The 44988-nt window shown below is 72.6% G+C and carries 35 protein-coding genes (1 of these 35 running past the window's edge); 20 read left to right on the top strand and 15 right to left on the bottom strand.

Annotated features, from left to right (window positions below; all coding sequences use genetic code 11):
* Positions 1–236, top strand: the 3' portion of a protein-coding gene (locus ABGB11_RS22150; protein WP_347635715.1) for an SDR family oxidoreductase. The gene continues 508 nt to the left of window position 1, outside the view; only the last 236 of its 744 coding nucleotides appear in the window; its start codon lies off the left edge, out of view; its stop codon occupies positions 234–236.
* A gap of 94 nt (positions 237–330) precedes the next feature.
* On the opposite strand, the gene ABGB11_RS22155 is transcribed toward ABGB11_RS22150, so the two are convergent.
* On the bottom strand, positions 331–936 hold the full coding sequence (locus tag ABGB11_RS22155) for a DUF305 domain-containing protein (RefSeq protein ID WP_347635717.1): 606 nt from the start codon (positions 934–936) through the stop codon (positions 331–333).
* 72 nt (positions 937–1008) lie between these two features.
* The gene (locus tag ABGB11_RS22160) at positions 1009–1434 is read right to left on the bottom strand and encodes a DUF6153 family protein (RefSeq protein ID WP_347635719.1); all 426 of its coding nucleotides are present in this window, start codon (positions 1432–1434) and stop codon (positions 1009–1011) included.
* Between the two features lie 194 nt (positions 1435–1628).
* On the opposite strand from ABGB11_RS22160, the gene ABGB11_RS22165 reads away from it, so the two are divergent.
* Genes ABGB11_RS22165 through ABGB11_RS22175 form a run of 3 tightly spaced genes read left to right on the top strand, consistent with a single transcriptional unit; the run spans position 1629 to position 3809 of the window.
* On the top strand, positions 1629–3080 hold the full coding sequence (locus tag ABGB11_RS22165) for an MFS transporter (RefSeq protein ID WP_347635720.1): 1452 nt from the start codon (positions 1629–1631) through the stop codon (positions 3078–3080).
* A gap of 58 nt (positions 3081–3138) precedes the next feature.
* Positions 3139–3657, top strand: coding sequence for an alkylhydroperoxidase (locus ABGB11_RS22170; protein ID WP_347635721.1), 519 nt, complete (start codon positions 3139–3141; stop codon positions 3655–3657).
* A 14-nt stretch (positions 3658–3671) separates the two neighbouring features.
* A complete protein-coding gene (locus ABGB11_RS22175) occupies positions 3672–3809 on the top strand; it encodes a hypothetical protein (protein WP_347635723.1) in 138 nt (45 codons plus the stop codon).
* A gap of 30 nt (positions 3810–3839) precedes the next feature.
* Here the strand turns inward: ABGB11_RS22175 and ABGB11_RS22180 are convergent, their stop codons facing one another.
* Entirely contained in the window at positions 3840–4583 is a 744-nt protein-coding gene (locus tag ABGB11_RS22180; RefSeq protein WP_347635724.1) for an SDR family oxidoreductase, read from the bottom strand.
* An 83-nt stretch (positions 4584–4666) separates the two neighbouring features.
* Between ABGB11_RS22180 and ABGB11_RS22185 the strand changes: the two genes are divergently transcribed.
* A complete protein-coding gene (locus ABGB11_RS22185; RefSeq protein ID WP_347635726.1) occupies positions 4667–5140 on the top strand; it encodes an Rrf2 family transcriptional regulator in 474 nt (157 codons plus the stop codon).
* 6 nt (positions 5141–5146) lie between these two features.
* Here ABGB11_RS22185 and ABGB11_RS22190 read toward each other — a convergent pair whose 3' ends face one another.
* Positions 5147–5623: a CBS domain-containing protein gene (locus ABGB11_RS22190; protein WP_347635727.1), complete on the bottom strand. Its 477-nt coding sequence runs from the start codon at positions 5621–5623 to the stop codon at positions 5147–5149.
* Positions 5624–5763: 140 nt separating this feature from the next.
* Between ABGB11_RS22190 and ABGB11_RS22195 the strand changes: the two genes are divergently transcribed.
* Both ABGB11_RS22195 and ABGB11_RS22200 read left to right on the top strand, forming a co-directional pair.
* A complete protein-coding gene (locus ABGB11_RS22195; protein WP_347635728.1) occupies positions 5764–7023 on the top strand; it encodes a cation:proton antiporter in 1260 nt (419 codons plus the stop codon).
* A 14-nt stretch (positions 7024–7037) separates the two neighbouring features.
* Positions 7038–8318, top strand: coding sequence for an ArsB/NhaD family transporter (locus tag ABGB11_RS22200; protein WP_347635730.1), 1281 nt, complete (start codon positions 7038–7040; stop codon positions 8316–8318).
* A gap of 51 nt (positions 8319–8369) precedes the next feature.
* On the opposite strand, the gene ABGB11_RS22205 is transcribed toward ABGB11_RS22200, so the two are convergent.
* Positions 8370–9764, bottom strand: coding sequence for a sodium:alanine symporter family protein (locus ABGB11_RS22205; RefSeq protein WP_347635731.1), 1395 nt, complete (start codon positions 9762–9764; stop codon positions 8370–8372).
* Positions 9765–10277: 513 nt separating this feature from the next.
* Here ABGB11_RS22205 and ABGB11_RS22210 point away from each other — a divergent pair.
* Positions 10278–11285 carry an ATP-dependent DNA ligase gene (locus ABGB11_RS22210; protein WP_347635732.1) on the top strand — a complete coding sequence of 336 codons (1008 nt, stop codon included), beginning with the start codon at positions 10278–10280 and terminating at the stop codon, positions 11283–11285.
* A 28-nt stretch (positions 11286–11313) separates the two neighbouring features.
* Here ABGB11_RS22210 and ABGB11_RS22215 read toward each other — a convergent pair whose 3' ends face one another.
* The 3 genes from ABGB11_RS22215 to ABGB11_RS22225 all read right to left on the bottom strand — a co-directional run bounded on the left by ABGB11_RS22215 (position 11314) and on the right by ABGB11_RS22225 (position 14870).
* The gene (locus ABGB11_RS22215) at positions 11314–13761 is read right to left on the bottom strand and encodes a hypothetical protein (RefSeq protein ID WP_347635734.1); all 2448 of its coding nucleotides are present in this window, start codon (positions 13759–13761) and stop codon (positions 11314–11316) included.
* 318 nt (positions 13762–14079) lie between these two features.
* Positions 14080–14481: a TSUP family transporter gene (locus tag ABGB11_RS22220; RefSeq protein WP_347635760.1), complete on the bottom strand. Its 402-nt coding sequence runs from the start codon at positions 14479–14481 to the stop codon at positions 14080–14082.
* Positions 14451–14870 carry a MarR family winged helix-turn-helix transcriptional regulator gene (locus tag ABGB11_RS22225; RefSeq protein WP_347635735.1) on the bottom strand — a complete coding sequence of 140 codons (420 nt, stop codon included), beginning with the start codon at positions 14868–14870 and terminating at the stop codon, positions 14451–14453. The genes ABGB11_RS22220 and ABGB11_RS22225 overlap by 31 nt, the downstream gene beginning before the upstream one ends.
* Before the next feature lie 69 nt (positions 14871–14939).
* On the opposite strand from ABGB11_RS22225, the gene ABGB11_RS22230 reads away from it, so the two are divergent.
* A complete protein-coding gene (locus tag ABGB11_RS22230) occupies positions 14940–16391 on the top strand; it encodes an MFS transporter (RefSeq protein WP_347635736.1) in 1452 nt (483 codons plus the stop codon).
* Between the two features lie 21 nt (positions 16392–16412).
* Positions 16413–16970: a YceI family protein gene (locus tag ABGB11_RS22235; protein WP_347635737.1), complete on the top strand. Its 558-nt coding sequence runs from the start codon at positions 16413–16415 to the stop codon at positions 16968–16970.
* A gap of 308 nt (positions 16971–17278) precedes the next feature.
* Here the strand turns inward: ABGB11_RS22235 and ligA are convergent, their stop codons facing one another.
* The gene (ligA, locus tag ABGB11_RS22240) at positions 17279–19270 is read right to left on the bottom strand and encodes an NAD-dependent DNA ligase LigA (protein WP_347635738.1); all 1992 of its coding nucleotides are present in this window, start codon (positions 19268–19270) and stop codon (positions 17279–17281) included.
* A 74-nt stretch (positions 19271–19344) separates the two neighbouring features.
* Between ligA and ABGB11_RS22245 the strand changes: the two genes are divergently transcribed.
* Positions 19345–20934, top strand: a complete 1590-nt coding sequence (locus ABGB11_RS22245) for a bis-aminopropyl spermidine synthase family protein (protein WP_347635739.1) — start codon at positions 19345–19347, stop codon at positions 20932–20934.
* 157 nt (positions 20935–21091) lie between these two features.
* Here the strand turns inward: ABGB11_RS22245 and ABGB11_RS22250 are convergent, their stop codons facing one another.
* Positions 21092–21547 (bottom strand): DUF6069 family protein, encoded by a 456-nt coding sequence (locus ABGB11_RS22250; protein ID WP_347635740.1) that lies wholly within the window; start codon positions 21545–21547, stop codon positions 21092–21094.
* Between the two features lie 112 nt (positions 21548–21659).
* Here ABGB11_RS22250 and ABGB11_RS22255 point away from each other — a divergent pair, with 112 nt between their 5' ends.
* Positions 21660–22334 (top strand): TetR/AcrR family transcriptional regulator, encoded by a 675-nt coding sequence (locus tag ABGB11_RS22255; protein WP_347635741.1) that lies wholly within the window; start codon positions 21660–21662, stop codon positions 22332–22334.
* On the top strand, positions 22331–22723 hold the full coding sequence (locus ABGB11_RS22260; protein WP_347635742.1) for a nuclear transport factor 2 family protein: 393 nt from the start codon (positions 22331–22333) through the stop codon (positions 22721–22723). The genes ABGB11_RS22255 and ABGB11_RS22260 overlap by 4 nt, the downstream gene beginning before the upstream one ends.
* Before the next feature lie 16 nt (positions 22724–22739).
* On the opposite strand, the gene ABGB11_RS22265 is transcribed toward ABGB11_RS22260, so the two are convergent.
* Positions 22740–26456: a protein kinase gene (locus tag ABGB11_RS22265; protein WP_347635743.1), complete on the bottom strand. Its 3717-nt coding sequence runs from the start codon at positions 26454–26456 to the stop codon at positions 22740–22742.
* A 337-nt stretch (positions 26457–26793) separates the two neighbouring features.
* On the opposite strand from ABGB11_RS22265, the gene ABGB11_RS22270 reads away from it, so the two are divergent.
* From ABGB11_RS22270 to ABGB11_RS22280, 3 genes are read left to right on the top strand one after another with little or no spacing between them, the layout of a single operon-like run.
* Positions 26794–27639, top strand: coding sequence for a peptidoglycan-binding protein (locus tag ABGB11_RS22270; protein ID WP_347635744.1), 846 nt, complete (start codon positions 26794–26796; stop codon positions 27637–27639).
* Between the two features lie 41 nt (positions 27640–27680).
* A complete protein-coding gene (locus tag ABGB11_RS22275) occupies positions 27681–28568 on the top strand; it encodes a peptidase inhibitor family I36 protein (protein ID WP_347635746.1) in 888 nt (295 codons plus the stop codon).
* A gap of 37 nt (positions 28569–28605) precedes the next feature.
* On the top strand, positions 28606–29550 hold the full coding sequence (locus ABGB11_RS22280; protein ID WP_347635747.1) for a SpoIID/LytB domain-containing protein: 945 nt from the start codon (positions 28606–28608) through the stop codon (positions 29548–29550).
* A 52-nt stretch (positions 29551–29602) separates the two neighbouring features.
* Here the strand turns inward: ABGB11_RS22280 and ABGB11_RS22285 are convergent, their stop codons facing one another.
* Positions 29603–30532 carry an NBR1-Ig-like domain-containing protein gene (locus ABGB11_RS22285; protein ID WP_347635762.1) on the bottom strand — a complete coding sequence of 310 codons (930 nt, stop codon included), beginning with the start codon at positions 30530–30532 and terminating at the stop codon, positions 29603–29605.
* Positions 30533–30701: 169 nt separating this feature from the next.
* Here ABGB11_RS22285 and ABGB11_RS22290 point away from each other — a divergent pair, with 169 nt between their 5' ends.
* The gene (locus tag ABGB11_RS22290; protein WP_347635748.1) at positions 30702–31676 is read left to right on the top strand and encodes an NAD(P)-dependent alcohol dehydrogenase; all 975 of its coding nucleotides are present in this window, start codon (positions 30702–30704) and stop codon (positions 31674–31676) included.
* Here the strand turns inward: ABGB11_RS22290 and ABGB11_RS22295 are convergent.
* Entirely contained in the window at positions 31666–34290 is a 2625-nt protein-coding gene (locus ABGB11_RS22295; RefSeq protein ID WP_347635750.1) for an HAD-IC family P-type ATPase, read from the bottom strand. The two genes, ABGB11_RS22290 and ABGB11_RS22295, sit on opposite strands and share 11 nt — an antisense overlap.
* A gap of 144 nt (positions 34291–34434) precedes the next feature.
* Positions 34435–35109: a FadR/GntR family transcriptional regulator gene (locus ABGB11_RS22300; protein ID WP_347635751.1), complete on the bottom strand. Its 675-nt coding sequence runs from the start codon at positions 35107–35109 to the stop codon at positions 34435–34437.
* Between the two features lie 22 nt (positions 35110–35131).
* On the opposite strand from ABGB11_RS22300, the gene ABGB11_RS22305 reads away from it, so the two are divergent.
* A complete protein-coding gene (locus ABGB11_RS22305; protein ID WP_347635752.1) occupies positions 35132–36355 on the top strand; it encodes an MFS transporter in 1224 nt (407 codons plus the stop codon).
* Positions 36356–36449: 94 nt separating this feature from the next.
* Here the strand turns inward: ABGB11_RS22305 and ABGB11_RS22310 are convergent, their stop codons facing one another.
* The gene (locus ABGB11_RS22310; RefSeq protein ID WP_347635754.1) at positions 36450–37499 is read right to left on the bottom strand and encodes an LLM class flavin-dependent oxidoreductase; all 1050 of its coding nucleotides are present in this window, start codon (positions 37497–37499) and stop codon (positions 36450–36452) included.
* A gap of 183 nt (positions 37500–37682) precedes the next feature.
* Here ABGB11_RS22310 and ABGB11_RS22315 point away from each other — a divergent pair, with 183 nt between their 5' ends.
* The gene (locus tag ABGB11_RS22315; RefSeq protein ID WP_347635755.1) at positions 37683–39260 is read left to right on the top strand and encodes an MDR family MFS transporter; all 1578 of its coding nucleotides are present in this window, start codon (positions 37683–37685) and stop codon (positions 39258–39260) included.
* Between the two features lie 202 nt (positions 39261–39462).
* Positions 39463–44946, top strand: a complete 5484-nt coding sequence (locus tag ABGB11_RS22320; protein ID WP_347635756.1) for a carboxyl transferase domain-containing protein — start codon at positions 39463–39465, stop codon at positions 44944–44946.
* The last annotated feature ends 42 nt before the right edge of the window (positions 44947–44988 follow it).

Below are 44988 nucleotides of genomic sequence, written 5' to 3' on the forward strand. Positions count from 1 at the left end.
CGGCGCGTGACCTGGGCCCGCGCGGCATCACGGTCAACGTCATCCGGGCAGGCGCGGTGGCCACCGACATGAACCCCCCGCAGGGCGCGTTCGCCGACTCCCAGCGGGAGGCCAACGCGATGAAGCGCTTCGGGCGGCCCGAGGAGATCGCCGCCGGCGTGGTCTTCCTCGCCGGCCCGGCAGCGTCCTACATCACCGGCGCCGTCCTCGACATCGACGGCGGCTACCTGGCCTGAGCCACACTGCGCGCGGATCGGCCGTCGGCAAGGCGGTGCCCCGGCCCGGACGGCGGGCAGGACCTTCGGGCCCGCCCGCCGCCGGCTCGGCGAGCTACAGCTGCTTCAGCAGGGTCTGCATCTTCTCGATCTCAGCGGTCTGGGACGAGACGATGCCGGCGGCCATCTGCTTGGCCTCGGGAGACCGCCCCGAGCTCTGCTCGGTCCTGGCCATCGCCACGGCGCCCTGGTGATGCTTGATCATCATGTCCAGGAAGGACGTGTCGAAGGGCTCACCCTTGGCGGCCTTCAGGTCCTTCATGTCCTTCTCGGTCATCATGCCGTGCATGGCGCCGTGGTTCATGCCGCCCGCCTCGGGAGAGGCGCCCCACGAGGTCAGCCACGCGGTCATCTTCCTGATCTCCGGCCCCTGGGCGCTCTTGATCTGCGTGGCCAGCTTCTCGACCTCGGGCGACGAGGCGCGGGAGGCGGCGAGATCGGACATCTCGATCGCCTGCTCGTGATGCGGGATCATCATCTGGGCGAACGTGACGTCCTGCGCGTTGTGCGGGCCCGCCTGGGAACCGCCGGGCGAGGCGGGCATCGAGTGGCCCGGCATCGAGTGGCCCGGGGACGCGCCGCCGGAGTCCTTGTCGTCGCCGCACGCGGTCAAGGCGATCGCGAGGGCGGGGACGACGGCGAGCGCGAATGCACGCTTCATGAGGTGATGGACCTTTCGTGGTGAGTTCTGCGATCAGAGCCGTGGGCGCATGCGCGATGCACCGAGGGCCTGTCACAGCCTCAGCACGCTCAACCGGTGCAGGGACGGCCTGGGCGGCGGCCGGCCGGCCAGGAGGATCCGCACCCTGATCAAGCTCTCCGCGACCACGGCCGTCGATCCGCGCCGGTACGGAACGAGCAGGGCGGCGAGCAGGATGAGCATCGTCAGCATTGCCAGGCAGACCTGCCCGCCGGGATGGTCACCGTGCCGGTCGTCCGGCTGGTCCTTGGCGGGGGACGGATGCTCGACGCCGGTCACCGTCGTGTGAGCCGCGTGGCCGGCGCTCATCGAGAGAGGGACACCGGGCATCTCGACCGGGCTGGGCGACGCCTGGAAGCCGTGCATCGCCAGGACGCCGAGAAGCACCAGCAGGCCGAGCGGCAGCCTCGGGAGGCGCTGACGCCGGCATCGCCGCGGTGCCCTCCTCAGCCGTCCCACCTGCCGTTCCGCGCGGGGCAGGCCATCGCCGGCCCCTCGATCGGGTGTTCGTCGTGGAACACACGGTAGCGGGGCGCCTCGCACCGGCACTCCCCTTCCCCTCTCCCGCGGAGGGAGGTTGACGGAGTCAATATACCCCCCTAGGGTAAGCGGCGCCATGATAGATACCCCCTAGGGGTACATAAGGAGGGGTCTTGTCCGCACATTCCGCACCACCGGCCGGACGCCGGTGGTGGGCGCTCGCACTCATCGCGACCGCCCAGTTCATGGTGATCATGGACACGTCGATCATCGGGGTGGCCTTGCCGCGCATCCAGGAGGACCTGGGCTTCTCGCAGGAGAACCTGTCCTGGGTGTTCAACGCCTACGTCGTCGCGTTCGGCGGCCTGCTCCTGCTCGGCGGCCGGCTGTCGGACCTGCTCGGCGCCCGGCGGCTGTTCTCCGCCGGATGGGTCGTGCTGCTCGCCGGATCCGCGGTGGCCGGCGCCGCCGGGACCGTCCCCGTCGAGCTGACCGGCCGCGCCCTGCAGGGCGTCGGCGCCGCGCTCATCGCGCCCGCCGCGCTGACGCTGCTGATGATGCTGTTCGGGTCCGAGCCGAAGGAGCTGACCAAGGCACTGGCGCTGTACGGCGCCGCCGCGCCCGCGGGCGGAACCGCGGGAGTGTTCCTCGGCGGCGTCATCACCGAGTACGTGTCCTGGCCGTGGGTCTTCTACATCAACATCCCCATCGCCGTCCTGGCGCTGGCCGCCGCGCCGGCGCTGATGCCCGGCGGCAAGGGCGGGGCCCGCGGCTCGGTGGACGTGGTCGGCGCGCTCACCGTCACCGCCGGGCTGGGCTCGATCGTGTTCGCCGTGGTCCGCGCACCCGAGGTCGGCTGGGACGCGGGCGAGACCTGGGCGGTCCTGGCGGGCGGGCTCGTCCTGCTCGGGGTGTTCCTGGCCGTGCAGGCGTCCCGCCGCGCCCCGCTGATGCCGCTCTCGATCTTCCGCGCGCCGAACCTGGGCGCCGCCAACCTCGCGCAGCTCCTGCTCGGCGGCGCGTGGATCCCGATGTGGTTCTTCCTGAACCTCTACCTGCAGCAGGTCCTCGGCTACAGCGCGTTCCCGTCGGGCGCCGCGCTGGTCCCGATGACCGGGCTGATCATGCTCGGGATGGTCGTCCTGGCGCCGCGGGCCATGGGACGCCTCGGCCCGAAGCGCTCCATCGTCGCCGGGCTGCTGGTGCTGGCCGCCGGAATGGGCTGGCTGTCGCTGATCCGCCCGGACGGCAACTACTGGGTGGACGTCCTGCCCGCCTCGCTGGTGGCGGCGCTCGGCATGTCGCTGGCCTTCATCCCCTCGCTGGGCACCGCGCTGTCGGCCGCCCGTCCGGAGGAAGGCGGCCTGGCGTCCGGGATCGTCAACACCAGCTACCAGGTCGGCTCGGCCCTCGGGCTGGCCGCGATGACCGCCATCGCCGCGTCCTCCGGGGCCGGGCGGCTCGGCGACGTGCCCGCGCTCACCGACGGGTTCTCCGCCGCCTTCGTCGGCGCGGCACTGGTCGCCCTCGCCGGCGCGGCACTGGCCGCCGTCACCCTGCGCACCCCGCGTCCGGGCTCTGCGCCCGCCCCCGAAACGGAGAACGAGAAGGCTTCGAGCCACTGACCGGCGTCGTCCGGGGGCCGCGACCAGCGGCCCCCGGGACGTCAGAACGGAGAATGACATGCGGAATATGACGGCGCTCACTCCCGACGAGGCACCCGGCAAGGCCCGGGACCTCCTGGCCGACATCGTCGGCCGTCACGGCTCGGCCGGTGAGATGGTCAGCACCATGGCCCACTCGCCGGCTCTGCTCCAGGGCTACCTCGACCTCTCCCGGGCCGTGAAGCGGATCAAGATCCCGCGTCCGCTCAGCGAGAAGATCTCCCTGGCGCTCCAGGAATGGATCGGCTGCGGCACCTGCCAGGCCGCCCATGCCGAGGCCGGGCACGCGGCAGGGCTGGCCGAGGCCGACATCACCCTGGCCCGCCAGGGAACCGCCTCCGACGCCCGCGAAGCCGCTCTGATCGCCTTCGCCCTGCGCGTCCTGACCGAACCGTCGTCCATCACCAGCGAGGACGTGACCGCGCTGCGCGGCCACGGATGGAGCGACCGCGTCATCGCCGAGGTCGTCGGCCTGGTCACCCTCAACATGCTGACCGGCTCGTTCAATCTCGTCGCCGGCATCCAACCGACCCGGTAGGCCCAGATCCAGTCGTGCACGCTCAGGGTCTCGTCGTCCACCTGCCGGAAGCCGAACCCGACGCCCAGGTAGTCGACGAAGGCCCGGACCTCGCCGCCGACCGGGACGGTCTGGCCGCGCGCATAGTCCTTGTAGAGCTGAGCCGGTCGTAGGCCGCGGGAGGCCCGATGTGATCGGACGGTCTAGCGCTGTCCGGCGAGCCACTGGTCGAAGGTGGTCGGCATGATGCGGGCGTCCGGGCCGGGCAGCAGCACGTCGCCGGCGGTCTCCACGCTGAACATCGTCGACCACGTCGGCACGAGCTTCACCGTGCGGCCGCGCACCTCGTTGGTGCGCCGGGCCATGTCGACCAGGTCCTGCGGGTCGGGCCCGGCGACGTCGCTGTAGCGCCCCTGCGGCCGTCCCGTCGCGACCTCGGCGAGGACCTCGGCCACGTCCGCGGGCGCGACCGGCTGCACCAGCAGCGGCGCGATCGCGGCGGCACCGTCCTGCTCGGTCCAGCTCGCCACCATCGCGGCGAAGTCGTGGAACTGCGTGGCCGGGACGATCGTCCAGGGCACCGGGCCGGCGGCCACCAGGCGCTCCTGCTCGCGCTTGCCGGCGTAGTGCGCGTTGCCTTCGATGCGGTCGATCCCCACGATCGACAGGAGCACATGGTGCCCGACACCGGCCCGCTCCTCGGCGGCGAGCAGGTTCCGGGTGACGGCGCCGAAGAAGGCCACCGTCTCGGCCGGGTCGGCCGCGGTGCTGTTGGTGGCGTCGACGACCGCCTCCACACCGGCCAGCGCGTCGTCGAGCCCTTCGCCGGTGGTGAGGTCCACGCCGAGCGAGCGGCTGATGCGCACCACGTCGTGGCCGTCCCGCTGGAGGGCGGCGACGGTGAGGGCTCCGATGTTCCCGGTCGCGCCGGCGACGGCGATCCGCATGGTTGGTCTCCCTTGTCCTGGTGTCCAGATAAGTATCATGGACACTATAGATCCATAGTATCCTCGATAGATAGACTCTGGGTGTGAAGCTGCCTGTAAGCACCGAATGGGTTCTGCACTGCGCGACCACGCTGGCCCAGCTGGACCCGGGCGCCAGCGCGTCGACGGCACAGCTGGCGCAGTACTACGACCTGCCGGCGCCCTATCTCGCCAAGCAGCTGAAAGCCCTCGTCAGGGCCGGCCTGCTCTCCGCCACCGCGGGCCCGCGCGGCGGATTCCGGCTCGCGCGCCCCGCGTCCGAGATCACGCTCCTGCAGATCGTCGAGGCCGTCGACGGGGCGTCCTCACCGTACGAATGCCGCGAGATCCGTCAGCAGGGCCACGGCGCGCTGCCGCCCGAAGACTGCCGGAACACCTGCATCCTCGCCGCGAAGATGGCCGACGCGCACCAGGCATGGCGGGACAGCCTCTCCGGCGTCACCCTGGCCGACGTCCTCGACACCCTCCCGCCGTCGGCCCCGCCCCGCACCCGAGCACGCATGGCGGACCTGACCTAGCCCGCGTCAGGCGGGGTCGGGGGGCGCGAGCGGGAGCAGGCGGTCGAGGAGGTGGGACGCGGTGATGACGCCGATCATGGGGGCGTCGGTGCGGTCGGCCTCGCCGGAGACCGCCACCACGGGGCTGCGGGCCGCCGCCATGACGCCGGCGATCTCCATGGCGGTGGCGTCCGCGTCGACCACGGGGAGCGGCATGCGCTCCTCTGCCAGCAGATCGGTGATGTGCCTGCCGGCGAACCGGGAGCAGAGCTGGTCGGCATGCCGCTCGTCGTAGACGCGGGCGAGGGCGGGGTCGTCCCGGACATGCTGCGGAATGGCGTACCGCAGGAGCTGGGAGCCCGGGATGACCGCGACCGGGCGGTTCCGGGCGTCGACGACGACAAGGCCGGGGAGACGGTGTCCGGCCAGCAAGCGGGCCGCCTCCAGCGCACTGCTTTCGGGCGTCACGGTGGGGTACTCGACGGCGAGGTCTCGGGCGCGCACACCTGCAACGTATCCGACGCCGGCGCTCCGACCGCGGGGGGCGGGCGTGGCGGATGTCCCCGGATGCCGTTAAGGTCTGTCCCTGGTGAGCCGGGAAGTCTGGTCGGCATGTGTTATTCGCCTTCCTGAAGGAACCCGGCATGACGAGCCTCCTGCTGTGCTTCGCCGCCATGTTGCTGCTGGCGGTGCTGGTGTCCAGCCTCGCGCACCGCACCGTGCTGTCCACGGCGGCGCTGTTCCTGGTCGGCGGTTTCCTGCTGGGTGACGGCGTCACGGACGTGATCTCGCTCCAGCCCGGGGACGAGCTGGTGGCCGGGCTGGCGGAGCTGGCGCTGTTCGCGGTGCTGTTCACCGACGGTATGCACGCCGGCTGGCAGGACCTGCGCAGCGCGTGGCGCCTGCCGGGTCGCGCCCTGGGCTGGGGGCTGCCGCTGACGTTGCTGGTGACGGCGGTCCTGGCGCGGTACGTGGTGGGGCTGGGCTGGGTGGAGTCGCTGCTGATCGGGGCGATCCTCGCCCCCACCGACCCGGTGTTCGCCGCCGCGCTGGTCGGCAACGACAAGGTGCCGCCCCGGCTGCGCCATCTCCTCAATGTGGAGTCGGGCGTCAACGACGGGCTCGCCCTGCCGTTCGTGGTGCTGTTCCTCGCCATCGCTCAGGGCGAGGACGACCTGCACCTGGGCGAGCTCGGCACCGAACTCGCCGGCGGGGTGGCCATCGGCGTGGCGATCCCGTGGGTCGCGATCATGCTGGAGCGGACCCGCTGGTTCGCGATCGCCCCCAAGTACGAGCCGCTGAACGCGGTCGCGATCGGGCTGCTGGTGCTGGCGACGGCGCAGGCCACCCACGGCAACCTGTTCCTGGCCGCCTTCGCCGCCGGAGTCACCGTCGCCACGATCGGACGCGACCACCGGGAGGCCTTCGAGGAGTTCGGCGAGCTGCTCGCCGAACTGCTCAAGCTGGCCGCGCTGCTGGTGTTCGGCGCGCTGCTGTCGCCCGCGTTCCTCGGTGACGTCGGCTGGACGGGCTGGGTCTTCGCCGTCCTGGCGCTGGTGATCGCGCGCCCGGTGGCGATCTGGGTGTCGTTCCTGGGTTCCCGGTTGACCGCGAGGGAACAGGCGGCCGTGATGTGGTTCGGCCCCAAGGGGTTCGCCTCCGTGGTGTACGGGCTGCTCGTCCTTGAGGCGGGGATCGCCGTCGGCGAGGAGATCTTCCACCTCGTCGGCGTGACGATCATGCTGTCGATCCTGGCGCACTCCTCCACCGACATCGTCGTCGCGCGCGGCTTCGACGACGAGCGGGAGGTGCCGGCCTGGTTCGGCAGGGCCCGCACCCTGGTCCGGCGGCCGGACCGGGCCGCACCGCCGGACGACACAGCCGGCCCGAAGCACCCGGAATGATCAGGAGCTGACCTTTGGCCGCTGCCGCCGCCATCGCCATATTCGCCGCCGCCTACGTCCTGATCGCCACGGAGAAGATCCACCGCACCGCGGTCGCGCTCGGCGGTGCCGGGCTGATGCTGCTGTTCCACATCACCGACGCGGAGAAGGCGTTCTTCTCCACCGAGTCCGGCGTCGACTGGAACGTCATCTTCCTGCTGCTCGGGATGATGGTGATCGTCTCGGTCCTCCGGCAGACCGGCGTGTTCGAGTACGTGGCGATCTGGGCCGCCAAGCGCGCCCGCGGCAGGCCCTACCGGCTGATGGTGATGCTCACGGTCATCACCGCGGTCGCCTCCGCGCTGCTGGACAACGTCACCACCGTGCTGCTGATCGCCCCCGTCACCTTCCTGGTCTGCGAACGGCTCGCGCTCAAGGTCGTCCCCTACCTGATCGCCGAGGTGATGGCGTCCAATATCGGCGGCACCGCCACCCTGGTCGGCGACCCGCCCAACATCATCATCGCCAGCCGCGGCGGCCTGTCCTTCAACGACTTCCTGGTCCACCTCGCCCCGCTGGTCGTGGTGCTGATGGTGGTGTTCTGCCTGCTCTGCCGCTGGCTGTTCCGCGGGGCGTTCGTCTACGACCCCAAGCGCACCGCCGACGTCATGACCCTCCAGGAGAAGGAGGCGATCACCGACCGGCGGCTGCTGTGGCAGAGCCTGATCGTTCTCGGGCTCGTGGTCGCCGCGTTCGTGCTGCACCCCGTCCTGCACTACGAGCCGTCCGTCGTGGCCCTGCTGGGCGCGGGCATCCTGGTGGCCGCGACCAAGGTCACCACCGAACAGGCGCTCGAAGAGGTCGAGTGGCCCACCCTCGTCTTCTTCGCGGGACTGTTCGTCATGGTCGGCGGGCTGGTGGAGACCGGGGTCATCGGGGACGTCTCCCGCGCCGCCGCGGACGCCACCGAGGGCCGTCTCGGGTTCGCGACGATGCTGCTGCTGTGGGCCTCGGCGGGGCTCTCGGCGATCGTGGACAACATCCCCTACGTCGCGACCATGAGCCCGATCGTCGCGGACCTCGTCCAGCAGCAGCCCAGCGGGGACGGCGACGTGCTGTGGTGGGCCCTCGCCCTCGGCGCCGACCTCGGCGGCAACGCCACCGCCATCGGCGCGAGCGCCAACGTCGTCGTCCTCGGCATCGCCGCCCGCAACGGGACGCCGATCAGCTTCTGGCACTTCACCAAGTACGGCCTGATCGTCACCGTCATCACGGTGGCCCTCGCGACCCCCTACCTCTGGCTCCGCTACCTCTGACCGGCGCGGCGGCCCACCACTCGGGGGGCCGCCGCGCACATCGCCCGGTGCTCAGGCCTTGCCGGCGTCGGCGGACTTCTCTTCCTTGGGATGGTCCTGGAAGTAGGCGCGGGTCTCCCGCCAGACCAGCGGGCTCAGGATCAGCAGGCCGACGAGGTTGGGCAGCGCCATCAGCCCGTTCATCACGTCCGAGAACGTCCACACCGCGGTCAGCGTCGAGACCGAGCCGATGTAGACCGCCACGATGAACACCAGCCGGTACGGCAGGACGGCACGCCGCCCGAACAGGTACTCCATGCAGCGCTCGCCGTAGTAGGACCAGCCCAGCAGCGTGGAGAAGGCGAAGAACAGCACGCCGAGGGTGACGATGACGCTGCCCCAGTCGCCGGGCAGGCCCTCGTCGAACGCGCGGGCGGTGAAGGTGGCGGCATCATCCTCGCCACCGATCTTCCAGGAGTCGGTCACGATGATCGTCAGGGCGGTGAAGCTCACCACGACCAGGGTGTCGATGAAGGTCTGCGTCATCGACACCAGCGCCTGGCGCACCGGGTGGGTCGTCTTGGCGGCGGCCGCGGCGATGCCGCCGGTGCCGAGCCCGGACTCGTTGGAGAAGATCCCCCGCGCCACGCCGTACCGGATGGCGGCGGCCACCCCGGCGCCCGCGAACCCGCCGGTCGCCGACGTCCCCGAGAACGCGTCGGTGAAGATGAGCCCGAACGCCCCGGGCAGCTCCTCGATCTTGAACGCCAGGACCGCGGCCGCGCCCACGATGTAGAAGACGATCATGACGGGGACGAAGGCGCTGGTGATCCGGCCGATGCTCTTGATGCCGCCCAGGATGACCGCGGCGGTCAGCACCGTCACGATCAGGCCGGTCGCCCACGGCGCCAGGCCCCACTCGTCCTCCACGTTCTCGGCGACGGTGTTGGCCTGCACCATGTTCCCGATGCCGAAGGCCGCGATGGCGCCGGCGATCGCGAAGAACCCACCGAGGAACCAGCCGAGACGCCCCTGGATGCCCTCCCGCAGGTAGTGCATGGGGCCGCCGCTCTGCTCCCCCGCGGCATCGGTGCGCCGGAACCGCACGCCGAGGAAGGCCTCGCTGTACTTGGTCGCCATGCCGACCAGGCCCGTGAACCACATCCAGAAGACGGCGCCGGGCCCGCCGAGCGCGATGGCGGTCGCCACGCCCGCGATGTTGCCGACACCCACGGTGGCGGCCAGCGCGGTTGTCAGCGCCTGGTAGTGCGCGATGTCGCCGTCGACATCGTCGTCCTCCTTGCGCTTGAAGAACGCCAGCCAGAAGGCCAGCCGGAAATGGCGGAACTGCAGGCCGCGCAGAAGGATGGTGAGGTACAGACCGGTCAGGAGGAGGAGCGGGATCAGCAGCCAGGGACCCCAGACGAAACTGCTGACATCCGCCAGAAGGTCTTCGAGCGACTCCATGGGACCACCACAGGGGGCGAGGGGGTGAATGAACTCCCCGGACCGTAACGCGAGACGGCGCCCGTGTGAAGATCCACATTCGCGGATCATTCGCCCTATATCGGGGCAAATCAGCCATGTTTACTTCGGCTGCCAGGCGGTAGCGATGGGACCGGCCCTGTCGATGCCGCAGGAGATGTCTCATGCCACACCCTGAACAGCCGCACGACCGCACGCTGGACGATCGACATCCCGTGCCTGGATGTGCGCGCCACGCCCCCCTCGCGGTCGAGCACCTGGTGCCTCGCGACTGCCCCTATGGCTCGTTCACCGCGCCCACCCCGGTTCGTGGCGCCGATGTCATCGTCCTGCGACACCTGGCCCCGACGACCTTCTGACACCGCACCGCTCCGGGTGGCTCAGCGCGAAGCAATGACCTGGTCATCGCCGGCTCAAGGATGGTGCGGGGCCGCTGTCGGGGTGAGGTGGCCGGGTAGCCGTAGGCCATGAGCCGGCTTCGGGGACGTTGACGCCGTGCACATCCGTGCGGCCGTCGTCCCGATGATGGCCACCGCCGTCGATCGCATCCCCGAGGAACGCGCCTGTCCAGGTGGGTGCCGGTACGAACCCAAGTGGGACGGGTTCCGGACGCTCGCGATCGTGGACGAGGACGGCGGCGTGCATCTGTGGTCGCGCCGCCGCAAACGGCTGAACGGCGCCTTTCCCGAAGTGGTGACGGCGGTCTTCGAGGCCGTCCCGCCCGGCACCGTCGTCGACGGCGAGATCGTCCGGTGGGGAGGCGACGGGCGACTCGACTTCGGTGCGCTGCAGCGCCGCCACGCGGCCGGCCGCCGGCGCGCCGACCTGGCGGTCGCCGAGCCGTGCCACTACGTGGTGTTCGATGTCCTGGAGGCCGGTGGGGTGGACTACCGCCCCCAGCCGTTGGCACGGCGGCGGGCGGCGCTGGAGGGGTTGCTGGCCGAGCTTCCGGGGACGTCCCGGGTCGTGCTCTGCCCGCAACTGGCCGACGTCGGCGAGGCGCGGTTGTGGTTCGAGGTGCTGACCGCACAAGGGATCGAGGGCCTGGTGGTCAAGGCCGCGGACGGTGTGTACCGGGAGGGGAAGCGCGGGTGGTGGAAGGTCAAGCACCGCCTCACCACCGAGGCGATCATCGGCGGCGTCACCGGGACGGTGGCCGCCCCGGAAACCCTCATCCTCGGCCGGTACGAACCGGACGGCCGGCTGCGCGTGATCGCCCGGTCCACTCCGCTGCCGCCCGCCGCGCGAGCGGACCTGGGCGGCGTCCTGACGGCGGCGGGCCAGGACCATCCCTGGCCCGCCGAACTGCCCCCGGGCTGGGCCGGCGGCCTGCCCGGCGCCGAACGTCCGGCCGCCTACACGCGCGTCGTCCCAAACGTCGTGGTGGAGATCAGCGTGGACGCGGCCGTCGAGCACGGCCGGTGGCGCCACGCGGTCCGGTACGTCCGGGTCAGACCGGACGTACCGCCCGGCGACGTCCCGTCCGGCACGGACATCGAGTGAGCCGCCCTACCGCGTAGGCGCACATGCCCTAGATCCGTCCGTCGCCCTGCGGGGCGATGACGAGGGTGACGCCCGCGGCACCCGCACCCGCGGCGTACTCGCCGACCGCTAGCCGCATCAGACCGTTGTGGTTGCCGTATTCCTCGCTGCCGACCAGGACCGACGCGGCGCCGGGCATGCGGTAGGTGAGCTTGGACGTGCCGTGCTCGCCCTGCTGCCAGACACGCACCGCGTCCCCCTGGACCTGGATCGTGCCGGGGGTCCGTCCGTCATGGGAGAGCACCGGTGCCACCCGTCGCACCGGCCCGTCGTAGCCGCGGAGGATCGTGGTGACCCGGGTCTCCCGCGGGGTGACCGCGAAGCGCTCCTCGACCGCCGTGACACCGCCGCCGAAGTCGCCCTCGTACCGGACCGTGAACCTGACGTCGTCGCCGCGCAGCCGGGTCGGACGGACGACGGCGTCCTGCGTCAGCTCCGGTTCGAGCTCGCCGAAGTGGCGCCACTGGCCGGGGCCGGTCTCCCACGCCACGCCCATCCCGGTCGTCGGCGGCTTCGGGCCGTCCGGCACCCGGTACTTCGGCGCCGCCAGCAGCGAGTCGCTCGACCCGAGCTGCGGTGAGTGGCCCGCGAAGTGCGCGCGGACGAACCCCGTCGCGTCGTAGTGGTGGTCGCCGGCGGTGTCGATCTCCACGTAGCCGCCACCGGCGTTCGCGAAGACCTTGTGCAGCGGCTCGATGTGCAGGACGTAGCCACCGGTGTCCGCGGGGGCGGGCCGTTCCTTGACCCTCTCGGTCGCGGCCGCGTGTTCGTAGGCGATGGCGAGCATCGACATCGGCAGCAGGTTGTACTGCGAGTGGCCCGAATAGGACTCGTATCCGAAGCTCTGCGCCGGGTCCATCCAGTTCTTGACGATCTGCATCTCCCCGCTCGGACGCACCCAGCGGAACATGGAGCGCAGCGCGAGGTGCGCACCCCGCTTGAAGTAGGCCGCCAGATCCTTGTCACCGGCGGCCAGCGCGCGTGCCGCGAAGACCTCGTAGGTCACGCACTGCTCCGCCTCGTTCCACTGGTGGTGCGCGGACCTGCCGCCCGCGGGCAGCTCACCGTTCGGCGACTGCATGAAGAGGCTGGTGACGGCCGCGCGGCGCAGGGCCTCGGTCAGCTCGGCCCGGTACGGGCCGGTGTACCCCCGCGCGATGAGGTCCCCGAGCCAGAGACGCGGGAAGTGGTCGTAGGGCATCGGGCCCTCCAGATAGAGCCCGTAGGACGTGTCGAAGTGCTTGCCCTGCGCGGCGAAGCTCACCTCGGGGTAGCGGTCGGACGCCACCCGCAGGCCCATCTTCTGGAACAGCGCCTCACCGCTGGCGGCGACGATGTTCCAGTTGTTGACACCGATGGCCGAACGGTAGGTGGCGAACGGGTCGAACCGTCCGATGTCGTGCTTCCAGGCCGCCGAGCGCGCCGTGGGGACATGCGGTTCCAGCAGCCGGATCGCGTGGGCGAGCATCGGCGCGAAGAAGTCCTCGTGGCCGTCCGCGGCGGTGCGGTCGGCGAGTTCCCGGGCCGACCAGTCCAGCGCGAGCGCGGCCTGTTTCAGGAGGTCCTTCCGCCCGGCGTACACGACCAGGGCCGCGGCGGCGTGGGCGAAGGCGGGGGTGCTGTACTGGAACTCGCGGTTCCGGTAGGGATCGATGATCGCGCCGTCGGCGTCCTGCCGGGCCTTCCAGAAGTCCACCTCGCTCGCGATCAGCCGCAGGTAGTCGCCCCGCCCGAGGCCGGTGGGCCGGACCCGTCCGCCCGCCGACCGCGACCGGTGACCGTCGAGCAGCCGCGCCGTCGGGTCCGGCGTGGTCAGGATCGGCCCCCAGGTGCTGGTGACCGGGGCGTCGGTGAAGGTGACGCGGACCGGCTCCGGCTCCGCCGCCGGCTCGATGACCAGGGCGTTGACGACCCAGTTGTCCGCGGGCGAGTCCACGGTGACGTCGACCCCGGTACCGCCCTCCGGCACGACGAGCGTCGCGGTGAGCTCGGCGAACTGCGCGTAGCTCGGATGCAGCACCGGCAGCGGCTCGCCGCCGTCCACGCCCGGCACCCGCAGCCGGGTGAAGTGGTCGGCGAACGTCAGGTCCCCGGACAGGACGCGCAGGCGGTGGCGGCCCGGCGCCAGACCCCCGATCCGGAACACGTGGGCCGCCTTGCCGAACACGAAGTCGCGCTGCGGGGCATCACCGCCCCGGTCACGGACGCTGAGCCCGTCCGCCGAGACCCAGCCGTATCCCCGCGCCTCGCTGTAGGCCTCCGTCCCGGCCCGGACGTAGCCCGGCGCCGGCTCCGGCGCCGCGCCGCCGAAGTCCAGGCGGAGCGTCCCGGCCGCCCGCCCTTGCGCCGCCCCTGCGGGAGCCGCCCATCCGGGCATCGTGCCTACCAGTGCCGCCCCCAGCGACCCCGCGAGAAACGCGCGCCGTCCTGTGTCCATGTCCTCGCTCCTTTGCCGGCGATCAGCGATCAGTGCTCAGTGGTGTGCAGGTCATCGGCCCCGGCCCCGTGCGGGGTGGCATCGAACGGTTCCTCCGAGGGAGCGGTCCTGGCGGAAGAACTGAAAGCGCTTTCTCATAAGGCCGGCGAACGGCCGGAAGCAGCATCGTGGTGGGCGGCGCCGACGGAGCCCTTCATCGACCCTCCTCCAGAAAGCGCTTACAGAGAGCGCTTTCTGGAGAGTAGGTTGCCCCATCGGCACCGTCAACCCCTCGTATCGACACTGCTCGAAGCCTCTCGGATGGCGTCGGGGGCGCGGTCAGCCGATCGTCTGCTGGATACAGAGGGCGCCCAGGGCGGTGGCCAGGAGGCCGAGGCACAGCCGCAGGACGGTCTCGGGGAGCCGGGGTTGCAGCCGTGCGCCGAGGTAACCGCCGGCGAGTCCTCCGAGGCCGCAGGCAAAGCCGCCCGACCAGTCGGGCGCGATGTCGCCGTGTGCGGCGAGCGACAGAACCGCGTACGTGACCGCCCCCACCAGGGAGGTGAGGAACGTGGACGCGAGCGCGGCCGGGGCGACACGGGCGATGGGCATGCCGCGGCCCACCAGGATGGGGCCGAGGACGGAGCCGCCGCCGATCCCGTAGACGCCTCCGACGGTGCCGACCGCGCCAAGCAGACGCCCGACGTCCTCTACTCGTTGACCCCCATCGCCGTTATGCAGCGCTGGAGCAGGTCGGTGAGCTGCTCGCGCTGGTCGTCGTCCAGGTCGGCGATCATGCGGTCCTCGATGCCTCGGGCGATGACGTCGGCCTTGTCGAGGAGTGTGCGTCCGGCCTCGGTCAGGGCGGCGCCGAGGATGCGGCCGTGTCCGGGGCGGGGGCTCAGTTCGAGCAGGTCGCGGCGGCCGAGCTCGGCGACGATCTTGTGCATCGTCTGCGGCGTGACGTGCGTGCGGCGCGCCAGTTCGGCCGAGGAGATGCCGGGCGTGGCGGCGATGAGGTGCAGGACCGTGCTCTGCACCGGCGTGAGGTCCAGATCGGTCAGGGCGTCCCGTAGCTCCACGCGGACCAGGTGCTGGAGCTGCATGAACGGCGGAAGCGGGCGGCTCATGGTTGACATGTTATCAGCTTGGCTGATACTGATTATATCAGCCAAGCTGATAACTGAGGAGATCCGCTGATGTTCACCTCCCTCCGCACGCCGCACCCGGCCGGTGATCGTCGCCGGTGGTGGGCCTTGGCCGTCATCGCGCTGGGGCAGTTGATGGTGGTCTTCGACGTCACGATCGTGAACGTCGCCCTGCCGACGATCGGGCGGGACCTCGGTGTCTCCGAGTCCGGCCGCTCCTGGGTGATCACCGCCTACACCCTGGCCTTCGCGGGGCTGCTGCTGGCGGGCGGCAAGATCGCCGACAACCTGGGTGCCCGGAAGGCCTTCCTCATCGCACTTGCCGGCTTCGCCGCCGCGTCCTCTGTGGGCGGGGCCGCGACCGGCCTCGCGATGCTGCTGGCCGCCCGCGCCGGCCAGGGCGCGTTCGCCGCCCTGCTCGCACCCGCGGCGATGTCGATGGTCACCGCCACGTTCCCCGACCACCGTGAACGCGCACGTGCGTTCGGGGTGTTCGGCGTCGTGATGGGCGGTGGCGCCGGGGTCGGGCTGGTCCTGGGCGGCGTCCTCACCGAGCACCTGAGCTGGCATTGGACGTTCTACATCAACGTCCCGTTGGCCCTGTTCGCAGGACTGGGGGCCGTCCTCGTGCTGCCCGTGGGCCCGGCGCACCAGGCGCGGGTGGACATGGCCGGCGCCGTTCTGGCCACCGCCGGGCTGGTGGCACTGATCTACGGGTCCAGCACCGCCATTTCACAGGGCTGGACGGCACCGATCGCGCTCGCTGTCGGGGTCCTCCTGCTGACCGGGTTCGCCGTCGTCCAGGCACGCGTCCGGCACCCGCTGCTGCCGCCGCGGATCGTGACCGACCGCAACCGGGGCGGCGCCTACCTGGCCTTCGTCCTGGTCATGAGCGGCATGTCCGGGATGTTCCTGCTGGTGTCCTACTACCTGCAGACCGTCGCCGGGTACACCGCCGTCCGCGCCGGCGCGGCCTTCCTGCCGTTCGCCGCGACCACCCTGCCGGCCTCCATCGCCGCCGGGCGCGTGATGACCCGCATGCGGACGGGCACGCTGCTGGCGACCGGGCTGCTGCTGGCCGCCGCGGGGCTGGCATGGCTGACCCGCCTCGACGCCGGCACCGGCTACGCCTCCGGCGTCCTGCCCGCGCTGCTGCTCATCGGCGCCGGGGTCGGGACGCTGTCCCCGGTCGCCGCCAACCTCGCCACTCTGGGCGTCCCCGGCCATCAGACCGGTATCGCGGGCGCAGCCTTCAACGTCTCCGAACAGGTCGGCGCGTCAGTCGGGGTGGCCGTCCTCAACACCATCGCGGTCGCCGCCGCCCATCCCTCGACCGCCGGAACCGTCCACGGCTACACGGTCGCCGCCGGCAGCGCCGCCGTCCTCCTGGCGGTCGGAGCGGTCGCCGTCAGGGCTCTGGTCGACGCTCGCCTCGGAACTGACACCGCCCCTGCCACGGACATGGGCACCGGGCAGCGCACGCCCGTTCTCGCTCACCACTGAAATACCGGAAGGAAACATGTCATGACCACCGCGACCACTCAGATTCCCGGCTACATCCCCGGTACCTGGCAGATCGACCCGATCCACTCCGACGCGACGTTCTCCGTCCGCCACCTCGTCTCCAAGGTCCGCGGCAGGTTCCGCACCCTCGAAGGCGAGATCCACGGGGCCGCAAACGTGCTCGACTCCTCCGTACGCGTCACCATCGCCGCCGACTCGATCGACACCAACAACCAGATGCGCGACGACCACCTGCGGTCCGCCGACTTCCTGGAGACCGGCACCTACCCGACCCTGACCTTCGCCTCGACCCGGATCCGGCCCAAAGGCGACGCCTTCCTCGTCGATGGCGACCTCACCATCAAGGACGTCACCCGGCAGATCACCGCCGACGTCGAGATCGGCGGCTTCACACCCGGCCACGACGGGGTCCCCAGGGCGGGCCTCACCGCGACGTTCGAGATCGACCGCAACGACTACAACGTCAACTTCAGCAAGGTCCTCGAAACCGGAGGCGTGATGGTCGGCGACCGCGTCTCCATCCAGCTCGGAATTCTCGCCGTCCTCCAAGACGAGTAGCGGAGCGTACGAGCTCTGCTGTCCCAGCGGACGCCGGCTGACGGGCACGCCTCGTCACGCCGGCGTCTCCCGCGTGGAGTGGTTCTCCCTCAGCCAGTGGGAGAAGCGGTGCGTGATCGAGACGGGGTCGATGAAGAGCTTGGCGATGCCCTAATGAACGCGGCGTGTTCGTCCTGGCCGCGAGGCCCGGCGCTCTTGCTGGTCCGCGCGATGCTCGCCCGGCCCGGCACCGCCACGGAGACCTCCTCCGTCAGCCGCCTCTGATCGGCCCCGCACCGCCTGGAGGGCGTGCAGCGTCGGCGGTGCGGTCAGACGACGCCGGCTTCGGCCAGCCAGCGCCAGAGTTCGTCCTGCTGGACGACGGTGACGCCGAGTTTCTCGGCCTTGCCGGTCTTGGCGGCGCCGACGTTGGCGCCGGCGAGCAGGTAGTCGGTCGTGGACGAGACCGACGAGGCGGTCACCGCGGCGGCCTGCTCGACCAGGCGGGTGACGTCCGGGCGGCTGATCTTCGCGCCCGAGCGCGGGTCGGTGAAGGCGCCGGTGATGACGACCGACCTGCCCTTGAGCGGGGAGTCGCCGGCGGCGGCCTCGTCGACCGGGCGGTCCTCGTCCAGGACGTCGAGGTTCACGCCGCGCTCGCGGAGCGCCGCGATCTCCTCCCGGACGTCCGCGCGGGCGAAGAAGGCCACCACGCTCTCGGCGACCTTCGGCCCGATGTCGCGGATCGCCACCAGGTCGTCGACCGTGGCCGCGGCGACGTCCTCGATGCGCTCGTAGCCGGCCAGGCACAGGCGCTTGGCCGTGCCCTCGGACGCCATCGGGATCGCCAGCCCGATCAGCGCGCGGCGCAGCCCCATCCCCTTGGAGGACGCGATCGACTCGACCATGTTCCGGGCGCTGACCTCGCCCATCCGCTCGTAGCCGAGCAGCCGCTCGGCCGTCAGGTCGTAGAAGTCGCTGCGGCGCCGGAGCACCCCCTCCTCGGCGAGCTTCTCGATCCAGGTGTCGCCGACGCCCTCCATGTCGGCCGCCGGGCGCGAGGCCCAGTGCATCAGCCGGCGCGTCGCCTGGGCCGGGCACTGCAGGTTCACGCACCAGCGTTCCTCGCCGGTGCCGCGGACCTCCAGTTCGGAACCGCACGACGGGCAGTGCTCCGGCGGGACGATCTCGACCTCGCTCCCGTCGCGCCGCTCCGGCAGCGACCGGCCGGCGAACGGGATCACGTCGCCGCGCCGGACGACCGCGACCGTGTCGCCGATCCGCAGGTCGCGCTCGCGGATCAGCCGCGGGTTGTGCAGGGTGATGTTCTCCACCGTCACGCCGCCGACGAACACCGGGGCGACCTTCGCGCGCGGCGGGACACGGCCGATCTTGCCGACCGGCCACTCCACCGACAGCAGCGTCGTCAGCTTCTCCTCCGGCGGGTACTTGAACGCGATCGCGCCGCGCGGCTCGGCGCTGTTGAAGCCCGCGGCGTCGAACGCCGCCGGCTCGTGCAGCCGGACGACCGCGCCGTCGATGTCGTAGTCGAGCCCGTCGCGGCGGTCGCCGATCTCGTGGATCGCGTCCAGGACCTCGGCGGCGTTCGCGCAGACGTACTGGGCGACCGGCTCGAACCCGGCCGGGATCTCCACGGCGGCGCCGTCGCGGTCGGCACCGAAGGCGTAGAACCGCAGCAGCCGCTTGGCCTTCGCGGCGGCCTCCGGGTCTTTGAGGACGAGCGTCCCGGCGGCGCCCGAGCGGGGGTTGGTCAGCGTGCGGTCGGGGTGGGCCTCGTTGTAGGCCGACCACACCGACCGCAGCATGACGGCCTCGCCGCGCACCTCGACCCGTCCGGGCGCCTCGATCGCGGCCGGCAGGCCCGGGATCACGTGGCGCACCTTCTCGGTGACCAGCTCGCCGACCGCGCCGGTGCCGCGCGTGGCGACGTAATCGAGCTTTCCGCCGGTGTAGACGATGCTGAGGGAGAGCCCGTCGAGCTTCTCCGACACCCGGAAGACCTGGCCGCCGAACCGCTCGCAGAACGTGCGGATCTGCGCCTCGTCCGTCGCCTTCGCCAGCGAGAGCATCGGACGCGCGTGGCGCACGGTCGGCCCGGTCAGCTCCGCCGGGGCGTTGACCTTGCCGAGCGGGCTGTCGGCGGGTTCGAGCTCGGGGTGCTCGGCGACGAGCGCCGCCAGCTCGTCCTTGAGCGCGTCGTAGTCGGCGTCCGGCAGGGGGCTGTCGCCGGTGCCGTAGTACAGGTCGTTCAGCCGCCTGACCTCGGCGGCCAGCTCCAGGATGCGCTTTTCGACGTCCACGCTTCGATTAAACGCGACGGCACCGACAGTCTCCGCCCGCCGCCGGGGCCCGCGGGGCTGGATAGCATCTCCGGGTGGACGATGGGGGGACGGCGGCCGGGCTGCCGGTCGCGGACATGGACCCGCGGCGGATCCATACCGCGCTGAGCCTGCTGGTGGACCGGCGGTGGTGGACCCTCGGCGACCTGGTCCGGGAGACCGGGGCGCCGCGGCGCTCGGTGGAGTCGCTGCTCGCCGGGCTGTCGCTGGAGCGCGCCGGCGGCGACCGGTTCCGCCTCACCCCCGAGCAGAGCGGCGAGATCGCCGACCTGCTGCGCAGCGGCCACCGCCCGCTCGACCCGGCCGATCCCGTGGGGCACCTGCTGCCCGAGTACGCGGGCGTGGTCGAGCGCGTGGCCGGGCTGATCGAGCGGGCACCGCGGGCGCGGCACGTGCTCGACCACGTGTCGGCGACCCCGGAGACGGTCGTACGGCGCGCGCTGCTGCTGGGCGCGCGGTTCTGGCTGCCGGGCGCGCGGCTGCTGTGCGTGGGCGACCACGATCTGACCTCGCTGGCGGTCGGGCTCGTCCACCCCGGCGTGCAGACCACCGTGGTGGACGTCGACGAGCGGATCCTGGCCTACATCGACGCGTGCGCCGCCGACCTGGGAGTGGACGTCCGCACCCGCTGGGCCGACCTGCGGCTGGGGCTGCCGCCGTCGACCGCCGCGTCCGCGGACCTGGCGGTGACCGACCCCCCGTACACGCCCGAGGGCGTCGGGCTGTTCGTGGCGCGGGCCGTGCAAGGCCTGCGCGACCAGGGACGGGGAAGGGTCCTGCTCGCCTACGGGGCGAGCGACCGCACCCCGATGCTCGCGTTGAAGGTGCAGCAGGCGCTGCAAGACCTGAACCTGGTGTCGGAGGCCGTCTACCCGGACTTCAACCGCTATTTCGGCGCGGAGGCGGTCGGCTCTCGGGCCGACCTTTACGTCCTGCGGCCGACCGGCAAGACGCTGCCCGCGGCCGACGCCCGCGCCGACCGGTTCGCCACGGCCATCTACACCCAGGGGCCGCAGGCGGTCGAGGCCCGGAAGGCGGCGACGGTCCCGGCCGACGACATCGCCGGTCTGGAGCCGGACGTCCTGGTCGGCGACTGGCCGAAGGGGACGCTGGCGCAGGTGCCGCGGGTGCGGCTGACGACCTGGCTGGCGAAGCCGTACGCGGCGCGGGTGCGGCGGGCGGCCGTCGCGCTCCCGCCGGGGCTGGAGGCGGCGCTGGTCCGGGTGCTGCTGGCCACCCGCGCCGAGCACGTCCAGGTGTTCCTCCCCGAGCCCCCGGACGACCTCTCGGACGTTGCCGGGCTGCTGGCGGGCGTGTACGAGCTGGAGAGGCGCGGCGCGGCCGTCGAAGCGGTTCGCGTCCCGCCCGGCGGAGACGACCGGGCGTGCCGGATCCTGCGCGCCGTCATGGACCGGGCGCACGGGAAGGTCGCCAACGTCTGGCGCGACGCGCTGATCGACCTGCACGGCGGCCTGACGAAGCGGCAGGCCCGCGCCGTCGTGGCCGAGGCCGCGCCCTGGGCGCGGGACGTCACCCTGCTGGAGGTCCCGGCCCACCGGCTGCGCGAGCTTCCCGGCGCGGTCCACGCGTCCCTGGACCTCGTCCCGGCGGCGTCGACCGGATAGCGGACGACGGCATGCTCGGCCGGTCCGGGCGTGAGCACGACTCCCGGCCGGGCATCACTCGTCCACCGAATGACCACTCGGTCAGCGCAGGAACGGCGGCGGCCCTCCGCGCCGGCCAGGGGCCGGCGGGGAGGGCGCGGAGCCGTCCCGCGGATCGCTAGCGGGTGCGGGCGGGCAGGCGGCCGGCGACCAGCGGGACGACGATCGCGGCGGCCACCAGGTGGGTGGCGATGAGGGTGAGCCTCGTCCCGGTCGTGGCCGAGACGAGCAGGTCCGGCACGACCGACAGGGCGAGCAGGACGCCGGTGACGGCCAGGAACGTGCGCTTGGGCGCCGGGGCCCAGCGGCGCAGCGCCGCCGCCAGCAGCACCCCGATCGCGCTGAACAGCAGCGTCAGCTGGGTGAAGCCCAGCAGCGGGATCGGCTGGTCGTCGATCTCCACCGCCACGCCCGCGCTCCGCGCGGCGGCGGCGATGGCGGTGGTGGCGACGGCGGCGGCCACACAGGCGACCAGGGCGGTGCGCCACATCGGGACGGTGCGGGCCGGATCGGCGGAACGGGTCGCGGACATGGGGGCGGAGCCGAGACGGCCGGTGGTGACGTCGCTCGTCATGGTCTGACCTTGCCTTTCACCGAGGAAGGGATATCCGGTGGACGCTGTGTGTCCGCCGGACACTTGATGTAAGCTAGACACATCCGAGTCGGGTTGACAAGAGGAACGGTGAATGAAAGCGCTCTGGGATCTCCGCGACGAGCCGGAGAAGAAGCCGCGCATGCCGCTGTCGGTGTCCGCGATCGTCGACACCGCGATCGCGATCGCCGACACCGATGGCATCGACGCGGTCTCCATGCAGCGCATCGCCGGCGACCTCGGCTTCACCAAGATGTCGCTCTACCGCCATGTCGCCAACAAGTCCGAGCTGCTCAGCCTCATGATCGACACGGCGGCGGGCGACCCGCCCGACCTCACCGGGGTCCCCGGCGGCTGGCGGGGCAGGCTGGAGGAGTTCGCCCGGCGGCTCGCCGAGGTGTGGCGCCGGCACCCGTGGCTGCCCAACGTCACCGTCGGCAGCCGCGTCATGGGCCCCTGCGAGACCGGGTGGACCGAGGCCGCGGTGGCCGCGCTGGCCGGAACCGGACTCACCGGCGACGAGCGTCTGGCCGCCGCCTTCCTGCTGTTCGGCCACGTCCGCAACACCCAGTCGGTGGACACCGCCGGCACGCAGGCATGGACGGGCGGCAGCGAGATGGCCGAGCTGATCCGCGGTCACGCCGACCGGTTCCCCGAGCTCAACGACGCGCTGAGCGGCCCCACCCCCTGCCTGGAGGACCACGCCCGCGCCTTCGGCCTGGACCGCCTCCTCGACGGCCTGGCCGTCCTGATCGAGCGGCGCTCATGACCGGGCAGGCGCTGGCCAGGGCCTACCTCGGCGCCCTGGGGCGCGGCGACGTGGACGAGATCCTGGCGCTCTTCCACCCCGACGCGGTCGTCCACTCCCCGCTGTACGGGCCGTCGCCCGCCGCGGAGTTCTATCCGCGGCTGCTCGCCGACACCGGCTCGGCGGAGCTGCACCTGCGCGGAGCAACCGAGGGCGAGCGGCTCGTCGGCGTCTGGTTCCGCTTCGACTGGACGCTGCCCTCGGGCGCCCCGGCCGGCTTCGAATGCGTCGACATGCTCGAACTCGACGGCGACGGCCTGATCACGACCCTGCGGATCTTCTACGACACCGTCACGACCCGGAAGGCGTTCGAACGCGAGACCGGCGGCTCCTGGCGCGACACTCCCTGACGCCCGCCGGCGGCGGTCACGCGGACCCGCAGACGTCCCGGTAATCGATCCCGGGCGGGACGTACTGCGCCCACTCGGCGCGGGTCAGGGTGCGTCCCGCGATGGCGCACGCGGTCGCCGCCGGGTTCGCGGGCATGGCGATGTTCCACCGCCGCACGGTCGCGGTGTCGTCGCCGGTGGTCAGCGAGGCCGCGTCCCGGCCGAAGGCCAGGGCGGTCACCGGACCGGAGTGGCCGGCGAGGGGCGCGCCGATCTGGCTCTGCCCGGCGGTGTCCCACAGCTTGACGACCCCGTCGTCGCCGCCGGTGGCGAGCGTGCCGCCGTCCGGGCTGAACGCGAGCGACGCCACCGTGCCGGCGTGCCCGGTCAGCGGGGTGCCGATCTGCCGCCGGTCGCGGACGTTCCACAGCGCGGCCGTCCTGGTGGCGCCGATGGCGAGGGTCGCGCCGTCGGGACCGAACGCCAGAGAGCTGACCGTGGTGGCGAGCCCGCTGATCGGCCGGCCGCGCTGTTCCAGCGTGGAGACGTCCCAGATCTGGACCGCCTGGTCGACGCCGACGGCGACGGTCCCGCCGTCGGGGCTGAACGCCAGTGCCGTCACCCCGTCGCTCTCACCCGAACCGGTGGCGGTGAGCGGCTTCTTCGTGAGCAGGGCGCGCTTCTTCATGTCCCACAGGTGCACCTTGCCGTCGACGGACGTCTCGGTCCCCTGGCTCCGGATTCCGCCCCCGGTCGCGAGGAACCGGCCATCGGGGCTGAAGGCCATCGCGCTGACACGGCCGGTGTGCCTGCCTTCGCCGCCGGACCAGCGGCGCGCGGCCGGGTCCCAGATCCCGACCTCGCCGTATTCGTTGCCGATGGCGAAGGTCTTCCCGTCGGGAGCGACCACGATCCGCGACACCCCCGTCAACCTCGTTTCGGGCGGCACCGGAACGGGCGGCGCCTTCTCCCGCCCGGTCGCGACGTCCCAGACCCGGAAGACGGGGGACTCGCCCGATTCGCTGTCGAAGGCGACCAGGGTCCGCCCGTCCGGGCTGGACCCCTTCGCATGCGGCCACTCTCCCGGAGGGAGGCCGGCGCGGCGTCCGGCGTCGAAGGGACGGTGGTCGGGCTGGTGGACGGCGACGTCCCACAGCCGGACGGTCTTCCTGGAGCCGTCCCCGTCCAGGGAGACGACGGTGCGCTCACCGGCGAACGCCACGACCCGAAGCGGGCCGCCGGCGTCCGTGGCGATCGTGCCGAGGTGGGTGCCGCCGGTCTCCCACAGCTGCGTGCCGATGACCACGACCCGCCCGTCCGGGCTGAACGGTCCCACCTCGCCATCGCCGGCCATGGATATGCGACCGCCCTTTTGCTTGCCGGTCTGCGCGTCCCACAGGTACACGTCGTAGCCCTCGTCCTCACCGTCCCGGATCTCCTGGGTGACGACGGTCCGACCGTCCGGGCTCAGCGCCACCGCCTTGCCCTTCACCGGGAAGGCCTTCCTGGGCCGGCCGGTGGCGAGGTCCCACAGCCGCGCAGTGGACGGGCCGGGGCCCTGCACGCCCGTGGCCACGGTGGCGGCATCGGGGGCGATGACCGTGAAACCGTCAGGGTCCCCGCCCGCCGGAGGATGGATGCCGGGGCCGCGGCGGCGCTTGGTCCGCACGTCCCAGAGCGCGACGCCTTCGCCGCCGTCGACGGCGACGCCCTTCCCGTCGGGGGTGAAGACGACCGAGTGCGGGAAGGGGGTGACGGGCAGGTCACCGAGCGGCCGGCGGGAGCGGACGTCCCAGAGCCGCACGGCGCGCTTCACCTCCCCGTCGTGTTCCGACTCGGTCCCCTCGGACGCCGCGGCGGCCAGCGTCCGGCCATCGGGGCTCAGCGCCACCGACAGGCGGAGGCCGCCCCTGGAGGGGGGCACCAGCCGCAGGAACCCGCCCACCTGGCGGTGTGCCCGGACGTCCCACAGCGCGACCGTGCCGTCCGCGTTGCCGATCGCGAGGAGCCGCCCGCCGCGGTCGGCCGCGACCGCGACGGGATCGCCCTTGTACCCGCTCAGCACGTCGCGGGCCGGCTTGGTGACGACGGTGAGCAGCGCGGCGCGGCTCTCGGGGGTCTCGCGGATGCTCTGCGCCGCGACGGCCAGCAGGGCCGCCTTGTCCGGCGCGGCGCCGCCGAACTGGCCGCTCAGCGCGGCCAGCTGCCGCGAGGCCGCGATGTCGCGCTCCCGCACCGTTTCCCACTGCGCCTTGACCGCCCAGCCCGTGGCCGCCAAAGACAGCACCGTCGTCACCGCCAGCGCGACGGCGACGGCCCGGATGCGGCGCGCACGGGCGGTCTGGGCGCGGGTGCTGGCGTCCAGCAGCCCGCGCTCCAGCCGGTTGAGGGACTGGCGGCGGGCGGCGGTCGCCCAGTGCACGGCCTCGTCCAGGCGGGCGCCGGTCAGCACGTCGCCGCGGCGCCGCCCGTGGTCGTCCCAGGTGCGGACGGCCTGCCGGAGCCGGTGGTGCGCCGCGAGCCCCGCCCGCTCGTCCTCGACCCAGTCCCGCAGCCTCGGCCAGGCCCGCAGCAGGGCCGGGCGCGCCAGGACGACCTGCCCGCCGGTCACCACCAGCAGCGGGTGGAAGGCCCGCACCACGCGCTCCATCGCCTGGGCCTCGTCAGGGTCCTGCCGGTCGGCCAGCTCCGGGACCTGCACGGGACGGGTGGTCAGGCTCCCGTCCTCCCCGGGCACCACGCACCGCAGGAACACCTCGGGGACGAGGTCCCGCTCGCGCGGCGGCAGGGCGGTGTAGGCGTCCTCGGCGACCATGCCGAGCGCCGGGTCGCCCGGCTCCCACCGGGTGTGCGGCCCCGCCTGCGCCGCCCCCGCGGCGACCAGGCCGTCCAGATCGTCGGCGCCGTCGTGCGGGTCCCGGGTCAGCGCCGCCAGGATCGCCCGCGCGGACGGCCGCTCCAGCGGATCCTTGGCCAGCGCCGCCGCGACCAGGGGGCGCAGCGCGTCCGGCAGCGCGGTCAGGTCGGGGTCGTGCGTGCGGATCCGGTGGGCGATCTCGGGCAGCGTGCCGCCCCCGAAGGCGTGCTCGCCGGTGGCCGCGAACACCATGATCGCTCCCCAGGCGAACACGTCGGCCTCGGCCCCGGCGCGCTGCCCCGCGTACACCTCCGGCGCCATGTACCGCAGCGTCCCGGCGAACCCGCTGCCGGTGGCCGAGTGGGTGTCCAGCACCCGCGCGATCCCGAAATCGATCAGCCGGGGACCGTCGGGCCCCAGCATCACGTTGCCGGGCTTGAGGTCGCGGTGCACCACCTTGGCCTGGTGGATGGTCGTCAGGGCCGTGATGATCCCGATGCCGAGGCGGTGCAGGTCGTCCCCGCCGAACCGGCGCCCCGGCCGCCCGCCCGAGCCCGCGACGGCGGACTGGAGGCTCTGCCCGTCGATGTACTCGCTGACGATGAAGGGCCGCGGCGGCTCCAGCCGCACCTGGAGGATCCTGGCGGTGCAGAAGGAGGCGACCCGCTGCGCGGCCCGCGCCTCCGCCGCCATCCGCGCCAGCTCGCCGGGCGAGTCCTCCGCTCCGTGCAGCACCTTGATCGCGACCCGGGCGCCGTCGGGGCCGTAGGCGTCGTACACGACCCCCTGGCCGCCGGCCCCGAGCCGTCCCGCCAACCAGAACTCGCCGATCTGCTGGGGGTCCCCGGGCTCCAGCCGATCCGCCATCGCGTCCACGTCCGTACGCACCTCCGCCACCCGACCGTGATCGATATGTGTGATCACGTCACTACGATGGCGCGAACCCGGGCGGAGTTCAGCGCAACGGTCATGTGCGTCCGGAGCCGCCGCCTTACAGGGTTCCTCCCCTCCCGATGCCGCGGCCGGTTCCCCGCCGAGAACGCACCTCGCGAGGCCTCCGGCGGCTGTCAGATGACGCGTCCGCCTGTACGAAGTGCCTGGCGAACAAGCTGACAACAGCGATCTTCTTGTGGACACGCGGGTGATCGGTGACCGTGGAATCCGCCGAGGGCGTCACCGCCCCGCTCCCAAGCTCCCGCTCCCACGCTCCCAGCTCCCGCCGTCAGGAGATCAGATGAAGCTGCCCACCTATGTCGCCGGCATCGCGGCGGCCGCCCTGCTCACCTCCCTCACCGCGGCGTCCGGGACCTCGGCGGCCCAGGTGGCCGGCCCCGAGGCCCTCCCGAAGGTGAACATGGAGGCCACGGTCAAGGCGGCCCAGATCGACCCGCGGCGTTCCGACGACACGCTGACCCCCGGCGCGAAGGCCAGCGTGCTGCTCGTCGAGCGGGCGCTGCGCGACCGGAAGCTGCTGGCCGCCAAGTGGGTGGACGGCTACTTCGGCACCACCACGGTCGCCGCCTACGCCAAGTACCAGAAGTCGCTCGGCTACACCGGCCTGGACGCCAACGGCCTGCCGGGCAAGACGTCCCTGGCCGAGCTCGGCGCCGGCCGCTTCACCGTCACCCGCGTCATCGCGCCGGGCGCCCGGGTGACCACCGGCGGCGTCGTCGTCAACACCCGGACGCGGAGCATGCTCGCCGAGGCGGAGCGGCTGCTCGGCCGCAAGCTCGTCCTCGACCAGGGGTCCTACAACCCCGGCGGCGACCCCACGTCCGCGGGCACCCACGACGGCGGCGGCGTCGTCGACATCTCGGTCAAGGGGATGGACGCCGCCACCCGGACCGCCGCCGCCCGCGCGCTGCGCCGCGTCGGCTTCGCCGCGTGGGTGCGCAGCCCCGCACAGGGCGACTGGCCGTGGCACATCCACGCCGCCGCCATCAACGACACCGACCTGTCCGGCCCGGCCCAGCACCAGGTCGGCGACTACTACCTCGGCCTGAACGGGCTCGCGAACCGCGGCCCGGACGACGGCCCCACCGTGACGATCCGCACCTGGGAGGAGTACCGGACCCGCTGATCCATCCCACATCCAGGCTCACCCAACGGAGGAGAAACGACATGGGCACGCTCACCAAGATCTTCACCGCGACGACCGCCGCGATCGCGCTCGGCGGGGCGGCGGCCGCCCTCGCCTCGCCCGCCTCGGCGGCGGCCCGCAACGGCGTCTGCGAGAGCGGCGAGTTCTGCTACTACTTCAACAGCGGCAACAAGGGCTCGGTCTCCGACTTCACCGGCTCGGTCGCCGACTACGGCACCGCACAGCCCTCCTGCTACGACTTCAAGGGCGCCGGCAACGGCAAGGGCAAGTGCATCAAGAACAACGCCGCATCCGTCTGGAACCGCAGCAAGAAGACCGTCCGCGTCTACTACAACAGCAACTACGGCGGCAAGTACCAGGACTTCAAGGCCGGCGCCAAGGGCAACCTCAACTCCAGCCTGAAGAACCAGAACGCCTCACACCAGTTCTCGCCGTCGTCGCGCACGAACATGTCGCGCGGGCTGTACACGGCGAGCGGCGGCCGGATCACCTGCGGGTTCGACGGCTACACCAGCACCCCCGGACGGCACGAGGGCATCGACATCGCCCGCGGCGTCGGCTCCGACGTCCGCGCCCTGGTGGCCGGCAAGATCATCTACATCGCGCGCGGGCACACCGGCAGCGGCGGGCTCTCCACCATCTCCGTCTACAACGCCTCGGCGAACAAGACGGTGATCTACCTGCACTCCGCGCCGCGGTCCGGGCTGAGCGTGGGCCAGTCGATCAAGCGCGGCCAGGTCATCGCCGACGAGTCGTGGCGCGGGGTGTCGTCCAGCTCGGCCGCGCACACCCACGTCGAGATGCGGCTCGGACGGCAGACGCACGCGGCCAAGAGCGTCAACGACCCGCACCTGGACAACCCGAACCCGACCTCGTTCTGGCACTCCCAGGGCTACAACGTCCGCTAGGGCGCCCCGCGGCCTCTGACAGAAGAGGAAGACGACAGTGTCGACACGAAACGCGCGGCTGATCTCGCGGCTGACGGCGGGGGCCGCCGCGATGGCGCTCGGCGGGGCGGTCCTGATCCCGGCGACGTCCGCCTCGGCGGCGAGCCGCAACGGCGTCTGCGAGAGCGGCGAGTTCTGCTACTACTTCAACAGCGGCAACAAGGGCTCGGTCTCCGACTTCACCGGCTCGGTCGCCGACTACGGCACCGCACAGCCCTCCTGCTACGACTTCAAGGGCGCCGGCAACGGCAAAGGGAAGTGCATCAAGAACAACGCCGCATCCGTCTGGAACCGCAGCAAGAAGACCGTCCGCGTCTACTACAACAGCAACTACGGCGGTAAGCACCAGGACTTCAAGGCCGGCGCCAAGGGCAACCTCAACTCCAGCCTGAAGAACCAGAACGCCTCACACCAGTTCCTCAGCTCCACACCGCCGACCGGGTGCAAGACCGACGGCACGAACAGCAGACTGCCCACGACGATCCTCGTGTACCGGGTGTCGCTCAACCGCGTGGACCGGGTGTCGTTCAAGACTTACGTCAAGAACGTCCTGCCCAACGAGTGGGTCCCGAGCTGGCCTCGGGAGTCGCTCCGGGCCGGGGCCGTGGCCGTCAAGAGCTACGGCTGGTACTGGGCGCTGCATTCGACGCGCAAGACGCCGGGCGGCCAGTGCTTCGACGTCTACGACAACACCTCCAGCCAGGTCTACAAGCCCGGCTCGGCGACGGCGTCGACGAGCGCCGCGGTGGACGCGACGTGGGGCACCCGGATGACCCGCGGCGGAAAGATCCTTGAGGCCCACTACTGCGCGACGACGACGGCGTGCGGCGGCTGGGTCACCGGGGACTGGATGTCGCAGTACGGCTCGCGCGACAAGGCCGACGCGGGCTGGAGTCACTCCAGGATCCTGAAGGCCTACTACCGCGGGATCACCCTCTCCTGATTCCCGCCCGACCCTGGTTCCCCGCCGTGCCCCTCGCGGCGGGGGACCATCGTCATTGCACGATGATCTGGAAATTGACCGGACGGCTTCCGGGGAACGCGACCTTCCCCGAGGCGTCCACCATCTTGAACCGCACGTAGCAGAGGCCCGGCTTGCGCGGCGTGGTGATGTCGGCCCGGATGTCGACCATCTTCCCGGGTCTCGTGTCGTCGATCGGCACGTCCGAGATGGTCTGGCACTGGTCGGCCCGCTGCGGGACGTCGATACGGCGCAGCGAGTACCCCTCCCACGGGACCTTCCCGGCGTTCTTGAGCCGCCACACCTTCGTCACGGTCTTCCCGGCGCCGACGCGCGAGCAGTCGGGAAGCGTGATGTCCGCGATGAACCTGGCCGCGTCGCCCCGGTGCCGGGGCGGGGCCGGCGGAGGGTTGGACGCGCGCACCGGGCAGTCGGCCGGGGACGGCGTGGCCTTCGCCAGGCTGCCGGACGGCTTCAGCCCGTCCCCGCCCGCCTGGGAGTCGCGATCGACGGCGACCACGATGACGATCGCCGTCCCCATGCCGACGGCCGCCGTCGCCAACGCGAGCGCGACCGGGCGGCTCAGCCGGAACCACGCCCGCCCCTCCGCCTCACCAGCGCGGGGTACCTCGCCGTCCGACCCGATGTCGATGTGCACGGCACGGCTCTCGATGGTCCCGGCGGCCGGGGTCGCGGTCTTCCCCGCACCCGCCGAGCCGACCACCCGGTTCGCGCTCTCCCAGCGTTCGCGGTAGGCGGCGGGGTCGGCGCCGCACGCCTTGACGAACTCGGCCGTGGTCCCCCAGCTCGGAAGCCTGTTCCCTTTCGTGGCTTCATGCAGGGTCGTATGCGAGATTGCCCCAGATCGTCCGGACATTTCCCGGAATGGCGGGTTTCCGACTGATTTGCGCAACTCCCGCAGGGCCGCCGCGAAGTCCGCGATGGCCTCCTCCTGCGCACGCATGTCGCCCACCGCCCGAAGCTAACAGCGCCTCCAGCCACCACTCAAGCACCATCGGGTCTCAGCAAGATCGATCTCGACCGCCCCCGACCGCGCCGGTCAGCCCTCAACGCCCCGCGGGCGGACCGGGGACCGTCTCGCCGTAGATGACGTTCAGCAGAGCATCGTCGGTGTGGGTCGCGGGGAAGAGCTGTGCCCGCCCGACGTGCTGACCCAGAAGGACGTCGACGAGCCCGCCATCGGGCGCGACGACGTGCTCGTGCGGGTGCGGGCCGCCTCGGTCAACCCCTACGACTGGCGCCATGTCGCGGCCGACCCGAAGCTCGTGCGGCTCAGCATCGGCCTGCGGCGTCCGAAACCGGGCCTGGTTCCCGGCGCCGACCTCGCCGGCGTCGTCGAGCGGGTCGGTGACGATGTGACGGGGTTCCGTCCCGGCGACGAGGTCTTCGGGGAGGTCCGGCTGGGGTCGTTCGCCGAGCTGGTCGCCGTCCCGCAGGACAGGCTGGCCGTCAAGCCGGGCGACCTCACCTTCGAGCAGGCGGCCTCGGTGTCGATGGCCGGGCACACCGCGCTGCAAGGGTTGCGGGACGTGGGCAAGATCTCCGCCGGGCAGCGGGTCCTCATCATCGGCGCGTCGGGAGGCATCGGCACGTTCGCCGTCCAGCTCGCCAGGACGTTCGGAGCCGAGGTCACGGGCGTGTGCAGCACCCGGAACGTCGAGCTCGTCCGTTCCCTGGGGGCGGACGACGTCGTGGACTACACCCGCGAGGACGTCCTGAAACGGGACGAACGGTACGACCTGCTCGTGGACATCGTCGGCAACAGGTCGTTCGCGGCGCTGCGGCGCGTCCTCACCCCCAGCGGGACGCTCGTGATCGTGGGCGGCATCGCCAGCCGCCGCGGCGGGCTGCTCGGTCCGGCGGCGCAGGTGATGCGCGGCGCCCTGACCTCCCCCTTCGTCAGCCAGCGTCTCGCCACCGTCAGCTGGAAGCCCAACTCGGCGGACCTCCGGTTCCTGGCCGGACTGATGGAGGAGGAACGGATCGCCCCCGTCATCGACCGGACCTACCCGTTCGCCGAGATCCCCGACGCGCTGCGCTACATCGAGCGCGGCCACGCCCGAGGCAAGGTCGCCATCACCTTCTGACCACCTGCCGCCGGGACGCCCACTTGGCGAGTTCCACGAGGACATAGGTGAGGGCGGCCGTGGCGGCGATCCGGGCCCAGGCCGAGGCGGGCAGCGGGGCGGAGTGGAAGACGTCGTTCATGAAGGGCGCGTAGGTATAGAGGGCCTGGACGGCCACGAGGGCGGCGGCGCCCGCGCCGACCCAGGGGTTGCGGCGGACGCCGTGCCACAGCAGGGGCCGGTCGAGCGACAGGCAGTTGAACAGGTAGGCCAGCAGCGTCGCCGCGAAGACGTTCACCACGATGGTGCGGGCTTCGCCGAGGGAGGCGCCATGGGCCTGCTCCCAGTGGAACAGGCCGAAGGCGCCGGCGAGCAGGATCACCGAGACCAGGAGGATGCGGGCGCCGAGGGAGCGGGTGACGAGCGGGAGCCCCGGGTCGCGGGGCGGGCGGCGCATGATGCCGTCGTCGCGGGGCTCGACGGCGAACGGGAGGCCGAGCACCAGCACGGCGGTCATGTTCAGCCACAGCACCTGGACGGGCAGGATCGGCAGCTCGCCGCCGCCGAGGATCGCCGCCATCAGCACCAGGCCGAGGCCGATGTTGGCGGGCAGCGCCCACACGATGAACTTGACCAGGTTGTCGAAGACGCCGCGGCCCTCCTCGACGGCGGCCCGGATGGACGCGAAGTCGTCGTCGGTGAGGACGATGTCGGCCGACTCCTTGGCGACCTCGGTGCCCGCGCGGCCCATCGCCACACCGATGTCGGCCTGCTTGAGGGCCGGTGCGTCGTTGACGCCGTCCCCGGTCATGGCGATGACGTGGGAGCGGCTCTGCAGGGCCCGGACGAGGCGGAGCTTCTGCTCCGGGGAGACGCGGGCGAACACGGCCGTCTCCTCGACCGCGCCGGGCAGCTCGCCGTCGGGGCAGGCGGCGAGGTCCGCCCCCGTCATGGCCCGGCCGTCGAGACCGATCTGCGCGCCGATCGCGCGGGCGGTGGCGGCATGGTCCCCGGTGATCATCTTGACCCGGACGCCGGCGGTCAGGCACGCCTTCACGGCGCGCGCCGCCTCCTCCCGGGGCGGGTCGTGCATGGCCTGCAACCCCAGGAAGACGAGCCGGGGCAGGCCGTCGAGCCGGTCGGCCGCGGGGTCGACGCGGGCGCGGGCGAACGCGAGGACGCGCAGGGCCTGGTCACCGTAGGCGTGGGCGATCCGGGTGATGCCGTCCGCGTCGAGGGGCTCGGGCTCGCCGCCGGAGGCGAGCTGGGTGTCGCACATGGCGAGCACCCGTTCCAGCGAGCCCTTCACGTAGACGACGCCGCCCGGGTGCAGGGTGGCCATGTACCGGCGCTCGGAGCTGAACGGGATCGTGTCCAGCCGCTCGGGGGCCTCGCCGATGCCCGCTTTGGCCGCGCTGACGACCAGCGCGCCCTCGGTGGGATCGCCCACCACACCGTCCCCGTCGAGGGCGAGCCGGGCGTCGTTGCAGGCCAGCCCGGCGAGCAGGCACTCGCGCGCCACCGCGTCGGCGGGCGGGACGATCTCGCCGTCCGGCGCGTAGCCGATGCCCGTCACCTCGTACAGGCGGCCCGCCGCGGCGATGCCGGTGACGGTCATCTGGTTGCGGGTCAGCGTCCCGGTCTTGTCCGTGCAGATCACGGTGACGCTACCGAGCGTCTCCACCGCCGGGAGGTGCCGGACGATGGCGTTGCGCCGCACCATCCGGGCCACCCCGAACGCCAGCGTGATCGTCACGAGCGCCGGGAGGCCCTCGGGGATGGCGCCGACCGCGAGGGCCACCGCGGCGGTCAGCATGTCCGCGGCGGGCTCGCCGCGCAGCACGCCGACGGCGAAGGTGACCGCCGCGAGCCCGAGGATCACGACGGTCACCACCCGGCTGAAGTGGGCGAGCTTGCGCGTCAGCGGCGTCTGGACGGCGGTGGCCTGGCCGACCAGCCGGTGCACCAGGCCGATCTCGGTGTCCGCGCCGGTGGCGGTGACGATGCCGGTCCCGGTGCCGTAGGTGGCGAACGTCCCGGAGTACGCCATGTCGCGGCGATCGGCCAGCGCGGCGTCCCCGACGGGATCGGGCGCCTTGGCGACCGGGGCGGACTCACCGGTCAGCGCCGACTCGTCCACCTTCAGCTCGGCGACCCGGACCAGGCGCACGTCGGCCGGGATCTTGTCGCCGGCCTCCAGCACCACCACGTCCCCGGGGACGAGGTCGTCCGACGGCACGCGGGCGGGCCGCCCGTCCCGGACGGCCGTGGCGACGGTCCGGGTCAGCGCGGCGAGCGCCGCCAGCGCCCGTTCGGCCCGCGCCTCCTGGACGAACCCGACGATCGCGTTGACGATCACCACGCCGAGGATCACCGAGGCGTCGACGTGCTCGCCTAGGAGGGCCGTGATGACCGCGGAGACCAGCAGCACGTAGATCAGCGGGCTGTGGAACTGCAGGAGGAACCGCAGCACCGGCCTGCGGCGCCGTGCCGCCGGAAGGACGTTGGGCCCGTGCCGGTCCAACCGCGCGGCGGCCTCTCCGGACCCGAGCCCCTGATCGAGGTCGGTGCCCAGGTCGTCCGCGACCTCGGCGGCGGTCCGCTGGTAGGGCTCCAGTGCGGTCGTCGTCGTCACGTTCCCACCCTCGCGTCCGCGCCGCGGCGGCGGACAGGGGCGAAGGTCCCCCACCGGGGCCGGTCCCTGCCGGCTCTGCTCCTCGTTCTGCACGGTCCTCGCGGCCGGAAACGTCAGGCGGCCGGGTCGCTGACCGCCCGCCGCTCAGGGGGACGGGCGGCAGGTGGAGGTGTGGGACGCCGCCTCGCGGGTGGCGGCGCCGGCGTCGCGGGCGCGGATCGCGTCCAGCAGGCGGGAGTGGTCCATGTACTCGTCCACGCGCAGCTCGGGGCTGAAGTGGTCGCGCAGCGACCGCCGGATCACCTCGCCGAGGTCGGCGTACAGCTCGGCCATGACCTCGTTGCGGGACGCCGCCACCACGGCGCGGTGGAAGGCGGCGTCCGCGTCGACGAAGGCGTCGCGGTCTCTCGACTCCCAGGCGGCCTCGCGCCGGTCGAGCAGGTCCTCCAGCCGGCGGAGGTCGTCCTCGGTCCGCCGCTCGGCGGCCATCGCCGCCGCCGACGATTCGAGGGCGCCCCGCATCTCGATCACGTCGCGCCGTTCCACGCCGGCGAAGCGGCGCACCATGACCCCGGCCAGCTCGCTCGTCGCGGCGACGTAGGTCCCCGAGCCGTGCCGGACGTCCAGCATCCCGTTGTGCGCGAGCGCCCGCACCGCCTCCCGGACGGTGTTGCGGGCCACCCCGAGCTGCTCGACCAGCTCCGGCTCGGTGGGGATGCGCGACCCCACCGGCCAGGCGCCGGAGGTGATCTGCCGGCGGAGCGTCGCGACGACATGGTCGAACAGTCCGGTCGGCCGCGGGACGGGACGTAGACTCATCCCATGATTATACGAGTTGCGGATGCCTGAGGAGAGGGCCCCCGCGCCGTCCCCGCCGCGGGTCGCGGCCCGGCCCGGCGTCCGGGCGGGATGGCTCGCGGCGCTCGCGCTGATGCTGGCCGCGCTGAACCTGCGGCCCGCCGTCACCAGCGTCGGCCCGGTCCTGGAGGAGGCCCGCGCCGCTCTCGGGATGAGCGCCACCGCCGCCGGGCTGCTCACCGCGATGCCGGCCGTCTGCTTCGCGCTGGTCGGCTTCACCGCGTCCCGGCTCGCGCGCCGGCACGGGCCCGACGCCGTCGTCCTGTCCGGCATGGGGGCGATCGCGGCCGGGATCGCCCTGCGGCCGCTCGCACCGGACGGCACGGTGTTCGTCGCGCTCAGCGCCGTCGCGCTCGCCGGGATCGCGGTCACCAACGTGCTGCTGCCCGCCGTGGTCAAGCAGCGCTTCCCCGACCGCGTCGGCGCGGTCACCGGCGGCTACGCGATGGCCCTCAACATCGGCGCCTCGACGGCCGCGGCCACCACCGTCCCGCTGGCCCACCGGTTCGGCGACTGGCGGATCGGGCTCGGCGCGTGGGCGCTGGTGGCGGCCGTGGCCGTTCCCGCGTGGATCGGCCTGGCCCGCGACCGCGTCGCGCTCGCGCCCTCGGCGGACCCGGCTCCGGACGCCGAGCGGCCGTCCCTCGCAAGGAGCCCGACCGCGTGGGCGCTCGCCGTCTATTTCGGGCTCCAGGCCACCGCCGCGTACATCGTCATCGGCTGGCTTCCGCAGATCTACCGGGACGCCGGCCTGTCCGCCGAGACGGCCGGGCTGCTGTTCGCCGTGACCTCGGTGCTCGGCATCCCGCTGTCCTTCGCGCTCGCGCTGGTGGCCGGGCGGCTGCGCCGGCAGGGCGGGGTCGCCGTCGCGCTCGGCCTGTTCGGGCTGGCCGGCTACGCCGGGCTGGCCACGGCCCCGGCCGCGGCGCCGTGGCTGTGGGCGTGCCTGCTCGGCGTCGCCAACTGCTCCTTCCCGCTGGCGCTCACGATGATCGGGATGCGCGGGCGGGACGGCGCGACCGTCACGCGGCTGTCCGCCTTCGCGCAGAGCACCGGGTACCTGATCTCGATCCCCGGCCCCGTCCTCGTGGGGGCGCTCTACGAGCACGGCGGCGGCTGGGAGGCGCCGCTGGTGCTCATGGCGGTGCTCATGGTGCCGCAGCTGGCGGCGGGCCTCCTCGCGGGGCGCGACCGCCAGGTCGGCTGAGAGCCCTGCATGTAAGGGCCGGGCATGGGCCGGGCATGCGAAGGACCGGGCACCGTGGTCGGTGCCCGGCCCTCGTGCCGGTGGCCTGCGCCGGTTACTTGAACGCGGGCATCAGGTGCTCGTGGATCAGCCGGAGCTGGCCGTCCACGTCCGGGACGCCGGTGAGGTCGCGGCCGGTGAAGGACTTCACCAGGCCGGGGTCGGTGATCGCGCAGATCATGTGGTTGACGCCGGTCGGCGCGATGTCGCTCTCGATCTTGGCGCGGACCTCGTCGGGGGTGCCCGCCAGCGACAGCTTCTCGGTGATCTCCGGGGTGGTCAGCTCGATGGCCTTGGCCAGGTCGCCGCCGCCGATGGCCTCGATGATCGGGGCCATGTCCGCCGGGTCGACGCCGTTGCGCTGCAGCTGCTCGGCCGGCATCGCCGAGGCGTACAGGCCGACCATGCTGCGGGCCGCCTCCTTGGCCGCGGTGGAGTCGGGCCCGACCGCGAACACCACCCAGGCGCCGATGTCGAGCGACCGCCAGTCCTTGCCGGCGCGCTCGGCGCCGATCTTGACGTGCTCGACGGCGTACTCGTACGCGCCGCGCGAGTAGCTGAGCGCGTGGTGGACGCCGTCGGACAGCTCACCGGCCGCCTCGAACGACTTCGGCCCGCGCATCGCGCCGATCTTGACGGGCAGGTGCTCCTGGACGGGACGGGCGAAGGTGAACAGGCCGTCGTAGGAGTAGAACTCGCCGTCGCGGGTGATGGCGCCCTCGTCCAGGAGGGTCCGGACGACCGCGACGGCCTCCTTCACCCGCGTGAGCGGCTTGGTCTTCGCCCAGTCGATCTTGTACTGGGCGAGCACCCCGAAGTTGCCGCTGCCCAGGACGACCTCGGCGCGGCCACCGGTGAGCTCGTCCAGCGTCGCGGCGGCCTGCGCGATGAGGGACGGCTCGCGCAGCGTCACCGCCGACACCGACGGCCCGAGGCGAATCTGCGAGGTGTTCGCCGCGGCTGCGGCGAACAGCAGCCACAGGTCCTTGTGCCACGGCTCGTCGGCCGCGTACACCGCGTGGAATCCCAGCTCGTCCGCGAGCTTGATGGAGGCCAGCGAGTCCGCGACCGGATAGTCGGGGAGCATGGCGTAGCTGAACTTCACGGAAAACGTCTCCTTGCAGTGCGCTTCTTCACGCACCCATCGGGGGATGGGACGAGCGTAGGCGCTGCGCCGTGACGAGGTGGTCACTTTCCGCGTATCGGACCAACCGCGGGCGGTCACGAAAAAATCAACTCATACCGGGATCGGCGATGAGTTTCCGGGCGGGCTCCGGTCAGCCTTGGCATGACGACTACACACGCCCCCACCGGCAGCGAGCCCGGACACGCCCCGACCACCCCCGCGCCCCAGAAGACCCGGAAGGCTCGGAAGGCCCCGGCCGGACGAAGTTCCGGCGCCCACCGCACGCCGCCGGTGATCCGCCTGCTGGTGCTCGCGACGTTCGTGGTGATCCTCAACGAGACGATCATGATCAACGCGATCCCGCGGCTGATGGCGGACATGGCCGTCACCGAGCAGGCGGCGCAGTGGCTGTCGACGGCGTTCATGCTGACGATGGCCGCGGTGATCCCGGTCACCGGCTGGTTCCTCCAGCGGGTCAGCACCCGCCGCGCCTACGCCACCGCGATGGGCGTCTTCCTCACCGGGACGGCCCTCGCGATGGTCGCGCCGGTCTTCGAGCTGCTGCTGCTCGCCCGGGTCGTCCAGGCGACCGGGACCGCGGTGATGATGCCGCTGCTGATGACGACGCTGATGACCGTCGTCCCCGAGCAGGACCGCGGCCGGGTGATGGGCAACGTGACCCTGGCGATGTCGGTCGCGCCGGCGATGGGCCCGGCGGTCTCGGGCCTGATCCTGCAACTCGGGTCCTGGCGCCTGCTGTTCGCGGCGGTGCTGCCGGTCGCGGCCCTCGTCACCTGGCGCGGCCTGGCCCGGCTGGAGAACGTCGGCGAGCCGCAGCTCAGCACGATCGACTGGTTCAGCGTCGGCGCCGCGGCCGCCGGGTTCGGCTCCCTGGTCTTCGGGCTCAGCCGGTTCGGCGAGGGCGGCACGGCCGTCCCCGCGCTGATCGTCCTGGCCGGGCTGGCGACGATCGCGGCCTTCGCGGTCCGGCAGCTGCGGCTCCAGCGCCGCGACGTCCCCCTCATGGACCTGCGCGTCCTCCGGCACCCGGTCTACGCCCTCTCCCTGCTCCTGATGTCGCTCGGGTTCATGGCGATGCTCGGCTCGATGATCCTGCTGCCGATCTACCTGCAGAACCTGCGCGGGCTGTCCCCGCTGGAGACCGGCCTGCTGGTGATGCCGGGCGGGCTGGCCATGGGGCTGCTCGGCCCGGTCGTGGGCCGGCTGTTCGACCGCTTCGGCGCCCGGATGCTGATCATCCCCGGCGCGCTCGGCATCATGCTCGCCCTGGCCGGGTTCACCCAGATCTCGATGACGATGCCGTACTGGCAGGTGCTCGGCCTTCACACGCTGCTCATGGTCTCGCTGGCCGCGGCGTTCACCCCGGTGTTCACGCTCGGCCTCGGCGCCCTCCCCGAGCACCTGTACCCGCACGGCAGCTCGATGCTGGGCACCCTCCAGCAGGTCTCCGCGGCCCTCGGCACCGCGCTGGTGGTGACCGTGATGGCCGGACGGGCCGAGGCCCGCGTCGCCGCCGGCGTCCCCGCCGCCCTCGCCCAGCTGGACGGGATGCGGCTGGCGTTCGTCCTCAGCGGCGTGCTCGCCCTCGTGATGGTCGGGATCTCCTTCCTGCTGCCGAAGCGGCCCGCCGCCCCCGGGAGCGCCGCGGCGCTCGACGCGTCCGGAACGGCCGCCCGCGAGCCGGAGAAGGCCGGACTCGTCCTCGAACCGGCCTGCTGATCCCGGCCCCGCGGACACGCGGCGTGGTCGAGAGGCGGCAAAGCGTGCGCCAGCCGGCCGAGGCTTTGCAGGAATCCCACAACTGGAGACGCGTAGCGTGCGTAGTTCGCGGCATGGCGCCGGCGGGGCGGGAAGCGGGAGGCTGAACACTGCCGCCGGCGTCATGTCGCGGCGCGGATCGTCTACAGAAGGGCTCGGTGCGGTGTTCAGTCGTGTCGCCATCGTCAACCGCGGTGAAGCCGCCATGCGGCTCATCAACGCCGTGCGGGACATCGCCGCGGAGACCGGGACCCGGATCGAGACCGTCGCCCTGCACACCGATGTGGACCGGACGGCTACGTTCGTCCGGGAGGCGGACCTGGCCTACGACCTCGGCCCCGCCTCCGCCCGCCCGTACCTGGACCTGGACGTGCTGGAGCGCGCGCTCGTTGACACCGGCGCGGACGCCGCCTGGGTCGGCTGGGGCTTCGTCGCCGAGGACCCGGCGTTCGCGGAACTGTGCGAGAGGATCGGGGTCGCCTTCGTCGGGCCGAGCGCCGAGGCGATGCGCAAGCTCGGGGACAAGATCGGCGCGAAGCTGATCGCCGAGGAGGTCGGGGTCCCGGTCGCGCCGTGGAGCCGCGGCGCGGTGGAGACCCTGGACGCGGCCCTCGCGGCGGCGGGCGAGATCGGCTACCCGTTGATGCTGAAGGCGACCGCGGGCGGCGGCGGGCGCGGCATCCGCGTCGTCACCGACGAGGCCGACCTCGCCGACGCCTACGAGCGGACCAGCCAGGAGGCAGCGCGGGCGTTCGGCAGCGGCGTGGTGTTCCTGGAGCGCCTGGTCACCGGCGCCCGGCACGTCGAGGTCCAGGTGATCGCGGACGGCCAGGGGGCGGCGTGGGCGCTCGGCGTCCGCGACTGCTCGGTGCAGCGGCGCAACCAGAAGATCATCGAGGAGTCGGCGTCGCCGGTGCTGAGCCCGGCGCGGGCGGCGGAGCTGAAGGCCTCCGCCGAGCGGCTGGCCGTCGCGGTCGGGTACCGCGGCGCGGCGACCGTCGAGTTCCTCTACCACCCCGGCGACGAGCTGCTGGCGTTCCTGGAGGTCAACACCCGCCTGCAGGTCGAGCACCCGATCACCGAGGCCACCACCGGGTTCGACCTGGTCAAGGCGCAGCTGCACGTGGCGTCCGGCGGCCGGCTGGACGGCGGCCCGCCGGCCGAGCGCGGGCACGCGATCGAGGCCCGGCTGAACGCCGAGGACCCCGACCGCGACTTCGCACCCGCCCCGGGCCGCATCGCCCGGCTCGACCTCCCCGCCGGACCCGGCATCCGGGTGGACACCGGCGTGAGCGAGGGCGACACCATCCCCGCCGACTTCGACTCGATGATCGCCAAGATCATCGCCTACGGCCGGGACCGCGACGAGGCGCTCGGCCGGCTGCGCCGGGCGATGGCGCGCACCACCGTGATCATCGAGGGCGGCGCGACGAACAAGAGCTTCGTCCTCGACCTGCTCGACCGGCCCGAGGTGATCGACGCGAGCGCCGACACGGGCTGGATCGATCGCGTCCGCGCGGAGGGCGGGCTCGTCCAGAACCGGCACTCCGCGGTCGCGCTGGCCGCCGCCGCCATCGAGGCCTACGAGGACGAGGAGCGCGCCGAGCGGCAGCGCCTGCTCTCGACGGCGTTCGGCGGGCGGCCGCAGGTCCAGCACCGTAGCGGCCGTCCGCTGGATTTGAAGCTGCGGGGCGCCGTCTACCGGGCCCGGGTCGCGCGCGTCGGCGCGGACCGCTTCCGCGTCGGCATCGAGGCAGGCGGCGACGTCCGCACCGCCGACGTCGAGCTCGACCGCTTCGACCGGCACAGCGGCCAGATCGTCGTCAACGGCACCCGGTACCGGCTGCTCATCGGCACCCACGGGCCGGTCCACCTGGTCGAGGTGGACGGCGTGACGCACCGGGTCAGCCGCGACGAGGGCGGCGTCGTCCGGTCGCCCGCGCCCGCGCTGGTCGTCGCCACGCCGCTGGCGGCCGGCGACGAGGTCGAGGCGGGCGCGCCGGTGCTCGTGCTGGAGAGCATGAAGATGGAGACGGTGCTGCGGGCGCCGTTCCGGGCGCGGTTGAAGGAGTGCACCGTGTCCGTGGGCAGCCAGGTCGAGACCGGCGCGCCGCTGCTGCGGCTGGAACCGCTCGCGGACGACGCCGAGGACGAGCAGGCCGCGTCCGCCGCGTCCGCCGAGCTGGACCTGCCCGCCGCGCCCGGGGAGGTCCCGGCGCGCGACCGCGTCGCCCACGGCCGGGAGTGCCTGCGCGGCCTGCTGCTGGGCTTCGACGGCGACCCGCACGACGAGGGCCGGGTGCTCGACGACTACCTCGCCGCCCGCCGGGCCGCCGCCGCGGACGGGCACCGGCCGCTGGCCGAGGAGATCGGGCTCCTCGACGCCTTCGCCGACCTCGCCGAGCTGAGCCGCAACCGCCCGGCGGGCGAGGACGGCGACTCGGGCGGGCACGTGCACAGCGCCCGCGAGTACTTCCACACCTACCTGCAGAGCCTGGACGTGGAGCGGGCCGGACTGCCGAAGAGCTTCCAGGCCAAGCTCGCCAAGGCGCTCGGGCACTACGGCGTCACCGACCTGGAGCGCTCCCCCGAGCTGGAGGCGGCGGTCTTCCGGATCTTCCTGGCGCAGCAGCGCGCGTCCGCCGGCGCCGCGGCCGTCGCGGCGCTGCTGCGCACGTGGCTGCGGGAGCCGCCGCCGGAGGAGGCCCTGCGCGAGCCGGCCGGGCTCGCGCTGGAGCGGCTCATCGCCGCGGCGCAGGGGCACTTCCCCGTGGTCTACGACCTCGCGGCCGGGGTGGTGTTCGCCTGGTACGCCCAGCCGATGCTGCGCCGCAACCGCGCCCGCGTCTACGCCGGCGTCCGGGCGCACCTGCGCCACCTGGACCGCCACCCGGACGCCCCGGACCGCGCCGAGCGCATCGCCGAGATGGTGCGCAGCACCGAGCCGCTGGTGCGGCTGCTCGGCCAGCGGCTCTTCCGCGGCAACCAGGACAACGCGGTCATGCTGGAGGTGCTGACCCGCCGGTACTACGGCAACAAGGGGCTGGCGGGCGTCCGCACCGCCGAGGCCGGGGGCTGCACGTTCGTCGTCGCCGAGCGCGAGGGGTCGTGCCTGGTCTCGGCCGCGGTGAACTTCGAGCGGCTGGGCGGCGCGCTGAACGGCCTCGCCGAGCTGGCGGGCGGCAAGGACGCCGTCGACGCCGACATCTACCTCTCCTGGGAGAAGCAGCCGCAGGACTTCGACGCGATGGCGGAGGCGCTGCGCCAGGTCATCGACGCGCAACCGCTGCCGGGGCAGGTCCGCAGGCTCACCGCGACCGTCGCGGGCAGCAGCGGCGCGGTGATGCACCACCACTTCACGTTCCGCCCGTCCCCCACCGGGATGACCGAGGACCGGCTCATCCGCGGCCTGCACCCGTACATCGCGCAGCGGATGCAGATGGAGCGGCTGAACAAGTTCGACCTGACCCGGCTGCCGTCCTCGGACGAGGAGGTCTACCTCTTCCAGTGCGTGGCGCGGGAGAACCCGTCCGACGATCGCCTCGTCGCGTTCGCGCAGGTGCGCGACCTGAAGGAACTGCGCGACCACGAGGGCCGGCTGCTCGCGCTGCCGACGGCCGAGTACACCGTCGCCACCTGCCTCGACTCCATCCGCCGCGCGCTGGCCCGGCGGCCGTCCAAGAAGCGGTTCTCCACCAACCGGATCGTGATCTACGTCTGGCCGCCGAGCGACCTCACCCGCGCGGAGCTGGAGATGCTCGCCGAGCGCATGCTGCCGTCGACGGAGGGCGCCGGGCTGGAGGAGATCCTGTTCATCGCGCGGCGGCGCGACCCGGAGAGCGGCGCGCTGACCAAGGTAGCCGTGCGGATCACGTTCGACGCCGCCGGCGGCACCGAGCTCACCGTCGGCGAGCCGTCGGACGACCCCGTCGAGCCGCTCGACGGCTACCGGCAGAAGGTGCTGCGCGCGAGCAGCCGCAACACCGTGTACCCGTACGAGCTGACCGGGATGCTCGGCGACTTCGCCGAGCACGACCTCGCCGAGGACGACCTCGCCGAAGACAGGGCGAACGTGCTGGTGCCGGTCGACCGGCCGAAGGGCCGCAACACGGCGGCGATGGTCGCGGGCGTCGTCACCACACCGACCCCGCGCCACCCCGAGGGCATCACCCGGGTCGTGCTGCTCGGCGACCCGACGAAGTCGCTCGGCGCGCTGTCGGAGCCCGAGTGCCGCCGCGTGATCGCCGCGCTGGACCTGGCCGAGCGGATGCGGGTGCCGCTGGAGTGGTACGCGCTGTCCGCCGGCGCCCGGATCTCCATGGAGTCGGGCACCGAGAACATGGACTGGGTGGCCGCGGCGCTCAAGCGGATCGTCGAGTTCACCCAGGACGGCGGCGAGATCAACGTCGTGGTCGCGGGCATCAACGTCGGCGCCCAGCCGTACTGGAACGCCGAGGCGACGATGCTCATGCACACCAAGGGCATCCTCGTGATGACGCCGGACTCGGCGATGGTGCTCACCGGCAAGCAGGCGCTCGACTTCTCCGGCGGCGTCTCGGCCGAGGACAACTTCGGCATCGGCGGCTACGACCGGGTGATGGGCCCGAACGGGCAGGCGCAGTACTGGGCGCCGAACCTCGCCGCCGCCCGGGACGTCCTGATGGCGCACTACGACCACACCTACGTCGCGCCCGGCGAGGACGCGCCGCGCCGCGCGGCCACGACCGACCCGGTCGACCGCGACATCTCCGACTTCCCCCACGCCGTGGAGGGCAGCGACTTCACCACCGTCGGCGAGATCTTCTCCGCCGAGGCCAACCCGGACCGCAAGAAGCCGTTCGACATCCGGACCGTCATGCGGGCGCTGTCCGACCAGGACCACCCGGTGCTGGAGCGCTGGGCGGGCATGGTCGACGCGGAGACCGCGGCGGTGCAGGACGCGCACCTCGGCGGGATCCCGGTGTGCCTGCTCGGCATCGAGTCGCGGGCCGTCCCGCGGCGCGGCTTCCCGCCCACCGACGGCCCGGACGCCTACACCGCGGGCACGCTGTTCCCGCAGTCGTCCAAGAAGGCCGCGCGGGCGATCAACGCGGCGAGCGGGAACCGGCCGCTGGTGGTGCTGGCGAACCTGTCGGGGTTCGACGGCTCGCCGGAGTCGATGCGCAAGCTCCAACTGGAGTACGGCGCGGAGATCGGCCGCGCGATCGTCAACTTCCGCGGGCCCATCGTGTTCTGCGTGATCTCGCGGTACCACGGCGGCGCGTTCGTGGTGTTCTCCAAGGCGCTGAACCCGAACATGACCGTCCTCGCGCTGGAGGGCTCGTTCGCCTCGGTGCTCGGCGGCGCCCCCGCCGCGGCGGCGGTGTTCGCGAGCGAGGTCGACGCCCGCACCGCGGCCGACCCGCGCGTCCGGGGTCTGGAGGCCCGCGTCGCGCCGACCTCCGGCGCCGACCGCGCCGCGCTGACGGCGGAGCTGGACGAGCTCCGCGCGGCGGTGCGCACGGAGAAGCTCGGCGAGGTGGCCGCGGAGTTCGACCGGGTGCACGACATCCGGCGCGCGGTCGAGGTCGGCTCCGTGGACGCCGTCATCGGCGCCGCGGAGATGCGGCCCCGGATCATCGAGGCCATCGAGGCTCGCCTGCACTGATCCGCGGGCGGCGCGGGGGCCGTGGGGGGGGGGGGGGGGGGG

The organism is Actinomadura sp. B10D3 (assembly GCF_039871695.1).
In the GTDB taxonomy this organism is placed as follows: domain Bacteria; phylum Actinomycetota; class Actinomycetes; order Streptosporangiales; family Streptosporangiaceae; genus Spirillospora; species Spirillospora madurae.

Bases quoted from the DNA above. Each gene is read 5' to 3' on its own strand.
- ABGB11_RS22155 (WP_347635717.1), bottom strand. From the start codon at position 936: ATGAAGCGTGCATTCGCGCTCGCCGTCGTCCCCGCCCTCGCGATCGCC.
- ABGB11_RS22170 (WP_347635721.1), top strand. From the start codon at position 3,139: ATGCGGAATATGACGGCGCTCACTCCCGACGAGGCACCCGGCAAGGCC.
- ABGB11_RS22180 (WP_347635724.1), bottom strand. From the start codon at position 4,583: ATGCGGATCGCCGTCGCCGGCGCGACCGGGAACATCGGAGCCCTCACC.
- ABGB11_RS22195 (WP_347635728.1), top strand. From the start codon at position 5,764: ATGACGAGCCTCCTGCTGTGCTTCGCCGCCATGTTGCTGCTGGCGGTG.
- ABGB11_RS22205 (WP_347635731.1), bottom strand. From the start codon at position 9,764: ATGGAGTCGCTCGAAGACCTTCTGGCGGATGTCAGCAGTTTCGTCTGG.
- ABGB11_RS22215 (WP_347635734.1), bottom strand. From the start codon at position 13,761: ATGGACACAGGACGGCGCGCGTTTCTCGCGGGGTCGCTGGGGGCGGCA.
- ABGB11_RS22225 (WP_347635735.1), bottom strand. From the start codon at position 14,870: ATGAGCCGCCCGCTTCCGCCGTTCATGCAGCTCCAGCACCTGGTCCGC.
- ABGB11_RS22230 (WP_347635736.1), top strand. From the start codon at position 14,940: ATGTTCACCTCCCTCCGCACGCCGCACCCGGCCGGTGATCGTCGCCGG.
- ABGB11_RS22235 (WP_347635737.1), top strand. From the start codon at position 16,413: ATGACCACCGCGACCACTCAGATTCCCGGCTACATCCCCGGTACCTGG.
- ABGB11_RS22250 (WP_347635740.1), bottom strand. From the start codon at position 21,547: ATGACGAGCGACGTCACCACCGGCCGTCTCGGCTCCGCCCCCATGTCC.
- ABGB11_RS22255 (WP_347635741.1), top strand. From the start codon at position 21,660: ATGAAAGCGCTCTGGGATCTCCGCGACGAGCCGGAGAAGAAGCCGCGC.
- ABGB11_RS22260 (WP_347635742.1), top strand. From the start codon at position 22,331: ATGACCGGGCAGGCGCTGGCCAGGGCCTACCTCGGCGCCCTGGGGCGC.
- ABGB11_RS22270 (WP_347635744.1), top strand. From the start codon at position 26,794: ATGAAGCTGCCCACCTATGTCGCCGGCATCGCGGCGGCCGCCCTGCTC.
- ABGB11_RS22275 (WP_347635746.1), top strand. From the start codon at position 27,681: ATGGGCACGCTCACCAAGATCTTCACCGCGACGACCGCCGCGATCGCG.
- ABGB11_RS22285 (WP_347635762.1), bottom strand. From the start codon at position 30,532: ATGCGTGCGCAGGAGGAGGCCATCGCGGACTTCGCGGCGGCCCTGCGG.
- ABGB11_RS22300 (WP_347635751.1), bottom strand. From the start codon at position 35,109: ATGAGTCTACGTCCCGTCCCGCGGCCGACCGGACTGTTCGACCATGTC.
- ABGB11_RS22305 (WP_347635752.1), top strand. From the start codon at position 35,132: ATGCCTGAGGAGAGGGCCCCCGCGCCGTCCCCGCCGCGGGTCGCGGCC.
- ABGB11_RS22315 (WP_347635755.1), top strand. From the start codon at position 37,683: ATGACGACTACACACGCCCCCACCGGCAGCGAGCCCGGACACGCCCCG.